At 37.7% G+C, this 50,021-nt stretch carries 49 protein-coding genes (1 of these 49 cut by a window edge); 20 read left to right on the forward strand and 29 right to left on the reverse strand.

Going from position 1 to position 50,021, the window contains the following annotated elements; genetic code table 11:
• From J0N78_RS12745 to J0N78_RS12775, 7 genes are all read right to left on the reverse strand, one after another.
• On the reverse strand, positions 1–1,057 hold the 5' portion of the coding sequence (locus J0N78_RS12745) for a M28 family peptidase (RefSeq protein ID WP_209123477.1). Its footprint begins 701 nt before the window's first position; only the first 1,057 of its 1,758 coding nucleotides appear in the window; the start codon lies at positions 1,055–1,057; the stop codon falls past the left edge of the window.
• On the reverse strand, positions 1,014–2,219 hold the full coding sequence (locus tag J0N78_RS12750; RefSeq protein ID WP_209123478.1) for a M20 family metallopeptidase: 1,206 nt from the start codon (positions 2,217–2,219) through the stop codon (positions 1,014–1,016). The genes J0N78_RS12745 and J0N78_RS12750 overlap by 44 nt, the downstream gene beginning before the upstream one ends.
• Positions 2,212–3,027: an SDR family NAD(P)-dependent oxidoreductase gene (locus J0N78_RS12755; protein ID WP_209123479.1), complete on the reverse strand. Its 816-nt coding sequence runs from the start codon at positions 3,025–3,027 to the stop codon at positions 2,212–2,214. The genes J0N78_RS12750 and J0N78_RS12755 overlap by 8 nt, the downstream gene beginning before the upstream one ends.
• Positions 3,028–3,247: 220 nt before the next feature.
• Positions 3,248–4,693: a sodium:solute symporter family protein gene (locus tag J0N78_RS12760; RefSeq protein WP_209123480.1), complete on the reverse strand. Its 1,446-nt coding sequence runs from the start codon at positions 4,691–4,693 to the stop codon at positions 3,248–3,250.
• A 145-nt stretch (positions 4,694–4,838) separates the two neighbouring features.
• A complete protein-coding gene (locus tag J0N78_RS12765; RefSeq protein WP_209123481.1) occupies positions 4,839–5,522 on the reverse strand; it encodes a hypothetical protein in 684 nt (227 codons plus the stop codon).
• 77 nt (positions 5,523–5,599) lie between these two features.
• Entirely contained in the window at positions 5,600–6,097 is a 498-nt protein-coding gene (locus J0N78_RS12770; protein WP_209123482.1) for an Lrp/AsnC family transcriptional regulator, read from the reverse strand.
• A gap of 442 nt (positions 6,098–6,539) precedes the next feature.
• Entirely contained in the window at positions 6,540–8,192 is a 1,653-nt protein-coding gene (locus J0N78_RS12775) for a glutamine--tRNA ligase/YqeY domain fusion protein (RefSeq protein WP_209123483.1), read from the reverse strand.
• A gap of 282 nt (positions 8,193–8,474) precedes the next feature.
• On the opposite strand from J0N78_RS12775, the gene J0N78_RS12780 reads away from it, so the two are divergent.
• The 6 genes from J0N78_RS12780 (at position 8,475) to tatC (ending at position 14,166) form a co-directional block, all read left to right on the forward strand.
• Positions 8,475–8,624 carry a hypothetical protein gene (locus J0N78_RS12780; protein ID WP_209123484.1) on the forward strand — a complete coding sequence of 50 codons (150 nt, stop codon included), beginning with the start codon at positions 8,475–8,477 and terminating at the stop codon, positions 8,622–8,624.
• Positions 8,625–8,722: 98 nt separating this feature from the next.
• The gene (locus J0N78_RS12785; RefSeq protein ID WP_209123485.1) at positions 8,723–10,186 is read left to right on the forward strand and encodes a GAF domain-containing sensor histidine kinase; all 1,464 of its coding nucleotides are present in this window, start codon (positions 8,723–8,725) and stop codon (positions 10,184–10,186) included.
• A 12-nt stretch (positions 10,187–10,198) separates the two neighbouring features.
• Positions 10,199–10,834 (forward strand): response regulator, encoded by a 636-nt coding sequence (locus J0N78_RS12790; RefSeq protein WP_247747281.1) that lies wholly within the window; start codon positions 10,199–10,201, stop codon positions 10,832–10,834.
• Between the two features lie 724 nt (positions 10,835–11,558).
• Complete coding sequence (locus tag J0N78_RS12795; RefSeq protein WP_209123486.1) at positions 11,559–13,001, forward strand: alkaline phosphatase PhoX; 1,443 nt, start codon at positions 11,559–11,561, stop codon at positions 12,999–13,001.
• 47 nt (positions 13,002–13,048) lie between these two features.
• Positions 13,049–13,276, forward strand: a complete 228-nt coding sequence (locus tag J0N78_RS12800) for a twin-arginine translocase TatA/TatE family subunit (RefSeq protein ID WP_209123487.1) — start codon at positions 13,049–13,051, stop codon at positions 13,274–13,276.
• Between the two features lie 158 nt (positions 13,277–13,434).
• Positions 13,435–14,166 carry a twin-arginine translocase subunit TatC gene (gene tatC, locus J0N78_RS12805; RefSeq protein ID WP_209123488.1) on the forward strand — a complete coding sequence of 244 codons (732 nt, stop codon included), beginning with the start codon at positions 13,435–13,437 and terminating at the stop codon, positions 14,164–14,166.
• Between the two features lie 382 nt (positions 14,167–14,548).
• Here the strand turns inward: tatC and J0N78_RS12810 are convergent, their stop codons facing one another.
• The 6 genes from J0N78_RS12810 to J0N78_RS12835 form a co-directional block, all read right to left on the reverse strand.
• Entirely contained in the window at positions 14,549–14,866 is a 318-nt protein-coding gene (locus tag J0N78_RS12810) for a hypothetical protein (RefSeq protein ID WP_209123489.1), read from the reverse strand.
• Positions 14,817–15,056: a glycoside hydrolase family protein gene (locus tag J0N78_RS12815; RefSeq protein ID WP_209123490.1), complete on the reverse strand. Its 240-nt coding sequence runs from the start codon at positions 15,054–15,056 to the stop codon at positions 14,817–14,819. The genes J0N78_RS12810 and J0N78_RS12815 overlap by 50 nt, the downstream gene beginning before the upstream one ends.
• A gap of 75 nt (positions 15,057–15,131) precedes the next feature.
• Positions 15,132–15,383 (reverse strand): SGNH/GDSL hydrolase family protein, encoded by a 252-nt coding sequence (locus J0N78_RS12820; RefSeq protein WP_209123491.1) that lies wholly within the window; start codon positions 15,381–15,383, stop codon positions 15,132–15,134.
• A gap of 97 nt (positions 15,384–15,480) precedes the next feature.
• Positions 15,481–15,630, reverse strand: coding sequence for a hypothetical protein (locus tag J0N78_RS12825; protein ID WP_209123492.1), 150 nt, complete (start codon positions 15,628–15,630; stop codon positions 15,481–15,483).
• A gap of 252 nt (positions 15,631–15,882) precedes the next feature.
• Entirely contained in the window at positions 15,883–17,913 is a 2,031-nt protein-coding gene (locus J0N78_RS12830) for an ABC transporter ATP-binding protein (RefSeq protein ID WP_247747282.1), read from the reverse strand.
• The gene (locus tag J0N78_RS12835; RefSeq protein ID WP_209123493.1) at positions 17,914–19,662 is read right to left on the reverse strand and encodes an ABC transporter ATP-binding protein; all 1,749 of its coding nucleotides are present in this window, start codon (positions 19,660–19,662) and stop codon (positions 17,914–17,916) included. It lies immediately after the preceding gene.
• Between the two features lie 553 nt (positions 19,663–20,215).
• Here J0N78_RS12835 and J0N78_RS26160 point away from each other — a divergent pair.
• Complete coding sequence (locus tag J0N78_RS26160; RefSeq protein ID WP_280637218.1) at positions 20,216–20,347, forward strand: hypothetical protein; 132 nt, start codon at positions 20,216–20,218, stop codon at positions 20,345–20,347.
• Between the two features lie 52 nt (positions 20,348–20,399).
• Here the strand turns inward: J0N78_RS26160 and J0N78_RS12840 are convergent, their stop codons facing one another.
• The gene (locus J0N78_RS12840) at positions 20,400–21,011 is read right to left on the reverse strand and encodes a hypothetical protein (protein WP_209123494.1); all 612 of its coding nucleotides are present in this window, start codon (positions 21,009–21,011) and stop codon (positions 20,400–20,402) included.
• A gap of 9 nt (positions 21,012–21,020) precedes the next feature.
• Entirely contained in the window at positions 21,021–22,202 is a 1,182-nt protein-coding gene (locus tag J0N78_RS12845) for a ParM/StbA family protein (protein ID WP_209123495.1), read from the reverse strand.
• A gap of 684 nt (positions 22,203–22,886) precedes the next feature.
• Here J0N78_RS12845 and J0N78_RS12850 point away from each other — a divergent pair.
• The 4 genes from J0N78_RS12850 to J0N78_RS12865 all read left to right on the forward strand — a co-directional run bounded on the left by J0N78_RS12850 (position 22,887) and on the right by J0N78_RS12865 (position 27,196).
• Entirely contained in the window at positions 22,887–23,456 is a 570-nt protein-coding gene (locus J0N78_RS12850) for a biotin transporter BioY (protein ID WP_209123496.1), read from the forward strand.
• Between the two features lie 297 nt (positions 23,457–23,753).
• Positions 23,754–25,229 carry an AMP-binding protein gene (locus J0N78_RS12855; protein ID WP_209123497.1) on the forward strand — a complete coding sequence of 492 codons (1,476 nt, stop codon included), beginning with the start codon at positions 23,754–23,756 and terminating at the stop codon, positions 25,227–25,229.
• Between the two features lie 4 nt (positions 25,230–25,233).
• Entirely contained in the window at positions 25,234–26,379 is a 1,146-nt protein-coding gene (locus J0N78_RS12860) for a thiolase family protein (RefSeq protein ID WP_209123535.1), read from the forward strand.
• A gap of 25 nt (positions 26,380–26,404) precedes the next feature.
• Positions 26,405–27,196, forward strand: a complete 792-nt coding sequence (locus J0N78_RS12865; protein ID WP_209123498.1) for an SDR family NAD(P)-dependent oxidoreductase — start codon at positions 26,405–26,407, stop codon at positions 27,194–27,196.
• A gap of 133 nt (positions 27,197–27,329) precedes the next feature.
• Here the strand turns inward: J0N78_RS12865 and J0N78_RS26165 are convergent, their stop codons facing one another.
• Positions 27,330–27,533, reverse strand: coding sequence for a methyl-accepting chemotaxis protein (locus J0N78_RS26165; RefSeq protein WP_280637214.1), 204 nt, complete (start codon positions 27,531–27,533; stop codon positions 27,330–27,332).
• Positions 27,534–27,814: 281 nt separating this feature from the next.
• Between J0N78_RS26165 and J0N78_RS12875 the strand changes: the two genes are divergently transcribed.
• Positions 27,815–29,260, forward strand: coding sequence for an NAD(P)-binding domain-containing protein (locus J0N78_RS12875; RefSeq protein ID WP_209123499.1), 1,446 nt, complete (start codon positions 27,815–27,817; stop codon positions 29,258–29,260).
• Positions 29,261–29,547: 287 nt separating this feature from the next.
• On the opposite strand, the gene J0N78_RS12880 is transcribed toward J0N78_RS12875, so the two are convergent.
• Genes J0N78_RS12880 through J0N78_RS12890 form a run of 3 tightly spaced genes read right to left on the reverse strand, consistent with a single transcriptional unit; the run spans position 29,548 to position 31,502 of the window.
• The gene (locus J0N78_RS12880) at positions 29,548–30,510 is read right to left on the reverse strand and encodes a sensor domain-containing diguanylate cyclase (protein ID WP_247747283.1); all 963 of its coding nucleotides are present in this window, start codon (positions 30,508–30,510) and stop codon (positions 29,548–29,550) included.
• Positions 30,503–31,138, reverse strand: coding sequence for a chemotaxis protein CheC (locus tag J0N78_RS12885; RefSeq protein WP_209123500.1), 636 nt, complete (start codon positions 31,136–31,138; stop codon positions 30,503–30,505). The genes J0N78_RS12880 and J0N78_RS12885 overlap by 8 nt, the downstream gene beginning before the upstream one ends.
• A complete protein-coding gene (locus J0N78_RS12890) occupies positions 31,128–31,502 on the reverse strand; it encodes a response regulator transcription factor (protein ID WP_209123501.1) in 375 nt (124 codons plus the stop codon). The genes J0N78_RS12885 and J0N78_RS12890 overlap by 11 nt, the downstream gene beginning before the upstream one ends.
• A 349-nt stretch (positions 31,503–31,851) precedes the next feature.
• Between J0N78_RS12890 and J0N78_RS12895 the strand changes: the two genes are divergently transcribed.
• Together J0N78_RS12895 and J0N78_RS12900 are read left to right on the forward strand one after the other, a co-directional pair.
• Entirely contained in the window at positions 31,852–32,391 is a 540-nt protein-coding gene (locus J0N78_RS12895) for a DoxX family membrane protein (protein WP_209123502.1), read from the forward strand.
• Between the two features lie 234 nt (positions 32,392–32,625).
• Entirely contained in the window at positions 32,626–33,561 is a 936-nt protein-coding gene (locus J0N78_RS12900; RefSeq protein WP_307794930.1) for a S8 family peptidase, read from the forward strand.
• Positions 33,562–33,679: 118 nt separating this feature from the next.
• Here the strand turns inward: J0N78_RS12900 and J0N78_RS26515 are convergent, their stop codons facing one another.
• Positions 33,680–33,868, reverse strand: a complete 189-nt coding sequence (locus J0N78_RS26515; protein ID WP_209123504.1) for an ATP-binding protein — start codon at positions 33,866–33,868, stop codon at positions 33,680–33,682.
• Positions 33,869–33,962: 94 nt separating this feature from the next.
• Between J0N78_RS26515 and J0N78_RS12910 the strand changes: the two genes are divergently transcribed.
• From J0N78_RS12910 to J0N78_RS12920, 3 genes are all read left to right on the forward strand, one after another.
• On the forward strand, positions 33,963–34,436 hold the full coding sequence (locus tag J0N78_RS12910; protein ID WP_209123505.1) for a hypothetical protein: 474 nt from the start codon (positions 33,963–33,965) through the stop codon (positions 34,434–34,436).
• 88 nt (positions 34,437–34,524) lie between these two features.
• Positions 34,525–34,854, forward strand: a complete 330-nt coding sequence (locus J0N78_RS12915) for a hypothetical protein (protein WP_209123506.1) — start codon at positions 34,525–34,527, stop codon at positions 34,852–34,854.
• A 495-nt stretch (positions 34,855–35,349) separates the two neighbouring features.
• Positions 35,350–35,742, forward strand: a complete 393-nt coding sequence (locus J0N78_RS12920; RefSeq protein WP_209123507.1) for an ectoine synthase — start codon at positions 35,350–35,352, stop codon at positions 35,740–35,742.
• Between the two features lie 163 nt (positions 35,743–35,905).
• On the opposite strand, the gene J0N78_RS12925 is transcribed toward J0N78_RS12920, so the two are convergent.
• A complete protein-coding gene (locus J0N78_RS12925; protein ID WP_209123508.1) occupies positions 35,906–36,610 on the reverse strand; it encodes a response regulator transcription factor in 705 nt (234 codons plus the stop codon).
• Positions 36,611–36,698: 88 nt separating this feature from the next.
• Here J0N78_RS12925 and J0N78_RS12930 point away from each other — a divergent pair, with 88 nt between their 5' ends.
• Together J0N78_RS12930 and J0N78_RS12935 are read left to right on the forward strand one after the other, a co-directional pair.
• The gene (locus J0N78_RS12930; RefSeq protein WP_209123509.1) at positions 36,699–37,877 is read left to right on the forward strand and encodes an FIST signal transduction protein; all 1,179 of its coding nucleotides are present in this window, start codon (positions 36,699–36,701) and stop codon (positions 37,875–37,877) included.
• Positions 37,874–39,331, forward strand: a complete 1,458-nt coding sequence (locus J0N78_RS12935) for an ATP-binding protein (protein ID WP_209123510.1) — start codon at positions 37,874–37,876, stop codon at positions 39,329–39,331. Before J0N78_RS12930 ends, J0N78_RS12935 begins: the two co-directional genes overlap by 4 nt.
• Positions 39,332–39,454: 123 nt before the next feature.
• On the opposite strand, the gene J0N78_RS12940 is transcribed toward J0N78_RS12935, so the two are convergent.
• From J0N78_RS12940 to J0N78_RS12975, 8 genes are all read right to left on the reverse strand, one after another.
• Positions 39,455–41,992 (reverse strand): EAL domain-containing protein, encoded by a 2,538-nt coding sequence (locus J0N78_RS12940; protein ID WP_209123511.1) that lies wholly within the window; start codon positions 41,990–41,992, stop codon positions 39,455–39,457.
• 25 nt (positions 41,993–42,017) lie between these two features.
• Entirely contained in the window at positions 42,018–42,803 is a 786-nt protein-coding gene (locus J0N78_RS12945) for a 6-carboxytetrahydropterin synthase (RefSeq protein WP_209123512.1), read from the reverse strand.
• A 24-nt stretch (positions 42,804–42,827) separates the two neighbouring features.
• Positions 42,828–43,001 (reverse strand): hypothetical protein, encoded by a 174-nt coding sequence (locus J0N78_RS12950; protein ID WP_209123513.1) that lies wholly within the window; start codon positions 42,999–43,001, stop codon positions 42,828–42,830.
• A gap of 427 nt (positions 43,002–43,428) precedes the next feature.
• Entirely contained in the window at positions 43,429–44,919 is a 1,491-nt protein-coding gene (locus J0N78_RS12955; protein ID WP_209123514.1) for a tripartite tricarboxylate transporter permease, read from the reverse strand.
• A gap of 14 nt (positions 44,920–44,933) precedes the next feature.
• A complete protein-coding gene (locus tag J0N78_RS12960) occupies positions 44,934–45,392 on the reverse strand; it encodes a tripartite tricarboxylate transporter TctB family protein (protein WP_209123515.1) in 459 nt (152 codons plus the stop codon).
• An 85-nt stretch (positions 45,393–45,477) separates the two neighbouring features.
• Positions 45,478–46,482, reverse strand: coding sequence for a tripartite tricarboxylate transporter substrate binding protein (locus J0N78_RS12965; RefSeq protein WP_209123516.1), 1,005 nt, complete (start codon positions 46,480–46,482; stop codon positions 45,478–45,480).
• Between the two features lie 443 nt (positions 46,483–46,925).
• A complete protein-coding gene (locus tag J0N78_RS12970; RefSeq protein ID WP_209123517.1) occupies positions 46,926–47,597 on the reverse strand; it encodes a response regulator in 672 nt (223 codons plus the stop codon).
• A 26-nt stretch (positions 47,598–47,623) separates the two neighbouring features.
• Positions 47,624–49,222 carry an ATP-binding protein gene (locus J0N78_RS12975; protein WP_209123518.1) on the reverse strand — a complete coding sequence of 533 codons (1,599 nt, stop codon included), beginning with the start codon at positions 49,220–49,222 and terminating at the stop codon, positions 47,624–47,626.
• 200 nt (positions 49,223–49,422) lie between these two features.
• Between J0N78_RS12975 and J0N78_RS12980 the strand changes: the two genes are divergently transcribed.
• Positions 49,423–49,617: a YetF domain-containing protein gene (locus J0N78_RS12980; RefSeq protein WP_209123519.1), complete on the forward strand. Its 195-nt coding sequence runs from the start codon at positions 49,423–49,425 to the stop codon at positions 49,615–49,617.
• Positions 49,618–50,021 lie beyond the last annotated feature (404 nt).

A 50,021-nucleotide genomic window follows, 5' to 3' on the forward strand; every position in this document is an offset into this window, starting at 1 on the left:
CACGGCCAAAGCGAGATCCTTCATAATCCACATTCGTTATCACTTTAATGGATTTAGCAGCAAGGTCTTTCGTCTCTGCCATACAATTACCCTCAGATAAAATAGTGGCACCTTTCCCACCAACAGAGTCAATGTTGATATGCATTACGCAATGGTCATGTAACTCCTCCCAATGCTCATCACAATACCAGGCAGATCCTGCATAACGGCCATGAGAGTGACCTGACCAAAAAGCTAAACGCAGCGTACGCTTTAACTTATCGCGATGTTGCCCTAAAATGCGAGCCACTTCGATCATCGCAGCATCTGCACTTCCGTTATCCATGGCTCCATAATGCCAAGAATCGATATGTCCACTAAATAGCACAAAATCATCAGATTGTTCCTGCCCTTTAATTTCTGCGGTTAAAAGCGGAATCTTCCTCCAACCCGTATCGACTTCTGTTTTTAATGAAACGGTTGTATTTTCATGCTCTGCGATCAATTGTTTAATTTTATTTCCATTACCATAGTTAACAGATGCAACAGGAATTTTCGGTAGTAAGTTGACGTTTTCTGTAGTTGGATTCCCCCAAACAGGTGAAACAATCATTTCATGCGTATGCTTCGCATTGATAAATACCGTCGCAAGGGCACCAGCCTGTTGCGCTTTTGCAACTGCACCTGGGATGGCTAATCCGTCTAGCAATGCCACTTTACCTCTGACATCAATCGTTTGATAATCTGGGCTGATTGCCTTTCCAACATAGACGAGCTCACCGTCAATTCCATCAACGGGTGTAGGAGTTGAGAGAGTGTGTGTGATACAAGCAAAAGACTGATTGTTCACCGACAACTCAGCGTTGCCGGGTAAACTTATATATGCATCGCTAAAGATTAAAGAAGTTTCCACACCAAACTCCTCTAACTTACTTTGGACATATTTAAAGGATCGCAATTCCTCTTCTGTTCCAGATAGGCGCACTTCTTTCGCTATATTTTTTGTGTACTCCATAAGATTATCTTTATTAACCTCATTGATTAACATTTGTTGAACAGAATCTAGCGTTTGAGCCATTTTGTTTTTCCTCCTTTACATTGTTTTGTGAGAGATCCATTAACAACATTGCAACAAGCGCACTTCGTCGTGTCATTTCTGCTATTATTAGATGTTCGTGAGAGGCATGGGCACCATCTCCTACAGCACCAAGTCCATCTATTGTAGGTGCAAATGGGGCCGTAAAATTACCATCGCTGCCTCCACCCGTCTCCTTTTCTTGTAAATCGATGTCGAGATACTTCTTTGCCAATCCTTGTGCCCTCTTATACAGTTGAACTACTTCCTCTGTTCGTTCAAGTGGCGGGCGGTTTATACCACCAGAGATATGAACTTCTACACCATCCATAAAGGATTCAATACTGTTGATAAGGGGAACAATTCGAGCAAACTCTTTTTCTGTTTTTACTCGTAAGTCTATTTCCGCATTTGCTTTAGCAGCGACCACATTAGAAGTTGTGCCTCCTTCCATTTTGCCAACGTTTACGGTCGTTCCTTTTTCAAAGTCTGTTAAACTATGTAAATACGAAACTTGTTTTGCCATCTCTTCAATGGCACTTCGTCCTTTTTCAGGATCAACTCCTGCATGAGCAGGCTTTCCTTTTATCTCAAGTTGAAACATACCTACACCTTTACGAGCTGTTTTTATTGCTCCTTCCGTTGTCATTCCAGGCTCAAGAACAAAAACATATTCGCTATAACCCGCTTCTTTTTCAATAAGCTCTCGTGATGTAGGACTACCAATCTCCTCATCTGAAGTAAACAAAAAGACAACTTTGTGTAATAAAGGTCTAGCTAATTGATTTAGGGCATGAAGGGCAAATAAGCCTTGGACCAGCCCACCCTTCATATCAAAGACACCCGGCCCAAAAGCCTTTCCATCTTTAATAGTGAAAGGCATGGTTTCTATGGTCCCCTTTGGCCAAACCGTGTCGAAATGGGCTAACAATAGGATTTGTTTTTCCCCTTCTCCCCATTCTCCACGGATATGGTTTCCAAAAGGCTGATTAAGAATAATTGATGATTGACCACCTGTTAATTGTTCAAAAAGGCCTGCAACCTTTTGACTAATTTGATCAGTTAAATCCTTATCTCGGGATGGAGACTCCATCTCAACCAACTCCCGAAGAACTTCTATCATTTCTTCTTCTTTTTCTTTTATAAACTGAACAACCTCATTCATTTTCCATCACCTTTTTCGACTTAGATTGAAAAACTCTTCCTGCCGAATATCCACCATCAACAAGGAGCGTTTGCCCTGTTACAAAGCTTGATTGATTTGTAGCAAAATACATAACACCCTCTGCAATTTCTTCAAGTAATGCAGTACGGTTCATTGGGGAATACGATAGTTTTTCTTTATGTTCTGCTTTTGCCTCTTCTGTCGTTAATGTTTCAAGCAATGTTTCGGTTTCGACTAAACCAGGGCCTAAAGCATTTACACGAATGCCATAGGAAGCCCACTCTAAGGAAAGGACTTGCGTTAGTATTTTCACCGCTGCCTTAGAAGAACAGTAATGGGCAACACCTGGTCTAGCTACCTCACTAGCTGTAGAAGTGATATTTACAATTCTTCCACCTGTATTTTGCTCGATCATTTGTTTGGCAGCTTCCTGACAAAAGAAAAATGTAGCTTTAAGGTTTAAGTCTAGGACACGGTCCCAATCTCCCTCTGTAATTTGAATTGCTGGAATGGAAGGATAGATCCCTGCGCAATTAACAAGTACATTCAATTGGCCAAACTGATAAACAACCTTTTCTATAATTGTTGGAATTTCTTTTATAGAAGATAGATCAGCAGTATATAGAGTAACTTTATCTTGTCCGTATTTTTGCTTAAAGACTTCAGATGTCTCTGATAATCTATCTTTATTACTATCTACTAATAGGACAGATGCGCCAGATTGTAAAAAGCGCTCAGCAATTCCTTTCCCAATTCCTGAAGCACTGCCCGTTACAATAGCTACTTCTCCTTTTAAACGACCATCCATGTGATTCCCCCCTTGAATAGTTTGAATACTAATCCTTTCGCTTTAAAACTTTTGGCGTACTTGATTTCTTGCTAGAAATCCCTTACTAGTCACTTCAGACATACAGCAGCTTATGCATTGTTTCCATAAAAAGACAACTTTTTAAAAGCTCTTAAGCTAAGAGAAAAGACAAGGCCAACAAAATAAGGCTAACTCTGTTGGCACTGTCTTTCATTTTTAATTAAGAAGCAATTTCCTTTTTATCCTTATCCTTTCCAAAGAATGGATCAAGAGAGGATTGAGGTACTGGTTTCGTCAGCTTACTAACGACAACTAATAAAATAATTGAAACAAGTACGCCTGGGATAACTTCATTTAGCCCCCACGGCTTCCCTATCACATACCAAAGTGTAACGGTAGCTATTCCACCTAACATGGAAGCTAAGGCACCACTCTTTGTTGCACGTTTCCAGTTTAGTCCGATTACCACTACAGCAAAGAAAAAGCTTGCTACTAAAGAGGCTTGGAGCATAACGATAAACTGTACCATATCGAATGGGTTTAGAGCGAAGTATAACGGAATTAAAGCTAATATAAATACCGCTATACGGTTGACTAACATTTTTTGTTTATCTGTTGCATTAGGCTTTATAACACCGAATATATCATGCGATATACCTGAGCTTGAAACAATCATAACCCCCGATACCGTACTCATGATAGCTGATAAAATAGCGACCATAAGTAACGCCCCTACTAATGGTGGTAGAACATTAATCGCCATGATTGGAGAAGCACTGTCGCCGTTTCCTAATACTGGGAATAGGGAGCGCATTGCCATTCCACCAAGGGCTACAGAAATACCGACAATTGCTTGTAAGATAAACGAGAATCCAATTGCAAGACGCACTGTTTTCTTACTCTTCATCGTGTACATTCTCGCTAATTCATAAGGTGCAACTGCCATTGATAAACCAAAAGCAAGTCCGAAACCAAGAAGGTCCTTAAATCCAAATGACCAGCCTGTGATTGTTGGATCAAGTTCTGTTAAGAAATTTCCAACGTAAGCAAAGCCCCCACCTTGTGAGAATAATAGTGGAATAGCTGCGAAGAAACACCCTGCCATAATAATCGCCTGAACAAAGTCACTATATGTAGTCGCCTTCATTCCACCTTTCATTGTATAAATCGTTGTTATTCCAATTGTGATAAAAGCTCCCCATACAACCGGTATACCAAAAATGGTTTGTAATAGAACGCCGCCCGCTACATATTGTCCGACAAGATAAACAGTATAAGCGACTATAATTAAAAGCGCTGCAATTACTTTTGCTGCTTTACTGTTATAACGTTTTTCTACATAATCAGGAACCGTTACCCCTTTAAACTGTTGAAACTTTGGAGCAACAAAAATAGCTGATACTAACCAACCTGCCCATAACCCGGGCCAGAACCACATAAAGCTTGCCCCTGTCAAATAGTGGACACCAATTGTACCAACAAACGTTCCGGCACTCATTTGGGTTGCTGCTAACGCTGCACCACCAACTAAGGCACCAATTGAACGACCCGCAACTAAATGCGATTCACTTGTCTTATTCCCTTTACCTGCCCAAAATCCAATCGATAAGATCACGATAAAATAACCGGCAACAACATAATAGAAAACTGGACTTATCTCAAACATGATTTGCCTCCTTTGTCGTTTTTAAGCGATTAATTCCCTTCCTCTTCTTCTTTTGCATTTTCTTTAATTGCCCAAATAAAGTAACCTGAAATAAATATGACAGCATAAAGAACTAATCCCCAAAAGCTAAAGCCAAATCCCATACTTATGCCACCCCCTGTACATTTTTGCGTTCCGCTCTGAACCACACTGATATTACACTAACTAATAAAATAAAAATGAGAGCAGATGCCACATTGTGAGAGTTAAACAAAGCTGTAGGTGAAGAACCGTATTTATAATTCACATGGCTCGGCATGTTCAACAAGTGATTTTCTACGGTATTCCCCTCCACGTTATAAACGATAGGAAATGAACCTTTGTGTATAAACTGTCCTTCGGGGGCTGTAAACTTTATCGTTACTACGTTTTTTTCACCCTCTGATGCGTACAACGGTACAACAAGTGGTGTATAGTATGACCCGTCTGGACGATTTACTGAATACGTTATGGTGTAAGTTAACGCATCAACCGATTGTTCTGGTACAGGTAGAGCTATCTTATCTAAAAATTCGCCTGAGTTCGTTTCTACCTCCAGTACTTCTCCATTCGACTCAAATGTTAGATCGTTAACAACGACCCTATCTTTTTTTGAAAAAGTGTGCTGTAACTTTTCATTCCCTGGATTGGCAACATGAATGACTTCTTTCACCTCGAACTGCGTTTCAGATACGGCTTCAATCGTAACATCAGCAGAATTAAGTATTGGCTTACTACTTTCCGCCGCCAATGCTCCTGATGTCATCGAAAGAGTTAAAACGATAATTAGAATTAACAAGATCTTTTTCAATTTTATCCCCTCCATTTTTAAGTGAAATTTTATTATATTTTTTATATTCAGATAATTGAATATAAAAAAAATGATAATTAATCTAATTCTTTATTCGTTTTGACGCCCCAATCGTAAGACTGTTTATAGATTTCAAGAATCATAGATGTATCGATTAATTCAATGCCGTCAATTTTACTGATTTCCTCTTTGATGATCCGATAGAGATCTTGATTTGAATCTGTAATGGCCTCGGCATAGAGATCAAAAGCCCCCGTAGCGGCTGCCACAAAGCGAATCTCCGGGATCGCCACAAGAGCTTGGGAAACCTCTTCAAGTTTATTTAACTTTACTTTAAGTCCAAACATGGTTACTGTCGGCATTCCTGTTTTAAACGGATCTACGACCCCTACGATTTTAATTAGTTTATTATCTATTAATCGTTGAACGCGATTTCTAACCGTTCCAACTGTAATTCCTAGATCTTCAGCTAAATCTGTATATGATCTACGACCATCTATTTGGAGTGCCTGAATAATAGCTTTATCAATATCATCTATTACTTTTAATAAATCTTGTGGCTGTGTCTTCGCCATATCGATTGCTCCTTCACTTTAATAATATTTTTATATTGTTTTATATTAAACTGATTTTTTTGTAATTTCAATAGGTGTTTTTTAATTTTTTTTTAAAAACTAACATTTTTTTTGAAAAAAATATAATTAAATTGATAGTTTTCAATAAATATTGTAAAAATAAAATTCTGATAGACTACTAATTACTACTTTTAAATTTTTTGACTCGACAAAAATATAAATAAATGTCGTATATTTTTAAACCATCCAGTGTTTTTGTTATTTGTTTCGCCTAATCAAAACCTTTAATAACGATAAAATGTGTCCAAAGTACATTAAAGGAATATTGTACTGGAGACACAAATAATAAATAAAACAATAAACCAATTACTGCAAAACAAAAGCCAGGCACCTCCATTACACGTTTGGAGAGCCTGGCTTTTATGCTTTTGTAATCCTTCAATTATAATTTAAACGAGCTTTTCAACGAGACAATCAAATTAAAAACAAGTTGTTCTGATGTCGTATGTTTCGGATCGACATTAAAGTATCCATGGCGGAAAAATTGAAACTTATCATTCGCCTTCGCTTCACTCATATTCGGTTCGACGAAGCCTTTTAATATTTCTAAAGAATTCGGATTTACGTGGTCTAAGAACGTTTTTCCTTCTTCTTTTTCCTCATCTAAAATCAAAGGGTTATACAGTCTGAACTCAGCTGGTTTCGCATTCGCTGCCTCCACCCAATGAAGTGTCCCTTTTACTTTACGCCCTGTAAAGCCTGTACCACTCTTCGTTTCAGGATCATACGTACAACGAAGTTCAACGACATTACCATTGTCATCTTTGATCACTTCTTCACACTTAATAAAGTAGGCATGCTTTAAGCGAACTTCGTTACCTGGGAACAAGCGAAAATATTTTTTCGGTGGATTTTCCATGAAATCCTCTTGTTCAATGTAAATTTCACGTGAAAACGGAATTTGTCGTGTACCCATCTCTGGATTTTCAGGATTAATTTCCGCATCAAGCATTTCAACTTGACCTTCAGGATAGTTTGTAATGACGACTTTTAGCGGTTTAAGAACGGCCATTGTCCGCGGTGCCTTCAATTTCAAATCTTCACGTACGAAATGCTCAAGCATTTGAACATCAACCGTACTATAGCTTCTTGCTACTCCGATCTCGCGACAGAAGTTGCGAATCGATTCTGGTGTAAATCCTCTTCGTCTCAAACCAGAAATTGTCGGCATACGCGGGTCATCCCAGCCATCGACCACTTTTTCATCGACCAATTGCTTCAAATTTCGTTTACTCATGATCGTATTCGTTAAGTTTAAGCGAGCAAACTCAATTTGCTTCGGAGTGGCTTCCATTTCACACTGTTCGACGACCCAATTATATAACGGACGATGATCTTCAAACTCAAGCGTACAAATTGAATGCGTCACTCCTTCAATCGCATCACCAAGCGGATGAGCAAAATCATACATTGGGTAAATACACCACTTGTCACCTGTATTATGATGTGTCGCATGTGAAATACGATATAGTACAGGATCTCGCATGTTTAAATTCGGAGAGGACATATCAATTTTCGCTCGTAACACTTTTTCACCGTTACCAAACTCGCCATTTTTCATGCGCTCAAACAAATCGAGATTTTCCTCTACCGTCCGGTTTCGATGTGGACTTTCTTTTCCCGGTTCAGTCAAAGTCCCTCTGTAGGCTCTAATTTCTTCAGCCGACAAATCATCGACATACGCCAATCCTTTTTTAATAAGAAGAATGGCCCGTTCATACATTTCATTAAAATAATCAGAAGCATAGAAGAGTCCATCCCAGTCATACCCTAACCAAGTGACATCTTCCTTAATCGAATCAACAAATTCTTGGTCTTCCTTTAACGGGTTCGTGTCGTCAAACCGCAAATTGGTTTTCCCTTTAAATTCATCAGCTAGCTCAAAGTTTAAAACGATTGATTTTGCATGTCCAATATGTAAGTATCCATTTGGTTCTGGAGGAAACCGAGTCACTACCTCATCGTTTCTTCCCTCCTTCAAATCCTCATTCACAATATGTTTAATAAAGTTTGACGAATTATTTGTACTCTCCATCCACCTCAACCTCTCTATTTTCACAGTTCATTTTATTAGTAGTTATATCATAAAAACCTAAAGATATCTATGAAGGACACGTTATAAGATTAAAATTCTCCACTACTATCATACTCACCACCGCCCCATTGTAAACGTCAATCCTCTTCTCCATCTAAAGTCTGAACTATCCCTCAAAAAAACACGTCAAAGTATGTAAAAGAACTTCCTCCCTCTGCCAGATGTTTCCAGATACTTTTCGTATTATCCTAGAACTAAGAAAACAATAAGGAGTGATCGATAATGAATCATTTTGGTTTTGAAGAAATCATTAATGAGAAAAAGAGAAAAGTAAAGCGAATTTCACAAGAAGGGTGGAAGTTTCAGACAAATCCTTCCAAAAAAACAACATGGTTTGGTAAACTTAAAAAGAAAATAACTACGGCTAAATGAGGGAAAAACCACACGCAAGAGCAATGCACAAGCTGCTAAGCTACGTGCGTTCTAATAAGTTCATATACTAAAAAAAACAATGAAAGCGAGGGGAGCAGATGGAAAGTAACCATCAGGAAATGACGAAGCTAAAAACGATAAAGGCTATTGCAGAGACATTAAATCAAGGAAACAACTTAAATGAAATGCTTCAATCGGTATTAAAAGAATTACTAAAAGTGACTGAACTTGAAACCGGCTGGATCTATTTAATTGATAATCAAGGAAATTACGAACTCATTGCTGACGTCTACCTGCCCCCTGCCCTAAGCTGGCAAGACAAGAAACCGATGTGTGAAGGAAATTGCTGGTGCATTCAAGAATACAATGAAAACACGTTAAAAAAAGCCTTCAATATTATTGGCTGTAAACGAATTGACGATGCGATTAAATATGATTGGGGAAAAACAAACGATATTACTCATCATGCCACCGTCCCCCTGCAAGCGGGCGATGAGCGCTTCGGCTTACTCAATGTCGCTGCACCGAACAAAGACCGCTTCACAAATAACGAACTCGCCCTTCTTGAAGCTGTTGCGTTCCAAATCGGAACCGCCATCAAACGAATGAAGCTATATCATAATGAACAAAAGCGCGCAGCACTCTATCAATCACTGGGTCAAATCAGTGCGACTCTCAATGCCAAGCGTGCAAAGGAATCGAACCTTGCGGAAACGGTAGTAAGTGAAATGTATCGTGCCTTTTCATGGTCTGGTATCCAGTTTGAATGTAACCACTTAAAATCAGAAATACAACCAACAAAAAGTACTCATTTAAAAACAATTGAAAAAGAGATTCATCTTGGTGAAACAAAAGGCAAACTTAACATATCCCATATGGAATTCGATGCGATTGACGAAGAAATTATTCAGCAACTGAGCAACCATCTTGGCATTTTATTTGAAAATGCACGCCTTGATGAAAAATCGAGAGAAATTGCCTTAATTGAAGAACGGAATCGACTGGCGCGAGATTTACACGATTCTGTGAACCAACTTTTATTTTCTCTGTCTCTTACAGCTCGCGGCATGAAGGAAGTTAAAGACATTGACAAACTGCACCACTCCCTCTCCTATATCCAAGAGCTTTCGCAAGAAGCGTTACGAGAAATGCGCAGTCTCATTTGGCAGCTGCGTCCTTCTGGTTTAGAAAGTGGTGTTGTAAGCGCAATAAAATCCTATGGAGAGATGTTGATGTTAAACGTTGACTTCGATCTCACCGGTGTATTAAACCTTCCGAATACGACCGAAGAATGTTTATGGCGGATCGGACAGGAAGCCTTAAATAATATTAAAAAGCATGCCCAAGCCAGCACCGTTAAAGTAAAAGTTGACGTGACCAAAAATAGAGTAAAAATGACGATCACAGATGACGGAATCGGGTTTAACCCTTCCATTATCCAGCATAGCCCTACGATTGGACTTTCAAGTATGAAAGAACGAGCAGAGATTCATGGAGGGTATCTAAAAATCAATACGATAGAAGGAAAAGGAACGACCATTTCCGTTTCTGTTCCTATTTAAGGAGAGAGTGAAATGACAATTCGCGTTCTAATTGCAGACGACCATCACGTTGTACGAAGGGGATTACGTTTTTTTCTAGATACACAAACTGATATTGAAATTGTTGGCGAAGCAACCGATGGTCAAGATGCCGTTGAAAAAGTTAACAAACTAAACCCAGATGTCGTCCTAATGGATCTCGTCATGCCTAGGATGGACGGAATTGAAGCTACAAAAAAAATTAGAGAAACGAATACGACGATCAAAATATTAATTTTAACGAGTTTTTCTGACCAAGATCACGTCATCCCTGCCATCCGAGCAGGTGCCAATGGCTATCAGCTGAAAGACATTGAACCTGATGAATTAGTAAAAACAATAAAAGCAGTTTATGACGGTCAAAGTCAATTACATCCGCAAGTGACACATCACGTCCTAACCCATATGACAGGAGGCGGCCAAGAAGAAAATTTACTCGATACACTGACGAAACGGGAAAAAGAAGTACTTATTGAAATTACGAACGGGAAAAGTAATAAGGAAATTGCCAACACCTTATTTATTACAGAAAAAACGGTTAAAACACATGTTTCAAATCTATTAAGTAAACTCGAGCTCGCAGACCGCACTCAAGCTGCTCTTTATGCAATAAAAAACGGAATAAAGTAATGTCTCAGTCTAAAGTTGTAGAATCATGTGCTGACAAACGAAGGCAAGCAATTAATAGAACCCGTAATCGATGAGCTAAAATTCTATTTAAACACGGCTAAAAGCTTAACGTATAAATAGATTAGACCTTCTTTCTGCATAAACATCCTATTATCGCTACCTTCTATTTACTCTTTCATGCAAATTCCCCTTTCATTGACGGAAATGAAGGGGGAATTTTAACGTTTACTGCTTTATTTTTTGAGTTCTATCCTGTTATTTTCAAGTTTTGTCCTTTTATTTTCGACTTCGGCTGTTTTATTTTCAAGTTCTAGCCTTTTATTTTCAACTTTTGACCATTTATCGATTTCTCGACAATATCAGACAAAGTTCAACACTCCTCCAGCACTCTTCCACTACTCATTTACGAAGTTGAAACTAAAAATTTACAAACTATTAAATTTACAGCTCATCCAATCGCTACTTTTCAAGACAAAAGTATTAGCTCAATTGCTTAAATTGAATGGAACTACTTAGTAATCATTAATTTTCAGCATAACTAATTCCTTAGGAAATCATCAAATCCTCCATCCTCAACGATCTTCACCTCCTACTTTTGCATTATTTTCCAACATTAACAATATACTAATTGTTTTTAAATAAACAATTAATCTTCATTTGTTAAATTTTTCATAGAAGAACTTCAGCGATTGGCAGCCTATTAAAAATGGAGGAGGCAAATTGAATGAAAAACCATGAAATGAACAGACGTGACTTTTTAAAAGTGAGTGGAATGAGTACGTTAGCATTAACTTTAGGGACAACAGGTGTATTTTCTTTAGGTGGACAAGCTAATACTTTAGCCGCTGGAGGAAAAACAAACAACCCAACAAGTGGCTTTGGTGGGTACGGCCCATTAGTTAAAGACCCAAATGGAATATTAGATCTTCCACAAGGGTTTCACTACAAAATTATTTCAGAGACTGGAAACAAAATGACAAACGGTGATTTAGTACCAGCAGGCCTCGATGGAATGGCAGCCTTCCAAGGACCAAATAATTCGACAATACTTGTCAGAAATCATGAGCTTAGTACGAACTCTTCATATCCAGTAAACGGAAAAAACCCGTGGAGCAAAGGAGCTGCTGGTGGAACAACTGCTCTAGTCGTCACACCTAACCGTGAAGTAGTCAGTGAATATGTAACAAATTCAGGAAATATTCGTAACTGTGCAGGCGGCCCATCAACTTGGGGTACGTGGTTAACCTGTGAAGAAACTCGTAACATGGGACATGGCTTTGTCTTCGAAGTCAATCCACATGATCCAGAAAATGAAATGTCTAGAACACCGATTAGAGATATGGGGTACTTTTCCCACGAGGCCTGTGCTGTAGACCCACAAACAGGAATTTGGTACTTAACTGAAGATAACAACCCAAGCTTCTTCTATCGTTTTACTCCACATGATCGTAGTCAAAAGCTAGGTTCATTACAAAAAGGAGGAATTCTTGAAGCAGCAGCCATCGACGAACTTCCAGCTAATCCAGCGAGCAACTTTACAAGTGGACAAAAATACGGAATCGTATGGAAAGAAGTGAATCCTGAACGTGCAAAAGAAGATGCAAGAGATCTTGGTTGTATCCGATTTGAACGATTAGAAGGTGCTTGGTTTGCTGCAGGGACATTCTGGTTTGACGACACAAGTGCTGGAGACGGCAATTTCGGCCGTATTTATCGATATTTCCCAGCTACAAATACATTGGAACTATTCTATGAGTCGACAGCATCTAACGATTTAGAAATGCCAGATAACATCACAATTACACCTTGGGGAGACCTTTGGATTGCCGAAGATGGTCCAGGAAATGACCGTATTATCGGCTTAACTCCAGAAGGAAACGTTTATCCTTTTGCTGAAAATAGTCTGACCGGCTCTGAATTTGCAGGTCCAACTTTTTCACCTGATGGAAAAACTCTTTTTGTTAATATTCAAAGTCCTGGTATTACTTTCGCCATTTGGGGACCATTTGCTCGCAGAAATTCAGCTCGCCAAGCAGCTATGAGCCATGCTGCGCCTCCAGCAAGCTTTGCACCACAAATTTCAAATAAAGTTGCACAATATGCAGAAGAGAATGGAATGTCACCATTAGCTGCGGCTGCTTTAGAGCGCCATGGAGTAACGATTTAATCGTTAGTTAAATACTGATAATTCATTTACCTAAGGAGGCTTTATCTATGTTATCAAACATCGGAATTCCTGGTTTAATTCTTGTATTAGTCATTGCCTTAATTATTTTTGGCCCGTCAAAACTTCCAGAGATTGGACGAGCTTTTGGATCAACATTAAAAGAATTTAAAAAAGCGACCCATGAGTTAGTGAATGACGATAACAAAAAAGAAAAAGTAGAAGAAAAAACAAAGCTACAAGCTATTGAACAGTCTAATAGTAAAACAGGAAGCTAGAAGATAAAAATATCACTTCGGTGTCTAGCACTGGCAATTCTTTAATACATCTAAGTATCCAAAATTCACAGAAAAAACTTAAACAATTTTGTGGCAAGGTCCAGTGCTAGACACGTTACTTTTTAACTTCATCCTCTTCTAATGAAAGGAGTTTAGGGATGGAAAAAAACGGTATGCAACTCGTTGATCATTTAACAGAATTACGTAGTCGAATTATTGTTACTTTAATAGCTTTTGTCATTGCCCTAATTGGCTCATTTGTTTTTGTAAAAGACATTTATCAATACTTAGTAAAGGACTTTGATGGAAAACTAGCACTATTAGGTCCAGGCGATATTCTTTGGGTGTATATGATGATTGCAGCGGTAATTGCCATTGCGATTACAATCCCCATTGCAGCCTTTCAATTATGGCGATTTATCAAACCGGCCCTCACAAAACACGAGCAACGAACCACTTTACTTTTCATTCCTGGTTTATTTACTTTATTTATTGGTGGTATATCCTTTGGTTACTTTGTTTTGTTTCCACTCGTTCTTACCTTTTTAACGAGTATCGCCGGAGATCAATTTGAAACGTTTTTCACAGCAGAAAAGTATTTTCAGTTTATGCTCCACCTGACATTACCTTTTGGCTTTTTATTTGAAATGCCTGCAGTAGTCATGTTCTTGACTAAATTAGGAATTGTAAACCCTCAAAAACTTGTTAAAGTAAGAAAATTTGCTTATTTTTTACTCATTGTCCTTTCTGTTTTAATAACACCTCCTGATTTTATTTCAGATGTTTTAGTCATTATTCCTTTATTAATTTTGTACGAAATTAGCATTACGTTAAGCAAAATCGTTTATAGGAAAAAGATTTCTACAGAAGCATCTGTCGCTTCGAGTTAAAGGAGGAAGTTGAGTGATTGTCGTTTGTCCTAAACATGTAAAAAATAGCCAAGGAAATAAATAATTCATTAAACCAATTTACATTAACATCAAAAAGAAATCTCCCTCTTCATGTACGGTGAGCGGTGCCAAGTGAAAAGAGGGAGATGAATTTCGGATAGTGATAACGGAACTGGGTCGTCATTTACAGCTTCATTACAAGCATACTTTTTATCAGCTCTATTTTTTTAAAATTACCACTGTATCTTTCACTCCATCAGTCTGAAAACGTTTGGATTGGATCTCCTGCTTTTTTATAAATTTCCGTCACAAGTGTTGTCGTCATCGTTGCGGATTGTCCATCTACAAATGGAAGGCGGTCTTTTTCAATCGTTCCACCTCCCTACAAAGCTGAAATAGAAATAGACTTACGATCCACTTCATATCCTATTCGAATTTTTTCTTTCTCTACAGGGCCCTTTGAAAACCATTTAATATTTTTAGAGGTAGTCCCCGAAACGTTTAATAGCGTATTTACTTCTGTTAAACTTTCAGCTTGGTGGATACAAACATCAGTACAATGCTCCAAGTCTAGTACTATTTCGCCTGCTGTTTTTATGGATAGATTCGTAAAATCAATGTTCTTTCCATAAGAGGCGATGACTCCTTGATCAGCATTCATGATCACCATCAAAAACACCACTTCCGGTAAAAGCAACATGCTCTAACCCTTCCCCATCGAGTGGTGACTGACAACGGACGACCTCCTCGCCTTCAAAGCTCGATATAATTAATGGAAAATCCGTAAATTCACGAGAAAATAATACAACAGCACCAGCTTCGACATGTAAATTTAAATGACTTGTTAATGTGATGGGTCCGGTAAGCCAAACCCCAGCTGGGACGATCACCTTTCCTCCGCCAGCTTTTGCACAAGCCTTGATTGCCGCTTAAACGATGTAAACGCTTTCGCATTGCGACTTGAATTATCCTTTTAGGTCGTTATGTCCGAACTGTATAAATAAATAATCACCACTACCAATCTCATTTCTAACCTTGTCTAAATGTCCTTCTGTAAGAAAGTTTTTTGAACTACGACCTGAAGCTGCTTCATTTACAATTTTGATATGGTTATCCATAAAGTCTGGTAATAATTCGCCCCAACCTGCTCGTGGTCGAACTGACTTATCATATTTACAACATGTTGAATCTCCTACTAAAAACACCTTCGTACTCAAAACGCCTTCCCCCTCTTTTTCCGTTATACATGAGATTGTAGATTCCAAGATTTAAATATCTTTTCAATCGTATACTGGTAGTCCATCACTCGTTAACTTACAGTTCATAAATACATAGCCAAAAATTCTTAAACACTTGTTGATCGCCATTCATATAGGCAGCTAAAGCTTGACCGACGACTTCGCCTCTACCAGCAGAGTTTTCAAACGTTACGTTTTCGATTACAATATCATCAGCTACAATCATGCGCCCTACCTCCTCTAAATTGTTTTTTTAACCATCGTTCACATAACGTCGTCCAAGCAAAGGCTTCCGGATGATCAGCGGCTAACCCTAACCCATGCCTTCCACTTTCAAACGAGTGAAGTTCTAAAGGGATTTGATGCTTTCTTAATGCTAAGATTTAAGTAGAGAAAAAAGGAGGGTGACTCATAGTAGTTGAGGTGCCTGACACTTTGCTTTTTGAGTCATCCTCTTTACTCATCTAAATTATCGTAATTACCCTACTTTAGATATTTCCTTACCTTGTTGCAGTTGATACATTTGAAAATACTTTCCTTTACGTTGTAGTAATTCATCATGCGTTCCCCGCTCAACGATTTCGCCTCGATCCAAGACAAGAATTTGATCTGCATTTCGAATCGTCGACAGCCTGTGTGCAATGATGAATGTCGTCCTTCCTTTTTTTACAATGTTCAGTGCATGTTGGATCATCGCTTCTGTTTCGGTATCAATATTTGCTGTTGCTTCATCTAATATTAAGATAGCAGGATCGTAAGCTAAAGCACGCGCAAATGAAATCAATTGACGCTGCCCGGCAGATAACGTACTTCCCTTTTCAAGAACAGGCTCCTCGTATTGATTTGGCAAGCTTTCAATAAAACGGGCTGCCCCTACGTCTTGCAATGCTTTTTTTACTTGGGCATCTGTAATTTCTGGATTATCTAAGCTTACATTCGAAGCAATCGTTCCTGAAAATAAGAACGGGTCTTGAAGGACAATCCCCATATGCTTTCGCAGTTGTTGACGCGGGATCTCCTTTGCATTCATTCCATCAATCGTAATCTTGCCTCGAGCAATATCGTAATACCGAAAAAGAAGATTAATAATCGAGCTCTTTCCTGAACCTGTATAACCAACTAATGCAACAGTCTCTCCTTTATTGGCTGAAAAGGTAATATTTTTTAGTACATCGTTCTCACCGTCGTAAGAAAAAGACACATTATCAAAACGAACATTTCCTTCATAGCGAAGAATATCGCCTTCATCGACAACTTCACCCTTTTCATCAAGTAGCTGAAACACTCGCTCTGAAGCGACTCGAGCTTGTTCTAGCTGGGCTAACTGATTGACGATATCTGTAACCGGTTGAAATAAGCGATTTAAATAATCGACAAACGCATATAACATTCCAATCGAGATGAACCCTGCTGCTCCAATCGACTGTCCACCAAAATACCAGATGAGAACAACAAATGCTACGTTACGAAGAACGAACACTAAATTGTGTGAAGTTATCGCATTTAAGCTTAATAGTTTGTTTTGATACGAAAAGTGCTCCTCATTCAACTTCTCAAATTCTTTAGCCGTTTGTTCCTTACGGCGAAACGCTCGAATAATTGGCATACCCTGGATCGATTCATTAATCATTCCATTAATATCACTTACACGTGAGCGAATAAGATGATTGTATTTCGATGCCACTTTTCGATATAGGGTCATCCAGATGATTAATATGGGAACGAGCACTAATGTAATCATCGCTAATCTCGTATCTAGGAAAAACAAGGCGATAAATATCCCGGTCATATAAATTATACTTGTAAAAAACGTCGCTAATACTTTTACGTAAAGCTCACGGATTGCTTCTGTATCATTTGTTACACGTGAAACAATCTTTCCTGCAGGCAGGTTATCAAAATACGTGATCGGTAACCGCTGAATATGTTCAAATACATCGGTACGCATTTTTTGAATAATCCGGTTCGCTGCAGTTTGAAGCATTAATGCCTTTCCATATTGGAAAAAGGCCGCGACAACAAGGAGTACAATATAAAACGCTAACAGTATAACCATGGGCCTGATTTCAGGTTGATAAAAATCAAATAATTGTTGTTGACTTAGCTTTTCAACTGCAAAGCTGGCTGTCTTTTCACCTTGTGCAACTGTTAGTCGGTTTTCTTCAATGGTACGATTTCCGTCAAACGGTAAATGCTCCGGGACGACATAAAAGGAACGTCCGACTTGAACAATTTGTATTTCGCTTCCTACTTGTTCCTCAGGTACTGCATTCTGGCTGCGAGTATAATATCCACCTTTGTAAAAAACTGTTTTCTCACTTTCTTCGACCACTTCAACCCAAGGGCTCTCAATACCAAGCATATGATCATCAATCATTTTCTTGGCAATAAAAGGGCCGGTTAGCTCCGCTGCAACGGCAACCGTAAGCATGGCTAGCGCAAGAAATATTGTCTTTTTATATAGCATCGCATATTCAAAAAGACGTTTTCCTGTTGTTTTTTGTTTCATTTAACTCACCTCACTGTAGGAATCAGCTTGTTGGCGATCATACTGCTCTTTATACCAACCTTCCTTTTCGAGTAGCTGATCATGGGTGCCTTCCTCAACAATTTGTCCTTCATCCATGACAACGATCCAGTCGGCATGCTGAACGGCAGAAAGGCGATGTGCCGTTATAAATGTCGTTTTCCCTGCGCGCTCGAGACGAATATTTTCAATAATTTTCGCTTCCGTCTTCCCATCAACAGCTGACATCGCATCATCAAGGATGAGGATTTCAGGATTTTTAATTAACGCTCTCGCAATCGAAATACGTTGCTTTTGGCCCCCTGAAAGAGCAACTCCCTTTTCACCGACTAGTGTATCAAGTCCTTTTGGTAATGACGTTATATCCTTTTGAAAATCTGCTAATTCTAAAGCTTGATGTATTTCTGAGTCACTTACTTCATCTTTACCAAATTGCAGGTTTTCACGGATCGTTCGCGAAAAGAGAATTTGTTCTTGCGGAACATAACCGACCCAAGCGTGGACAGTATCGACTGGAAGCTTTTGAAGAGGAACATCTTCAACAAAAATATTTCCCGCTCCAAGTGGATACTCTCGTAATAATTGCTTTAATAGCGTCGTCTTCCCACTCCCTGTTTTTCCGACGACCCCAACCGTTTCCCCGCGGTTCACCAATAACGAAATGTCTTTTAAGTTATCAGTTGGTGATGAAGGATAACGGAATGAATAATGTTGAAACGAAATGGTGCCTGGCACCTCGACATGAGTTGGCTCGACGTCGTCTTGTACGTCTGCTTGGTAAGCAAGTGTTTCGTTGACTCGATCAAGCGATGCGTTCCCTCTTTGCAAGACATTAATAAGCTCACCTACAGCAAACATTGGCCAAATTAACATGCCTAAATACACATTAAAGGAAATCAGTTCACCAAGTGTAAGCGTCTGTTGAAATACAAGATAAGCACCAAATCCAAGTCCAATCACATAACTGAGTCCGACAAGAATTTTGATCGTCGGCTCAAACAAAGCATCGACTTTTGCAACCGCAATGTTTTTGTTGTATACATCCTCTGTCATCGCATTAAAACGTTTTTCGTCTGCTTTTTCTTGAACATAAGCACGAATCACTCTTACACCTGAAACCGATTCAAGAACATTATCATTTAAATGACCAAATGAATCTTGGGCAACGGTAAAACGCTGGTGTATGAGTTTCCCATAATAATTAATTGCAATCGCCATTAACGGTAACGGCAGTAACGCAGCAAGTGTGAGCTGCCAGCTAATCGTAAAGCCCATTACACCAATGATAATGATCATGAAGATCGTCGAATCAATCAATGTTAGAATCCCGAATCCAGCCGTCATTGAAATCGCTTTTAAGTCATTTGTCGCTCTTGCCATTAAATCTCCGGTCCGATTTTTCTCATAAAAGGTCGGCGTCATTTTCAAGAGATGTTTCATAAAGCGAAACCTCATAATTCTCTCAATTAAAAAGGCCCCTCCAAATAACTGATACATCCAAACATACGTAATGATATAACTGACGACAATGAGCCCTCCGTAAAACAATAATAGCTCTGTTAAACGCTCTGTTGTCATTTGGCCAAAGTGCATATCATCAATAGCGATTCCGATTATTTTCGGGGGAATAACATCTAAAAAGCTAACAAGAATTAATAATGTAACGGCAACGGTATACCGCTTCCAATATTGTTTAAAAAACCACCCTAATTTCCAAAGTACTGAAAACATCCATCGTCCCTCCCTTTATTGCATCATTTGACACTCGTTCGTTAGCCACCATCCATCCAATCACGTTCAATCATTCGAATAACCTTTTTGATTTACCATGACGGAGGTAATCGGTCACTTTACTACAACCTTAGACTGATATGTTTTTTCACTATAATGATTTCTCATTTCCCCTAAAAAATTAGCCCTAAAAGATGCAAAAAGGCACCATGCTTGGGCGCACGGTGCCTAAAAAAGGGCATAAAAATAACGTACGTCACAACCATTGTGACCTACGCAGGAATCAATGCATACGAGTGCTATTATCCAAAGATAATAATTTATACTCGATCATTATGGCGGGTCACATTCGATTTTAATAAAATTGTGTTAGTGAAAACGTTTAACTGCTTCATGACGTAACCCTCCCTTTCTTGTATATTTGCATTTATAAGTGTATAATTTTCCAATAATTGTGTCAACAACAATTTTAATCCTTCCTTTTTTTCGACAAAATATTATTTTAGTAAAAGTAAAGACTATAGTTGAAATAAACAATAAGGAGAGGACTATCGTGGATCAACCAAAAACAACTGTTGCTGGTACAAATATCGAAGAAGTCAAACGGCTCAATGCTCAATCTGGCCTCACCTATAACGAAGTAAAAGCACTGCTGGCAAAACAGAAACGAACAGCCAAAAAGTAATGTAATGTAAATGGAGACAGGCACCTTTAACGTATTAAAGGGCCTGTCTCCGTTATTTATTCATTTGTGCGAGAAAGCCACCAAGAAGGTTATCAACGCTCTCGTCTTTTTCTAGTGTTGCTTCCGCTGATGAAGCCACTTCTTGCTTCGCTACATCCCAATCGAAGTTTTCCAGATCATCCTCTAGGTCTACTTCATCTGTCGCTTTGACTTCTTCTAGCTCCGTTATCTCTCTTTCATGACTTGTCTCGATTGTATGCTCTAAAGGAGCTGTTTTGCTCTCCTCTTCTTGCAAGTATAGCGCCTCATTAATATCTAAAGCATTACTATTTAACGCAGCTAAAATTGAAGTTGCGCGAAGAGGATCAGTTAATAATTGATAAACGATACTACCTAAGAGAGCTTCTGAATGGGAATGCTTCAGCCAATTTCGTTGTTCTTTCGTTAATGCTTTTGGAAGCGGAATTGCTAAGGTTTCTCTGTCTTTTGCCAGTGAATTGCTCACACCTTCTAAAGCAAATTGAGCAATTTTACTGGAAAAATTTCTTCTTTCCGTTTCCTTTAATTTTTGTAATTGCTTAATGATATGGTCAGGTGTATCCGAAGGAAGCCGAAACGTAATTGCCTGTCCTCGTTGTATTTCTGTGGTCCCCTTTTTTTTCATCGAATCACCCTATTTATTTTCCACTGGTTTTTTCTCTGTCGCTTTTGTTTCCTTATTGTTCTTACGGACAAAATCTGAAATTAACTTATAATAGGCGTTTGCCATCATCCAAATACTTTCTTTTTCATCCTCAAAAAATTCAATATTATAGCCATCTAAGTTATTGTTTAACGTTTTAATATAATCCTTTAAAACCATAGCTCCGCCACCGACAAAATAGCAAATTTCCGTTTGAGAATTTTTTTGCCAAACATTACGAAGGTGACGGTACTGCTTTTTCGCTAACTCTAACAAAATACGATCAGTGATATCATGGACGCTTGTCCGACTGCCTTTCACCATGATATGGTTTCGATCATTTTTTCTCGTAATAATTTCAACGACGTCACGGCGACTATCTAATTCAACCCCATGCTTAGACCGAATTTCTTCACGAATCGCCTCAAGTGATTCAGAAACCCCAATATTAAACCCTTGCGCCTTATCATCGTCTACATTTCTATTTTTAATAACAGCTACATCGGTCGATAACCCGCCTATATCTTGAATGAGAATTCTTTTATCAATTAAATCTCGATTAATGATATTTAAATCCTTGTCCATCACTAAATTAATATAAGCAGCAAATCCTTCTGGATACACTTTTACTTCATCAAACTTAATATTTACTTTTAGCCCTTGATACTTTGGTGTAACTAAAAACTCGACTTGGTGAACAGAGCCTAATAGTTGAGAACGATAACCGACATCTCTTCCTTCCTTCACTTCGCGGAGCGGTAACCCTGTTCCAAGAGTATAGTTGGCATCAATAATATTTTTTAAGTCTTTTGAAGATTTCGAACTTTGTGTGCGTACTGCGTCTAATGCTAAAGAAGTGAACAGCATCACTAACGTTTGATCTTCTTCTGATTTGCTACTTCCTGGATCAAGTTCATTAGGGTTATCGCTTTTTGTTGCTAGATTTCCAACACGATAAATGACATTGTTCTCTTTGAGAGCAGGGGAGTGAACCCGAATATGAATTCCATCGAGCGGATCTTTTTCATTCAAATCTTCGATGCCAATAACCGGCCTATCTTCTGTATCTCTAGCTATAACATTTGGTATATACAACTCCGAATCATACTTTCCAAAAATCGCCTTAACACAATCATTCCCTACATCAATCGCAGCAATTCGAGAAACACTCATCCAATCATCCTTTCGAATCTTTTTTGCTCGCTTTCGTATGCTTTGTTGCTTTTTAGACCGTTTGTTAAACTTTCTATAAAAACTATCATTTTCCTGCTATCTTAAGCGTAAAGGAGGCTAGTAGAACGGTCAATACATCATAAGTTGTGTTCAATTCGTATACGAAAACACAATTAAGTATACAAGTAAACTAAATTGTAAACACGTTGCTACTATGCTATGTATACGGATTTGTGTACAAGTTTACAAATTCGCACACAAAATGAATACACTATGTTTACACGTATACATGATTGTACACAAATGAAACATGTTACTTTTTCACTCGGTAATATGACTCGTTTCTGTTTTTACCTACTACTTTAGTTGGCAATTGGTTATACTACGATTTCCGTTCACTTTACCGTTAACAGAATAAATGATAGATTTTATCCTGTTTAACTAACTTGCACTCAGTTGTGGTGAAGCCCCTACAAAAGTATCTTCACATTTTTTGTCACAGCATTTCATCATATAAGGTGACGTTTTCTCTATTCTATTAACTTATCACTATTGTATTTAACTTATAAAAATAAAAACTGTTATTTTGTTAACCATATTTTTATTTTAGTTGACATCTGACATTTGTGAATTTATACTAAGCAAAAGGAATTCTTTTATACTATTTTGAAAATGGTGATAATGATGAAACTGAAACATATGATGTATGCTTCGTTTTTTGTTGCTGTTATAGCAGCGCTCGGTATTTTACCGCCTCTTGTTCTTCCGATTACACCTGTTCCAATTACAGCTCAATCGTTAGGCGTCATGCTGGCTGGAGCTATTTTAGGTGCTAGGTACGGTGGATTAAGTCTTGTTATTTTTGTTTTACTCGTCGCATTTGGTGCTCCACTTCTTTCAGGTGGCCGCGGTGGCTTTAGCGTATTCTTAGGTCCTAGTGGTGGCTATATTTTAAGTTGGCCCGTTGCCGCATTTGTAATTGGATATTTAGTGGAAAAGTATTGGCATAAGATGAACGTAACTCGTTTTATTTTATTTAACGTAATCGGCGGAATTATCATTATTTACGCTGGGGGTATCACTTTCCTTTCCTTTAACACAGGGATTGCGTGGGGAACAGCAGCCTATCAAGCTCTTATTTATATCCCTGGTGACATTGCAAAAGCAATCGTTGCAGCAGTCATTGCCATGCAGATTAAGAAAGCATATCCACTTATTAAAAAATCAAATAATATGCACAATAAAGCTGCATGATACAAGAAAAGCGCAAGCGCCCGTTCAGCGGTGTATGGACTGGACTGAGCCGCAGGAGATAAAGGAAACACGATGAACGTTAGTGAATTGATGATGACTTATCGTACGGCGGTGAGGGAAGTCCACTAGACGCTGGGCGCTGCAGCTAGACATCCTCGAAATTTCTTATTCTTTAAAATTTGTTGCTTGGTGTCCCTTGGGCACCTTTTTTCTTTTTCTTATGAAAGACGCCAGCCATTTCCCTCCTCTCTATTAATGGTATAATCATGGAAAATAACATAACATGGAGGAACTTTTATGGTAATTGGTCAAACGATTCAAGAAATAGCACATACATACTCCTCTAAGACTGCGATTGTATGTGGTGATGAACAAATCACCTATCAGCATTTACATGAAAATGTCCGTAGAATTCAACAACAATTAGTAACTACAATAGGCGATCCACACCAAAAAAAGATAGCCTTTTTACTTGAAAACGATGTACGTTTTTTATCACTTTTTTTAGCGATCAGTGAAATGGGAGCGATCGCAATCCCGCTTGATCCGAAATGGAGTTCTCATGATTTACAACACATCGTTACCGATTGTGCACCTGACCTGTTGATTACAGCTCACCAAATCGATACTACTGAAGTTCTTACACTATCACTGGATCAGCTCCTACAACAGCCGAGGACAGCGTTCCGAATAAAGACCCGCTCCGAATACGACCTTTTTTACATTGGCTATACATCAGGTACAACTGGGAAACCGAAGGGCTATCTACGAACTCACTCCTCATGGATACATAGCTTTTCTGGAAGTGAGCTAGTTTTCAAAATAAAAGAAGAAGATATCATTTTTGCTCCTGGCCCCCTCGTTCACTCTCATTTTTTGTATGCAGCCGTTCATGCACTTTATATCGGAGCTACACTATATATCACAAAAAAATTTAATGCCGAGATGGTGTTTCGTACATTAAGTACAAGTCCTATTACGATACTCTACCTCGTGCCAACGATGTTTTCTGCACTTTATAATGTATACGAAAAGAAAGAACAACCCATCAACACTGTCAAAAAAGTCATATCTTCTGGTGCAAAATGGCAAGCTCCCTTAAAGAAAAAAGCGCGTCTCGTCCTTCCTTATGCTGAAGTATTTGAATTTTACGGAGCCTCTGAATTAAGCTTTGTTAGCGTTTTGGACGATCAAGGTAACATTGAGAATCCAGAATCAGTCGGCAGCCCCTTTCCTGGCGTTGAAGTATCGATTCGACGACCTGATGGTACTGAAGTTGATCGTGGTCAAATTGGTAAATTATTCGTTAAGAGTAAGCTAACATTTAGTGGATACCTCAACAATCCTCTAGCAACAAGCGAAGTCTTTCACGGGGATTGGGCGACAGTCGGCGACTTAGCTTATATCGATGCCAATGGATACATCACCCTTGTAGGACGCGAGAAAAATATGATCATAAGTGGAGGCCTGAATATTTACCCAGAAGAAGTCGAGAAAGTATTGTCTACCCTCCCTGAAATCGATGAAGTTGTTGTCATTGGGTTGGACGATCCATATTGGGGTGAAAAAGTTGTTGCAGCTATTAAGTGGAGGCTAAACCAACAACTCACTGATCAGCAATTAAAAGAGTATTGCAGACAAAAGCTAGCTTCTTACAAATGCCCGCAGCTGTTTATTAAGCTTGATGCTTTTCCGTATACGACGAGTAGAAAAATTGCTAGAAATGAAGTAATGAAGCTTTTACAAGAAAAATTAGAACACCAAAGGACGTGAAATGATGAAAGAAGCCGTCATTGTAACAGCAAAACGCACAGCCGTCGGCAAAGTCGGCGGTATGTTCAAAGATGTTCCTCCTCAACAATTAGTTGCCCCCCTCCTTCAACATATTATCAAGCAATTTCAACTTGATGAAGCTTCGATTGATGAAGTCATTCTCGGGAACACGGTAGGACCAGGCGGAAATATTGCTCGCTTATCTTCGTTAACGGCAGGATTACCTGTTTCTGTACCAGGGGTAACTGTCGACCGACAATGTGGTTCTGGATTAGAAGCGATCAACCTTGCAGCTAGGCTCATTCAAGCTGGCGCAGGTGACTTCTATTTCGCAGGTGGTGTAGAAAGTACAAGCTTAGCTCCTTGGAAAATTGCAAAGCCTTCTTCTCTATATCATCCAAAAGGTCCTGAACTGTTTACGAGAGCCCGTTTTTCTCCAGATGATATCGGTGACCCAGACATGGGAATAGCGGCTGAAAATGTAGCAGAAGCTCACCAAATCACTCGTGAAATGCAAGACCTGTATGCGTACAATAGTCACGTAAAAGCTGTTCAGGCAACGGAGGCTGGGGTGTTTTCAGATGAAATCGTCCCAGTACATGGAATGACGATCGATGAATGTCCACGTAAAAACACAACGATCGAAAAACTCAATTCTCTTCCTCCCGTTTTTAAAGAAAATGGAACCGTCACGGCCGGAAATGCTTGTCCGATTAATGACGGTGCTGCTGTCGTGTTAATCATGTCACTTGATAAGTGTAAAGAACTAGGGCTGCAGCCGACATTACGCTTTGTTGATGCAGTTAGTGCAGGAGTTGACCCGAACTATCTCGGCATCGGCCCTGTACCAGCAGTTACAAAATTACTAAAACGGCAACAATTATCCGTTAAAGACATTGATATCGTTGAATTTAATGAAGCTTTTGCATCCCAAGTATTAGCTAGTTTACATGCATTAGAAATCCCACTAGAAAAAGTGAATCAAAATGGAGGTGCACTGGCAATTGGACATCCATACGGAGCATCAGGAGCCATTTTAGTGACACGATTGTTATCGGAAATGAAGAAAAAACAGCTGAAACGTGGCTTAGCTACATTAGGAATTGGTGGCGGATTAGGACTAGCTACTCTTTTCGAATGGGTTGATTAATTAACTAGAAAAAAGAGGTGATCATTTGAAATTCAATGAACAGGCTGCCATTATTACCGGCTCAACGACAGGAATTGGTTATAGTATCGCAAAACAGCTTGCAGCAAGTGGCACCGCCGTTGTTATAAATGGGCGAAATCCCGAGAGAGTTGAGCAAACCGTCTCGGAAATCAAAGCGCGCGGAGGACAAGCAGTCGGTTTAGCCAAGCCAATCGAGCATCCTGAAACAGGACAGAAGCTCGTAGACCTTGCCCTCACATCGTTTGGCCATGTATCGATTTTAATTAATAATGCCGGAATTATTCATGACCAAATGTCTTATAAAATGACAGATCGTGAATTTACTAATGTCATCAATGTCCATGTAAATGGGACATTCTTCTGCACACGACCGTTCATTCAGGCACTTAAACAACAAAAGAGTGCCGGTCACATTATTAATATGACATCGACCGCAGGATTAGAAGGTACCATCGGTCAAGTCAATTATAGTGCAGCCAAAGCTGCCATTAACGGGATGACATGGACACTGGCCAAGGAACTTAAGCGTGACAAGATCGTAGTAAATGCCATTGCCCCAGCTGCTCTAACGAATATGACACAACCTTATATTGAAAAAGCAAAAAGAAAAGCGGCTGAAGCTGGCGAAGAGCTCCCTTCTTATTGGGAAATAGGTTTACCTGATGATGTAGCGAGCTTTGTAATGCATCTATTAGAGAACCGAGATTTAGAAAAGACAGGAGCTATCTTTGGAGTGAATGGAAAAAAGATTGTGCGCTGGCCCCCGCCTACCTCAGCTCCATATCATTTTGAATAATAGGTAACAAAAGAGAGTGAATCGTTAGGACTTACCCGCCTCGACCTTGTGAAAGCCCCAAGTTCCATTCTTCTCGAATGCACTTAGACCATGCGAATGAGGTGCATAACTCTTTTTCGATTTCACTCTCTTCTTACCCTTTAGACGACCGATTCAACGACAATAACCGACCAGCCTTTACCTTTATACGCATTGTTTTACTTGCATTTAAGCTTTCTTCCGCAAACTTTTTAATTTCTGTCGCAACGACTGAAAATCCACGACCAGCATCACCTGCTCGAGCTGCTTCGATTCCTGAATTTAAGACCAAGAAATCGATACATATGTGGTTAGTCATTACAAAAACCTCGTGTCATTATCTAACATGACTAATAACTGAAAGCTAAAGTTACTTAAACACTGAAAGAGGTATATTTAGTGCGCTTTTTAAACGGTGTAGGACGAAGTTTTTACAGTTGTCTATGTCCTTTTAAGACAAAAATGACTGGTGATTTTGAACAATTAGGAAAAGAGATTTTAGCTACAATGTACATTCAATAAAAAAGAGAGAAGTGATACGATTAGCCAAAAGCTACAAGTGACGTGAACGATGATACTGAAAGGAAGGAATGAATAATAATGAGCTTAGAAGCTTTAAGCGAACGAGTAAAAACTGACCTTTCTTATCTCGCTTTCGGAGGATTAGATTGGGTTCGCCCAGTGAACCATCCTGAGGGACATGTCTATGACGTTGTCATTATTGGTGGCGGCCAAAGTGGCCTCGGAACGGCCTTTGGACTGTTACGTGAAAGAGTCTCGAACATTCTTGTTATCGACGAAAACTGTGAAGGGCTAGAGGGACCTTGGGAAACGTATGCCCGTATGATTACCTTGAGAACACCTAAGCATTTAACATCTATTGACCTTGGCATTCCTTCTTTAACCTTCCGTTCTTGGTGGGAAGCTCAATTTGGGCCGAAAAGCTGGGAGACCATCGATAAAATTCCTCGAGGCGATTGGATGGATTACTTACGCTGGTATCGAAATGTGCTTAATTTACCCGTCATTAATGAGGTGAAGCTCAAGCTAATTGAACCGCTCGAAGAAGGAGTTCACCGTTTGCATATCGAAGGCCGAGGAGCACCAGCTAAACAATTACTTGCTTGTAAAGTCATTTTGTCAACGGGTATTCAAGGTGGTGGCGAATGGCATGTACCACCAATGATTTCTAATCAATTACCTCGACATCTCTTTGCTCATACCTCTGAAGCAATTAATTTTAATACGCTTAAAGGGAAAAAGATTGCTATTTTGGGTGGTGGAGCTTCTGCCTTTGACAATGCCAATTTTGCACTAACAGAAGGTGTAGCTGAAGCTCATGTATTTGTCCGCAGGAAGGAATTACCTCGTATTAATCCTATTCGTCAAATGGAGGGGTCTGGTATGATTGAACGCTTCCATACACTCTCGGACGCAGAGAAATATGCAGCGATCGCCCATTTCTTTAAACACAATCAGCCACCGACGAATGACACATTTGACCGCGCAGCTTCTTGGCCTGGTTTTCACCTTCATTTAGGTTCGCCTTGGCTCGATGTCAAAGCTACAAATGAGGGCGCAGTCGTGACTACAGCGAAAGGTAAGTTCACCTTTGATTTTCTCATCATCAGCACGGGTCTCCTCACTGATCCAGCTTTACGTCCAGAGCTTAAACTTGTTGAAGAGCATATTGCACGTTGGGGGGATTACTATAAAGCCCCTGTAGAATTAGCAAATCCTATGCTAGACGCACACCCTTACCTCAGTCCTGGCTTTGCATTTTTTAGTCGTGATGAAAGTGGAAAGAAGCGTCTGCATGGCCTCTTTGCTTTTAACTACTCCGCCTTGATTAGTTGTGGTATATCAGCATCTGCACTATCTGGCATGAGATTTAGTATACCTAAGCTTGTTTCAGCAGTAGCCGATCAGCTATTCCTCGATGACCGGGAAGACATTTTACAAAGCTTCTTTAACTATGATGAGGTTGAGTTTGTTGGGGAGTGGTCGAAAAAAGAATCCCTTCTGTCTATAAATCGAACCACATAAAGAACAAAAGTGCTACAGACTGATGACGTCCCAAGTGAAGCTGAACCACTTGGGGCGTATTTTTATCAGCTATACTGCAATTTTAAAAATAGAGTCGTCATTATGAATTTATGATCCAGATTCCGAAAATATAGTCCAGATTTCAGTGTTATGATCTAGATTTTCAAATATTCTGTCCATGTTCCATGTTTTATTGTCCAAACTGTGTCTAAATTGTGTCCATATTGATTAAAAAGTTACCAGCCGCTTTAATAATTCTCGTCCTATTGTTATGACGCTGCAAGGAGCTAATCGATGTATTCAAATGCACTTTTTCCATTTGCTTTCACCTTGTACATTGCCATATCTGCCTTTTTTAAAAGGTAGGAAGGTTCTTGTCCGTCTCGCGGATAAATACTAATTCCAATACTTATAGAAAGATGGATGAACTCCCCATTCAATTCAAACGGATCGTTTAACACCTTTACGAATTTTTCAGCTATAATGGCAGCATCTTTATCATCCTTCAGCTGGCTTAATACTACAGTAAATTCGTCTCCTCCAAGGCGAGCAATCGTATCCGTACTTCGAATGCAGCTTCTTAAACGCTGAGCCGTCTCTTTTAGAACGCGATCCCCTATATCATGACCATACGTATCATTAACTTCTTTAAAATCGTCGAGGTCCAAGAACATGATAGCTAGTTTATCGCCGTTTCTTTGTGCATAACTAATAGCCCAAGCAAGCCGATCATTGAAATAAAGGCGATTCGGTAACTCTGTGAGAGAGTCATGCAATGAGCGATGCCTACTGATTTCTTCAGAGGTCTTAATTTCGTTATACTCTACTTCCATTTCTTTAATTAAACTTTTTAGCTTATACACACGATTATAGGTGGTAGTCACATCACTAATTTGTATCAAAGCATAACAGGAGTCGCCTTCATAAAGCGGCTCAATCCGCATATTTTGCTTAATAGCATTCTCATCCTGAACCTCTTTAGGAAGAAAGAATGCCTTATGCAATGTGCTTGAACAAAATCTGCTTTGGCCATGAAATAGTACATTTTGCAATATGTCTGAATAAGTTTTCATTTTAAAGCGTGGATAAACGTCACTTAATTTATTACCTAGAACCTCCACCCGCTTCTTACCGGACAAGCGCTCTAGCCATTGGTTCCAGAAAAGAATTTTTAAATCTCTATCTACAATGATCATGCCAACATTTGTCTTATCTAATGCTTGAAAAACTAAACTACCCAGTTTATCCATGAGCATTCTCCAATAATGCATCAATTTTACTAAGCAGTGTTGAGATCGAATTCATACTTAGTGCAATGACGATCACCCCTTTTACGTTAGTCTCCGCAAGTAAAAAGGAAGTGTGTAAAATCAATACATGGACTTCATTTTGAAGAAAAGTCGTTTTGTCTGCTTGAGAGATAAATATAAGCTCGATCTCCGGTAATGCATACTCAAGCCTCAATTCCAAAAAATTCCCAAATTCTCCGATAATTGCATTCAGAATGACATTACTAATTTCCTTTAAAACGTCCAAATCTGTATCCATTAAACTTTTTGCATCTACATCATTTTCTGTTATCATTTCTCCTAAGCACGTATTTACTAATATTTTAGCCTGGTCTGCAGGGAACATCAAAATCGCTTTTCCATTAAACTCATGACCAAATTTTAATGACGAAGTGATAAGGTGACCTTCACTAAAAAAAATATTAAACCTCTGGTCAAAAGGATCAACATCAGATATGGAAATGAGTTCAACTTCAGGAATAGACAGAGCAATTTTTTGGCTAACCATCTCAGAAAGCATATTAGCTGCTTGTCCGACATACACATTCACTAATTCCGTTAATAAATCCTTTTGAAGGTCATTTAACATTTTGCGCCTCCTTAATTAATTTGATTAACAATTCGGCTTTTTCACCGGTTACCGGTTTATTAATAAATCCAGCAACTCCTAGTTCCTCGACTTCATCTCTTGTCGCTTTTTGAACATCGGCTGAAATTACGATAATCTTCGTTTCATGATCCTGCTCCCGGACTTTCCGAACGAGTTCCTGTCCACTCACCACTGGCATTAAAAGGTCCGTCGTCACCATGTCTGGCTTTTGCTCTAAAAATAATTTGTAACCTTTCTTTCCATCATTAGCCGTTATAACTTCACAGCCTTCAATATTTTCAAGTATAACTTTTCGAATTACATTTTGTACAAACAATGAATCTTCGACTACTAATATTTTCATAACTTCTTATCCCCCGCATCCCATATTCATTGTGCTGTACCTATTATATCGTTTTACTACAATTCAGAAAATAAATACATTACAATATCCATCAATTTTTTACATTTTATTCTATTACACTAAAAAACTTTGTCGCTCCCCTTACTTTATTGCTAATTTTCACATCTAAATATATATTTACAAAATATTTTGCTCATGGTAAACTTTTATGAACAAAGGAAACTTTTTAACTTTAGAAGCATACTATTCATTAAGGTAAATACCTAAACCGCTTCAGTGGATTTTTTTTGCTTAAAAAGTTTCCTTAAGGCAAAATTAATTCCTTAAGGAAAGATGAGGAGGATTATCTATGAAAGTAATGAAAAATGGAAGATTGTTTTTAAGTCTCATTGTTTTAATGCGTATTCTTTTCGGTGTAGGTTGGTTATTAGCAGGGGTAACCAAAATTACGGAAAAATCATGGTTTAAAGATCCTGGTGTATTTTTGAAAGAGTATTTATTGATGTCATTAGAAAACCCTAGCACCCCAACCTTCTATAAGGTTTTCATTGAGAACATTGCTTTAGAATATGTAACAGTCTTGAACTACCTTATTCCCATTGTCCAAATTTTACTGGGTATATTTCTTATAGCTGGCTTATTTACGATCCCTTCTATTCTAATGTGTCTCCTTATGCACATTAATTTCATCCTTTCTGGAAATATGAATATCATGAGTCTTGTTCTATATACTAGTGCATTTTCACTACTCATTTTCAGATCAGATGTATTTCACTTCAGTCTCGATAAATATTTTAATTTAGACATCCTACTGTCATTCCATCGAATGAAAACTGAACAAAGGGTATCTATGCCATCCAATAAAAAGAATCTTCCAATCAATTCATAAGTATGTTACTAATCCAATTGAACAACTTTTTTTCAACTCACACTCAGTCGGGGGATGAAGTCCCCCACTGACTTAAGCTTCACCTCATAAATTTTCCGATTTAAAATCAACTATCACACTCCTCTTTTGTCTATACCATTTTTTCTTTTCAGCATAAAAATAATAAAAGACTAATGATTTTATTTCTAATAATCTACTTACCACATCTAAAGAAAAAATGGGGAGTGAATGATAGTGAAGGTGTTTAAATTACCTCCTTTAACAATCGAACAAGAGATTGATTCAAAGATTAGCGAGATTCCATACGGTGTAGGCATGATTAATGCACCAAAAGTATGGAATCAGTCAAAAGGTAAAGGTATCGTCGTTGCCGTTTTAGATACAGGCTGTGATCCGAAACATCCGGATTTAAAAGGACGTATTATCGGAGGAAGAAATTTCACATCTGATTATCGTGGGAAAAAAAATAAATTTACAGATAACCATTACCACGGTACTCATGTTGCTGGAACGATTTGTGCTAAGCATAATAACAAAGGGGTTGTAGGTGTTGCCCCGAAAGTAAAACTATTAATCGGTAAGGTCTTAGACCGCAATGGTTCAGGTTCTTATAAGGGTATTATAGACGGTATTCGTTGGGCAACCGATTGGAGAGGACCACATGATGAACAGGTTAGAGTCATTTCGATGTCACTTGGAGGTCCAGAAGATGTCCCTGAATTACATGAGGCAATTAAGTACGCTGTAAATAAGGGAGTATCTGTCGTGGTAGCTGCTGGTAATAGCGGTGACGGTAATACAAATACGAATGAATATGCCTATCCAGGAGCATATGAAGAAGTTATTGAAGTAGGCGCAGTCGATCAACTGAAAAACTTGGCATGGTTTTCAAATACAAATGATCTAATTGACGTCGTAGCACCAGGAGTAAACATATTATCAACAATACCTAATCGAAGATACGCAAGATTATCAGGTACATCCATGGCAACCCCACATGTAGCAGGAGCAGTAGCTTTAATTATTGCCATACACGAAAAAAATGGAAAAAGATTAACAGAACCTGAGATTTATCACCTATTAACTCAATACACCACTGACTTAAACTTAGACACAAGAGCTGCAGGACATGGACTTGTGAATTTAACTCCAGCCTCAAATAAATGCTAATTCTAAATTACCTATTAACCTAAATCCACTTAGAACGCTTACAGATAACCTCGAAATTTAAACTTTCTTATTCTCGTATATAAACCCCACTTCATCTTATAGAAGTGGGGTCTTAAAGCTACTTTTCCCCACTGTAAAATCTTTCAAAGACTTTTTCCTCTTTACCTGGTTTTAGTCCTTTTCCATCATCACTGAATTCAAAAATAATTTTTTCTTGTTGAAGATAGCTTTTAATTGTAACCGTAGTTTCAGCGTAGCGAATAGCATTACCTAATAGGTTTATAAATGCCTGATGATTAAAACACATTTAATAAAAGAATTATTTTATTAAGTTGATCGCCGTTTCCAATCGCGTTAAATTATATATTCTATATTATCTAGAAAGGATGGTGAAGAACTAGATGGGTAAAGAAATGAAAGATTTAGAAAAAGAACTAAAAAAAGATATCGAAAAAGAATTGAAAAAAGATTTAGAAAAGGATCTAAAAAAAGATTTAGAAAAAGAATTGAAAAAAAATTTAAACCAACTTATTAAAAAAGAAGTTGAAAATGCATTGAAAAATCTAGCTATTAATATTGATTTCAAACCACAAATTAATGTCATTAATGATACTCAACGCGAAGTTGCTATCGGTACACAAGGAGTAGGAGCTGGTGAAAATACCAACATTGGAATCGTTGGGAAAAGTGGTTCAGCTGCTGCTGGTGATAATCCAGATGCAGCTAGTGTTGGGAAGGATGGGACTGCTCAAGCCGCTGATCCTCAATCTGCTCAAGCCACTACACGTGCTAATGCAGCTTCCCAACCAAATGATAGATTTAATCAAGGTACAGAATCAGGGACTGGAGATTTAAATCAAGATACTTCTCAATAAATATTCATTCGAATACACAGGTTAAAAGGATAAGATCCTCCTTATATTTAAAATGGTTTTATATATTAATTGAAAGGTGGTGATTTGTATGAGCAAAAAAGAAAAGAAACATTTTGAAGATGAATGTTGTGGTTGTATTAATATTGTAAATAATACATCACGAGAGGTAGCAATTGGAAAGTCCGGCGTTGCAGCAGGAGAATTCGCAAATGTAGCGTTTGTTGGTAAGGGTGGTTCAGCTGCTGCTGGTGGTAATCCAGATGCGGCAAGTGTCGGTAAAGATGGTACTGCTCAAGCTGCTGATCCTCAATCTGCTCAAGCTACTACACGTGGTAACGCAGCTTCTCAACCAAATGATAGATTTAATCAAGGCACTGAATCAGGGACTGGAGATTTAAATCAAAATACTTCTTTTTGAACTACCCTCACACACATGTTCATTCACGTAATGCAAGATCCTTAACACCTATATTTTTATGGCCAGGTTGAAATTTGTCTAAGTAATCCTTTCTAGCCCATGTAATCGCTTCGTGGATACGAGCCACCTTGATTGGCTGTTTGTTCTAGTTTGAACCCCGTTTTATCGCTAGGATTCCGCCTAATCTTAGAGTTGATGATACGACCTTCTACAACTGATAAAATGACAGAATCCTTGCTCCAAGCACATAAGACCCCCACTTTACCTTATAGAAGTGAGGGTCTTGCGATTAAGAACCCTTTCACAGAACTTTTCCCTGATAATAAAAAGGTAAAAATAAAGAAGACTATTTTTTTATGACCCCAGTTAGTTAAGAGATCGTCGATTTTTCTATACAATTCAATTCTTTAAATGATGTTTCAAAAAACATTTTACATATGGAAAAGATAGTTAGGAAAAGATAAAAATGAAAAGAATGAAAGGAGCTAAATCAAAATGATTGTAAGATCTTTAGAAGATTTAAAAGAGATGGGTCAAGATGTTGAAGGTGGAAATTGGAGAAGTCGTCGTTTCCTCCTCAAAAATGATAATATGGGATATTCTCTTAATGATACAATCATTCGAGCAGGAACTGAAACCCATATCTGGTACAAAAATCACCTAGAAGCCGTCTATTGTATTGAAGGAGAAGGCGAAGTTGAAACCATTGATGATGGTAAGGTCTATACTATAAAGGCTGGTACAATGTACGCTCTTAATAACCACGATAATCATTACTTGCGAGCCAAAACTGATATGCGGATGGTTTGTGTCTTTAGCCCACCACTCACTGGAAGAGAAACTCATGATGAAGAAGGTGTATATCCTTTAATAGAGGACGATGAGTAACTTAAATAGTATATGATGTTAAACTACGGTCATTTCCAATATTATTATTTGGGAAGACCGTAGCCTACCTATCAACAAAAATTGAAATCACTGTTCTTAACGAGTTCGCTAGCAGTACTGATATTGTATGGTTCACTGTAACAGGCTAACGGTAAATCCTACTTTATTTCCGAGCATTTCCACTAAACTTGTAACCTCCCCCTCTTACGGTTAGAATGAAGCGCGGCTTCGTCGGTTTCTGTTCTATTTTTTTTCGTAAATTACTTATATGTACGGTAATTGTTTTAACTTCCCCATTGCTGTCTGCTTTCCAGAGCAACTGATATAATTCTTCCATGCTAAATACACGATTTGGATGCCGAGCCAACTGGCATAATAATTCATATTCCGTTGCCGTCAAAGAGACATCTTTACCACTTACCTCGACAGTACGGCCCATTATATCAATTTTCATAGTGTCATATAGCAATACCTCTCCTTTTTCCTCGCTAAGATCAACGCTTTGACTTCGACGGAGGTGCGCTTTCACGCGTGCAACAAGCTCTTTTGGACTGAACGGTTTAGTGATATAGTCATCGCCACCCACTCCAAGTCCCAACACTTTGTCCATTTCATCATTTTTACAACTAACAAACAAGATAGGTATCTCTGTAAACTTTCTTAATTCACGACATATCTCGACGCCATCAGAATCAGGTAATAAAATATCAAGAATAATTAGATCTGGCTGCTCCTTCTTCACCAGTGTCATAACTTCTGTCCCGTTTTCAGCACGTATCACTTGAAACCTTTCTTTTTCTAAATAAAGACTAATGACTTCATTAATGACTTCATCGTCATCAACAACTAAGATTTTCCTGTTTGTCACTTCAATAATCCTCCAATATTCATTTTCATCTCGTTCTATTTACTATATATTATATATGAAAGCGATTATTTATTGAGGAGGAAAATTCGTGAGGAATGCTGTTGCTTTTAACAATATTGATGATTCCTTTAATGCAGGTAAATCCTTAATTCAAGAGGTTTTGGAACAGTTAAAAAAAAGCACCCCCGATATTTTACTTCTATTTACTACAGTTGGCCATGATATACCTATGCTGCTCAATGGTATTAGAAGTATAGTAGGGGATGTTCCAATTTGTGGTTGTACCGGAGCGGGAGTAATTAGTAGCTTCGATACAAGTGAAGCTGTATTTTCTGCTTGCCTAATGGGTTTAAAAGCAGATCAGATTCGGTTTGATCCATTTATTGTTTTTGGTTTATCTAAGGACTCAAGTCAAGTGGGTAAAAAAATGGGTAATATCATCAAATCATTGCAAATCCCGGTTGAAGATAACAAACTGCTTTTCCTCTTCCCAGACAGTATGACAACCAATGCAGAAAAATTATTACAAGGAATTATTACTTCTTTACCCTATCCTTTAGATATCTTAGGGGCAGCTGCTGCTAACGATTTCAACTATAGCCACACCTATCAATTTTGTGGAAATACAGTTCTAGAAGATTCGGTTGCAGGTCTTCTTATATCAGGAAATTTCCGCTATCATTATCAAATCAGCCATGGTCAAGAGCCTTTTGGGCCTTTACGAACGGTTACTAAAGCAATCGATAACCGCCTTTTGGAAATTGATGACAGGCCAGCTCTTGATGTACTCTCTTCCTCTATCGGATTGGAGAAATGGGAAGATTTTGCTCAAGCTGTTATGACTTCAGCTATCGGCTTATCGTTTCCAGGTAACTCCTACTCGGAAGATTTAATTATTAGGGGCATGATTAATTTTGACGTAAAAGAAAAAAGCGTCTCTTTTTCTGTACCAATCCCAGAAGGCTCTACTTTTTATATGACACTTCGTAACAGAGAAAAAATTCTCCAAGCATCTCAAAAGATGGGATCACGGTTACATTCACAGCTAAAAACACCGGAAGAAGCTGCTTTCTTTTATTTTAATTGTGCCGGAAGAGGCTCTTATCTCTTTGGTGAATCAGAGCCAGATGTCCATGCGGTTATGGGAGGACTGGGGTGCAATCAATCAATGATTGGTTTATTTAGTTTTGGTGAATTTGGGCCTGTACACGAGAAGAATCATTTTCATAATGCAACTGGAATTATTGTTGGGATTGAAGAACGATGAATCATGAACAATCCTTGTCACAATACACTCTTTCATTGGAAGAAGACATCAAAAGATATAAACAGGAAAATAATAAGTTACAATCATATTTAGAAAAATCCTCAGACAGTATTATGCGTCTAGATAATCAACAAATGTTACTTCAGCTTCAAATCAAAAGACAAGAAAGAACCTTTCAATTTTTCCAGCAGCTGTATCAAGTTACCCATTCAGCAAAGAACACGGAGCAATTGTTTAACCTTACACTCCATTCATTAATTCAAAATATGGGGTTTGATAAGGCGGCTATATATCAAAAGGATATGAATACATTTTATCCTGTTGCAATGAAAGGATATTCATCAACCGAGGCTAGCAGTATTCAATCAATTCCTGTTTACTACGCTCAATCGATTATAGAGCAAAATGGTATAATCGTGAATAAAGAATCCCGTGAAACATATACCGAGCCCTATGAGCATGAGCTTGGTGTAAAATATTTTATTGCTTGTCCTTTAATTATCAGAGAGAAAGTAGAACATATTTTTTTAGTCGGAAATAATCGCGAGGAGACTAGCCTCCGTTCTCAATTAACAATAATGGACTTAGAAACACTCCGAACCCTTTGCCAGCAGCTCTCTATTGCTTCAGCTAACATTCAGCTTTACCATCATTTAGAACGACAAATACAAGTAAGAACTGAGGCATTACAAGAGTCGAATTTCCGTTTGGAGGAAATGAATAAGGAATTGAGCCGTGTAGAACAATCCAGACGCAAACTATTGTCAAATATTTCCCACGACCTCGGAACTCCCTTATCGGCGATTCAAGTTTGTGTAGAAGCAATTCTGGATGGATTGGTAGAAGATTCTGTAGAACAAGAAAGATATCTAAATATCATCCTGTCTCGGGTTCAAGGACTAAAGCGACTAATTCTTGATTTATTTGAATTGTCTAAGCTCGAAACACGAGAAATTCGATTTGAGAAAACACTCCTTCAGCTTCACCCATTGACCCATCACCTGTTCACTAAGTATGAAATTGAAGCCAAAATGGCAGACATTCGATATGAATTCGTTATGGGGCAGTCTACGAACATTTCCATAGTAGCTGATGCAGACCGGATTGAACAGGTCTTTGCTAACCTAATCACGAATGCAATTAAGCATACCTCTCCTAATGGCAGAATTCGGGTGTCAACAGGATTAACAAACTTCCTGGCAAAACCGTATGCTATGATCAAAATTGAAGATAACGGATGCGGTATTTCTGAAGAAGATTTGCCCTACATATTTGACCGCTTTTATAAGGGCTCGAAGACACGCAATTCCAAAGATGGTGGCAGCGGTTTAGGGTTAGCTATATGTAAAGAAATTATTGAAGCACATAGAGGACGCATAGAAGCGGAAAGTTCAATAGGAAAAGGAAGTACGTTTTCGCTAATGCTACCCATTGAAAGTCAGTGTAATGAATAACAAAAAATGGAGACACCCTATAGATAGGGTACCCCAAATATATGTCCAGATTCCAAGTTTTTATTATCCAAACTGTGTCGAAAAAGGGAGATGAAACCCATCCCCCTTTATAGCTTAATTGAATTACTCTATTATGCTTGCCGAAACTTCCCGCAAGCTACTATATATCCTTTCTATTTCTTTAACTGCTAATGGTTTACTAAAGTAATAGCCTTGCGCCTCATCACATGATTGCTCTTTTAAAAATTGAATTTGTTCGATCGTCTCTACACCTTCTGCAATTACACTTAATCTAAGGTTTTTTGCCATAGCAATGATCGCACTCACAATTTCTGCGTTTTCTAGATCCATTATGAAAGATCGGTCGATTTTTAAGGTGTCAATCGTAAATTTCCTCAAATAACTTAGAGAAGAATAACCTGTACCAAAATCATCAATCGATATTTTAATTCCTATATTTTTTAAAGTCTGCAGTTTCGATATTACATAATCTGAACTGTTCATTGCAATACTTTCCGTTATTTCTAACTCTAAATACTGCGGCTCTAACTCTGTTTCTTGTAAAATTTGTTCAATGAGTCCTACTAATTTTTGTTGATGGAATTGAGCTGCTGATAAATTTACGGCAACACGCATATTTTTCATTATTTCATTTTGCTGCCACTTTTTATTTTGGATACAAGCCTCCTTGATGACCCATTCTCCAAGCGGAATAATTAAACCAGATTCTTCTGCTATCGGAATAAATTCCGCTGGTGAAATTAAGCCTAATTTTGGATGGTTCCAGCGAAGCAGTGCCTCCATCCCAACAATTTCTCCATTTGTTAAATTCACTTGTGGTTGATAGTAGAGTTCAAGTTCCCCATTACGATGTGCATTTCGTAAGTCCTTTTCAAGTTGGACGCGTTTAATAGCCAAGTTGTCCATATCGGATGTGAAAAATTCATACGTATTTTTTCCTTTATCTTTTGCTCGATATAAGGCGATATCTGCATTTTTGATAAGGGTATCAATACTTTTCCCGTCTTGCGGATAAATACTTACACCAATACTTGGGGTAATAAATACTTCATGCTCTTCTAATGAATACGATTTCCCTAATAGCTCTAGTATTTTCTCTACTTTTTGAACGGTATAATTATAATTGGTATTTGAAACTAAAATAATAAATTCATCTCCACCAAAACGAGTGACAATATCATTTTGGTCGAGGCCATTTTCTAATCTCTTAGCTACTTCCTTTAGTAATAAATCTCCTAAACGATGACCAAACATATCATTTATTGATTTAAAGCGATCTAAATCAAAGAATAGTATAGAAAGTTGTTTTTTATCCTTTTTAGCTTCTTCGATTTTTGTCGTAAATAATTCTTGAAGACTGTTTCTGTTAGGTAATCTAGTTAGTGTGTCATAATAAGCTAAGTTTTTAATTTCTTCATTCTTATCTTTTAATTGTTGTGTGTAGGAAGCTAGACTATCTGACATCTTATTAACACGTTTAGCTAGAACACCTAATTCATCTTTTCTATTTTGTTGGACATGTACCCCAAAATTTCCTTCTGAGATTTCATCTACTTTACGTAAGATTTGTTTCACTGGTCTTACAATATAACCAGCTAGTAGATAACTTCCGACAAAAGCAATACTTAGTAAAATAAGAGAGATAATGACATTACTTACTAGCTGCTGATTTAAAATACTTTGGATCACACTATAATCAGTAACTAAACCTATGACATAGGGATTTTCGCCAAGGATAGGAACGAAATTTTTGACAACACGCTTTCCATTAATCTCTGTTTCATAACTAGTAGATTTCTCTGTTTCATAGGCTTCTAAGACATATTTCCGATCATATTCTAATCGTTCATAGGTATTTTCGCCAAAAAATAATGGTCTGTTACGTAATTCAATGATCGCTTCGCCATTTTGATACGTATATATAGGGTCTTTCCCATAGGTTTTTGGATTAAAACCGGTAATATCTAAGATTACATTACTTTCAGCGACGATTTTTTTTACAATAGAATTTGCACTCGTTGTATCCACAAACTTTTGGTACAGTTGATCGTCTTTAATGTATGGATTAATAATATAGTTTGTAGATCCATCAAAATAATAACCCCATTTATCAATTGAACCAGGATCAGAAGTAGATACATCAAAAGGACCAGCCCAATAGTTCGGGAGTTTTTGGCCTTCTGGTATCGTTACTCGCTGTTCATTAAATAATTGTTGAAAAGCTTCAAACCAATAGCCCCATTCTTTTGTACTTAATTCAATTTGTGTAGGGTCTGAAGACCTCTTCCCAACAATATCATCACCTTCCTGTTGAAAGAGAGTAATGTGGGAAACATCTAGCTGTTTACTAAGTTCTATTAGCTCTTCGTTTTGAACATTTTCAATATTAGGATCTAAATTACTTTTTGTGTACATCGCCGCATAGCGAAGTTTTTCTCCAATTAAATCTTCAATGTAAGTGGACCCAATATCGGTTTGTTCAATGGATACTCTTATTTCATTTGCTAATTGGTTCATTTGTTGCTTTTGATCATTTTCTAACATATCTTTTGTAAAGTAATAGTTTAATGAGTTATTTAAAATTAAAATGATAGAAACGACAAAAGAAAATATAATTGATAATTTTGTTTTAATGGACACAAAACTTCTCCCCTAGATAGTGGTTTTATACATGATCGGGACCATAAAATTCAAAATAATTTTTTTCTGTCTCCCAAACACCGATTTTATATAAATTGGGAATTTTGTCGTATAAAAGATCCCATATTACATAAAGTAGCATTTCTGAAGTAGGGTTAACATCCTTAAATATTTCCAAATCAGCATTTATATGCTTATGATCCAAAAGTTCTACTACATTTTCATTTACGATATCTTCAAACTTTTTATAATGCGTAACCACACCTGTATTTTGATCCGGCACCCCTTTAACTGTTACTTCAAGTTTATAATTGTGGCCGTGACCATAAAGGTTGTTGCACTTGCCAAAAAGTTCAATGTTCTCTTCATCACTGATATAATTACTATGTAAGCGGTGAGCCGTACTGAAATAAAATAATTTTGTTACATATACATTCATTGCATCATCCCCCACAATTTGACCAGAAGTAAATGGTGTTTGTTCGATTTTTATTCTTTCAAGCTTAGCATCAGTAAATAATTCGTTCATTTCAGACCAGAAATATAATAAAAGGTTTTCTACTGACGGTTTATTTTTCTTAAAAAATGAAACTTCATCATCTAGTAATTTTCCGTCTATTTTCTTCAGGGTATCCTTAATAACATTATCGATATCGACAATATTCACGACAATCCCTGTATCTTTATTAACTTTTCCTTTAACCGTAATATCTATTTTATAATCATGTCCCATTGTTCTTAACATGCCAGTTGGTGATTGGTCAAGGCGATGAACGGCACCAAAAAAAAGTGTTCTCGTTAAATACATCATGTTACAGCTATCTCCTTTGTTATTTTATAAGATTCCTTTAGGAGGTGTTAAGGTCAGTTCATCAATTCGGACATGAAGTGGTGTGGTAGCTATAAAAGAAACTACCCGAGCAACATCTTCTACCTGTAACATATCCTCTTCTTTAAATGTATCTTGCCCTTTTAATCCTCCAGTCACTAATGCTACCTTCATTCCCATTTTTTCACTCCTCTCCTTTTTTAATTAGGATAGTTAAAAACCGCCTCTTATATAATTGGAAAATCAAGTGACTTTCTTTTTTTACTAATTATGTTCTTCTGATATCATCTCATTTTCAGATAAATTTGACAATATTACAGATTTCAAAATATCCCATACTTCGATAAATTTCCCCTTATCCTATTATTATAGTAGAAAAGTCAGAATACGTCAGGATTATTATTTAAATCGCCTTTAAGAACCTTTGGATTGGATATAAAGGGTGAAAGGAGGTGGGTTAAGCGGAGATGAAATGGATGTGAAGACATAAAAACAGCTTACATCAAATAAAAAAGCATCTACAACCTAGTTATAAATGCTTTCTATTATTATAAAATTAAAATCCGATATACTTTATTATTTTACTTCTTATAATTTTAAATCCTCATTAATTAACTTTGAACTTCCTTCTATTTTTCAATAATGGAAATAAAATAGTCAGTAAGCTTATCCCAATAAGAGCTAAAGCAATTGGTTTATCTAAAAAGATAGAAAAACTTCCATTTGAAATCGTTAACGTTTGTCTTAATGCTTGTTCCATCATTCCTCCAAGGATAAACGCAAGAATAAACGGCGCCGCTGGAAAAGAAAGCATCCTCATTAAAAATCCAATAATACCAAATACAACCAAAAGGTATAAATCAAATGTGTTAAAGCTTATTGCATAAACTCCAATTAAGCTAAAGATAATAACAAGCGAGATTAATAAAGGTCTAGGGATTTTTAATACTTTTGCAATGTAAGGAATTAAAGGTAAGTTTAAAATTAATAAAAAGATATTTCCGACATACATACTTGCAATAATTCCCCAGAACACTTCTGGACGATCGACAATTAATAAAGGACCCGGTTGTACTCCTAGTACTAAAAATGCTCCTAGTAATACGGCAGTAGTCCCTGAACCTGGAATCCCTAAGCTAAGTAATGGTACAAAGGCTCCTCCAGTAGCAGCATTATTAGCTGTTTCAGGAGCTGCTAACCCTTTGATCGATCCTTTTCCAAACTCCTCTGGATTTTTTGCAATTTTTTTCTCCGTGATATACGCAATAAAAGAAGCAATCGTTGCACCTGCTCCTGGCAAGACACCGATAATAAAGCCTAAAAACGATTGTCTCGTCATTGGCCCGCTCATTTCCTTGAAATCCTGTTTTGAAAGACGCAAACTGCCGAGATTTTTATTTTCACCCATACTATCGTCTTTTCGGTTCAATATCAGGGTACAGACTTCAGCTAAAGCAAATAAACCGAGCGCGATAACTAAAAAGTCAATGCCTTCTAGTAAGTTTGCACTTCCAAACGTAAATCTACTTGTCCCCGTTTGGCTGTCAATTCCAACTGTAACAACCATAAATCCTATTGTCGCAGAAATAAATGCTTTAATGGTTGAACCCTCAGATAAGCTCGAAATCGCAGTTAATCCCATAAACATTAAGGCAAAATATTCAGCTGGTCCAAATGATACAGCTACTGCTGATAAAATAGGAGTAAATAGCATGAGTAAAACGATACTTACTGTTCCCCCAGTAAATGATGCAATGGCCGCAATAGCTAATGCCTTCCCAGCTTTTCCTTGCTGTGCCATCGGATAACCATCAAAGGATGTGGCAACGGTTCCAGCTACCCCTGGGGCATTTAATAGAATAGAAGAACTAGAGCCGCCAAATATCGCCCCATAATACACACCTGCCATCATCACTAAAGCAACGGTTGGATTCATACTATAGGTGATCGGGATCATAATGGCAATCGCACTAATTGGCCCTAATCCTGGCATCATCCCAATAAAGGTACCTACAAAAACACCGATAAAAACAAAAAGTATTCCTTCCAAACTAAATGCAACTTGAAAACCTGATATTAACCCTTGAAATGCATCCATACTCTTTCCCCCTATTAAAACGGAATAATTCCTGCTGGTAGATTGATTCGAAGTAAATAATTAAACAGAGCATAAATAACGACTGAAAAAACAACAGAAACAATTCCGTTCGTAATATGCTTTTTATACCCTAAAAATAAGGAACAGCAGAAAATAAACACGGTAGTCATCATTAAAAACCCTAGAATTTCTAGTAGAGAAATATAAATTAAAATAAAAACAAGGACAACTAATAATATAAGTTGATTACTTTTTGTTATCTTTCTTTTTTGTTTTTCCGCTTCTGTCTCTACGTTTTTGTCAAAAAATAAGAGAACAGCGAAAAATAATAATAGGAAACCAAGTCCTTTTGGAAGGACATCTGCATCGATGATGGCATTAGGGTATTTAGGTATGTTAAAGCTTAAAATGATATAAATTCCTGCTACGATTGCGAGAATGATTGCAACTTTTTGATTGATCCTTTTTAGCAATTTTTTTCACCTCTTATACATAGAAGGAAAGATAGAACAGCACTGCTCTATCTTTCTCATAATTTTTGTTATATTAAGCAGAAAATTATCGAGCTAGTCCTAATTCTTCAAGAAGCGTCTTCATATCGTCAGCTTCTGTCTTTAAGAATTCACTGTACTCTTCACTATTCATATAGAGTTCGCCCCAACCATATTTTTTACGGATTTCATCCCAAGCTGGAGAATCGCTTAACTCTTTGAATTTTTGTTCATAGTATTTCACAGCTGCTGGATCCATATTAGGAGGACCAAAGAAGCCTCTCCAGTTCACAAAAGTCTCGTCTATCCCTTGTTCCTTAGCTGTCGGGAAGTCAGATAAAACATCTCCTTCTAATCTTTCTTCAGAAGTAATTCCCAAAACTTTTATTTTCCCTGCTTTTACTTGTTCAATCGTTTCTGCAACCCCTGTTGTGTAAACATCAACACTTCCATTAAGTACAGCCGTCAAACCACCTGCATCTGGATCAGAGACATATTTAATCTTCGTTACATCGACACCTGCAGCCTTAGCAATTTTGACAAACTGCATATGGTCCATACTTCCTGGTGATGATGTCCCGATGATACTCACACTAGCAGGATCCTCTTTCATATCCTCGAATAATTCATTTAAGTTGTTCCATTTTGCATCTGCTTTAACTACGAATGCACCATAATCAGCGATAACATTAGCAATTGGCGTAAAATCTTCATAGCCATATTCAGATTGACCATTTAAAGGAACTAATACTAATGGCGGCGAAGCTACAAATAAATGATATGGACTAGCATCTTGTTTAGCGATGTACGCCCAACCGATAGCTCCTCCTCCACCTGCTTTATTAACAACTGGTAATCTTTGATCGATAATTTTTTCTTGTTCAAATACTTGAGATGCCATCCTTGCAGTCGTATCCCAACCGCCACCAGGCCCTGCAGGTGCTACAACTTCAATTGGTTTTGTCGGTGACCATTCACCATTTTCGTTTGTTTCTCCTCCACTTGACTGACTAGAGCATCCGACCGATAACAATAGCATACAGGCAGCAACTACTCCAAAAATCTTTTTCATTGTGTATCCCCCTATGTTTCTTTTTTTATTCCTTTGTCCTTACATGCAATATTAAATTAGAATAGCTTGAATGTAACCGTTTCCAATTTATAATGCATAAACAACTTTCTGTTTATTTTGTTCATTTTGTTCACAGGGAGACTTAGCTGAAAAAAGCACCTTCCTAATTAAAATTGCAGGTTCAATTTTGGGAGTGAAATCTCAAAACATATATAAAATTACAAATATAATGAGTATAGTGCTAAAAGACCTGCACAATCTAATTTAGCAAAATAAAAACGCTCGGGCTTTTAATCCGAACGTTTAGCCTATAATATACTACCTTGTAGCTTAATTGAACAAGAAAAGCGCAACCGCCCGTTTACCGACGTACGGACTGGACTGAGCCGCAGGAGATATCATCCTGAGAACTGAACCTATTTTAATAAAGAAGAATACTAAACTTACATCAAATAATATTTTCGTTCAGGTCTTCCGACAATTCCGTATTCCAACTCCGCTTTTGCTTTTCCTACGGATATTAAATATTCTAAATACCTTCTAGCCGTTGTTCTAGAAGCACCTAAATATGCACTTAAATCTTCTGCGTTTATTCCACCCTCAAAGGATTCCATCGTTTGTTGTACTTTTGACAAGGTTAAAGGGTCAATTCCTTTTGGTAAGACAATAGAATTTGTCTTTGACTGACTACCAGTAAATACTTGATCAATTACGGATTGATTAAATTCATCATTCGATTCAAACAGTTCTCTTCGACTCACCACTTTATTTAAAGCTGATTTAAAGCGCTTAAAAGTGACTGGCTTTACGATATAATCAAGTACTCCATTTCGAATAGAAGATTCTATATCGTGTCTTTCTGTGGATGCCGTAATTAAAATGATATCAAGCTTTGGAAATCTTTTTCTCAAGTCTGTAAGTAAAGCTACTCCGTTTTGGTCTGGTAGATAATTATCTAGTAATAAAACATCCACATCGTTATTTTCTAATAAGGTGAGAGCTTCAGTGGCATTTAATGCTTTGCCAACAACTTTAATTCCACCAATCTTCTCTAAAAATTGCTCATGAATAGAAGCAACTCGGAAATCGTCTTCTGCAATGGCTACCTTTATCATATTGAACCACCTCACTTTAAAAACTTTTATTCCGTTGAACTAGTTATTTTTTTCGGCAGGTAGATACTTAATACGGTTCCAGCACCAGACTTAGATTGTACCTCGATCGTTCCATTTAGTTTTTCTACCGCTTGTTTTACAATGGATAAACCAAACCCTCGATTTTCAACACCCTTGGTGGAATAACCCGTTTCAAATATTTTTTCTACTTCATATTCCGGAATACCATGTCCATTATCATAAACTTCTATGACTAAATCCTCACCTACATCTATCGCAAAGAAAGTTACTTTACCATCTTTTCTTCCTTCTACAGCTTCAAAGGCATTGTCTACTAAGTTTCCAATAATTGAAATCACATCAGCATAAAAATACTTTGGAAGCACATCAATGCTACAATTTTCATCGATAATAAACTGAATTTTTTTCTCAGACGCTCTTCCTAATTTACCTAATAGCAAAGCTTGGATTTTTCCGTCATGAATTTGTTCAAAAATAATCTTATTTTGCGTTTCATGAGCTAACGATTCAGCTTGAATCATATCAATAGCTTCGTCATATTTCTCCAGCTGTAAAAGACCAGACAATACATATAACTTATTAGAAAATTCATGAGTCTGTGCCCGCAAATCCTCAGAATACCTTCTCACTTCAGATAAGGTTTCTAGCATTTGATTGAACTCCGTTTTATCTCTAAACGTTGAGACAACACCGATGACTTGATTCTTTTCTATAATAGGAGTTCGATTAATAATAATCCTCTTATTTCTAAGTGTAACTTCATGGTCACGATGCGGCTTTCCGGTTTCAAGTACTTTATATACACCTGTTTCAGGTAGGATCGTTTCAATTTTCTTATGGATAATATCGTCTTGTACACCTAACAAGTTTTTCGCTGATTGGTTAATCATCGTTATATATCCGTCTTTATCAACAGATATAATCCCTTCCTTGATGGAGTAAAGAATGGCGTTTCGTTCTAAATATAAAGAAGTCACCTCATATGGCTCTAATCCGAGAGTCGTACTGCGTATGTTTCTAGCTAGTAAATAGCTTACAGCAACCCCAATTAATACGATAAATAAGGAAATCAATACCATTTCTTTCCCCTGTTGAAATATTTCTTCTTTCAAGTCTGACATTAAATACCCAACTGATACAACGCCGATGATTTCTCCATTCGCATTTACAATCGGTCCTTTTCCTCTTATCGACTTACCAAGTGAACCTTTTGCGATTGAAATATAAAACTCGCCATTCAGTGCTTGGGCGTTGTCTCCTCCGACCATTGGAAGACCTAATTTTTCTTGATCCGGATGGGCAAAACGAATCCCCTCTTTATTACCAATCACAATAAATTCTGCACCAGTCTCATTTCTAATTTTATTGATTAACGGTTGTAACGTCGCAGACGGATCCTCTTCTTCAAATGCTGAGATGACAGTAGGTATGGAGGAAACAGTTATTGCTAATTGGAGAGCTTGGTTCCCCATTTGTTTTTCTACTTGTTTATATTCAACGGCTAAAGAAATAATTAAGAAAATTAAAATAATAAAGATTGCAATTAATATATTAGAACCTATGATCTTGGTTTGCAATGACATCGGTAGTTTTTTAGGTTTCATATTCACCTCAAAATTATTAAAATACATTCTTACAATTAAGCCTATTACTATTCTATTAATTTTTCAGACTTTTGTCACCCCGGTCTAGATTTAAAATCTCTTGAGGTGTTAATGGTTTAAAATGTATCTATTGTATAAATCTCGGAAAGGATGGATAGTGTAGTAATTTTATAGCTTGAAATATTATTGGAGGAACAAACGTGGAACTAATACAAATGTCTAGTAGTAGAAAATTAATAGTCCAATTTACTGTTTACCTTCCCATAACATTAATTAGAGATGGTAAATTAATTAAAGAAAATTTAATAGAAATAAATAGAGATAGCCTATGGCTAAGGAATCAACTATTTGCTATTGGTATACGTAAAATTGAGGACGTCCTTTTTGCTGAATGATTAGAAAATGACGGTTTATTTGTTGTTCCTCATAGGTCACATCTAAACTCGAAGCCTAAATAATTGTAGATTCAGTGTAATGAATAAAAAAGCTTCCCTGATCTCGTATCAAGGAGGCTTTTTTAAAGAATAAGAAAGCATAAATTTCGAGGATGTCTAGCTGCAGGTGTCATCGGCTCGAGGTCGCTTCGGTCCATCAAACGTGTCTAAAAGTCAAGACACTAATTGCTGGTCCTCCAGCGCTTGTCGCCGATAAACAGACACCTTCCGCTTTTCTTGTCTAGCTGCAGGTGTCATCGGCTCGAGGTCGCTTCGGTCCATCAAACGTGTCTAAAAGTCAAGACACTAATTGCTGGTCCTCCAGCGCTTGTCGCCGATAAACAGACACCTTCCGCTTTTCTTGT

The organism is Alkalihalobacillus sp. BA299 (assembly GCF_017745675.1).
Lineage (GTDB): Bacteria > Bacillota > Bacilli > Bacillales > Bacillaceae_F > Alkalihalobacterium.

Coding starts and splice junctions, on each gene's coding strand:
- J0N78_RS12875 (WP_209123499.1), top strand. CDS start 27,815: ATGAGCTTAGAAGCTTTAAGCGAACGAGTAAAAACTGACCTTTCTTAT.
- J0N78_RS12895 (WP_209123502.1), top strand. CDS start 31,852: ATGAAAGTAATGAAAAATGGAAGATTGTTTTTAAGTCTCATTGTTTTA.
- J0N78_RS12770 (WP_209123482.1), bottom strand. CDS start 6,097: ATGGCGAAGACACAGCCACAAGATTTATTAAAAGTAATAGATGATATT.
- J0N78_RS12755 (WP_209123479.1), bottom strand. CDS start 3,027: ATGGATGGTCGTTTAAAAGGAGAAGTAGCTATTGTAACGGGCAGTGCT.
- J0N78_RS12945 (WP_209123512.1), bottom strand. CDS start 42,803: ATGATGTATTTAACGAGAACACTTTTTTTTGGTGCCGTTCATCGCCTT.
- J0N78_RS12970 (WP_209123517.1), bottom strand. CDS start 47,597: ATGATAAAGGTAGCCATTGCAGAAGACGATTTCCGAGTTGCTTCTATT.
- J0N78_RS12750 (WP_209123478.1), bottom strand. CDS start 2,219: ATGAATGAGGTTGTTCAGTTTATAAAAGAAAAAGAAGAAGAAATGATA.
- J0N78_RS12795 (WP_209123486.1), top strand. CDS start 11,559: ATGAAAAACCATGAAATGAACAGACGTGACTTTTTAAAAGTGAGTGGA.
- tatC (WP_209123488.1), top strand. CDS start 13,435: ATGGAAAAAAACGGTATGCAACTCGTTGATCATTTAACAGAATTACGT.
- J0N78_RS12850 (WP_209123496.1), top strand. CDS start 22,887: ATGAAACTGAAACATATGATGTATGCTTCGTTTTTTGTTGCTGTTATA.
- J0N78_RS12835 (WP_209123493.1), bottom strand. CDS start 19,662: ATGTTTTCAGTACTTTGGAAATTAGGGTGGTTTTTTAAACAATATTGG.
- J0N78_RS12950 (WP_209123513.1), bottom strand. CDS start 43,001: ATGGGAATGAAGGTAGCATTAGTGACTGGAGGATTAAAAGGGCAAGAT.
- J0N78_RS12840 (WP_209123494.1), bottom strand. CDS start 21,011: ATGAAAAAAAAGGGGACCACAGAAATACAACGAGGACAGGCAATTACG.
- J0N78_RS12800 (WP_209123487.1), top strand. CDS start 13,049: ATGTTATCAAACATCGGAATTCCTGGTTTAATTCTTGTATTAGTCATT.
- J0N78_RS12890 (WP_209123501.1), bottom strand. CDS start 31,502: ATGAAAATATTAGTAGTCGAAGATTCATTGTTTGTACAAAATGTAATT.
- J0N78_RS12965 (WP_209123516.1), bottom strand. CDS start 46,482: ATGAAAAAGATTTTTGGAGTAGTTGCTGCCTGTATGCTATTGTTATCG.
- J0N78_RS12920 (WP_209123507.1), top strand. CDS start 35,350: ATGATTGTAAGATCTTTAGAAGATTTAAAAGAGATGGGTCAAGATGTT.
- J0N78_RS12955 (WP_209123514.1), bottom strand. CDS start 44,919: ATGGATGCATTTCAAGGGTTAATATCAGGTTTTCAAGTTGCATTTAGT.
- J0N78_RS12935 (WP_209123510.1), top strand. CDS start 37,874: ATGAATCATGAACAATCCTTGTCACAATACACTCTTTCATTGGAAGAA.
- J0N78_RS12775 (WP_209123483.1), bottom strand. CDS start 8,192: ATGGAGAGTACAAATAATTCGTCAAACTTTATTAAACATATTGTGAAT.
- J0N78_RS12910 (WP_209123505.1), top strand. CDS start 33,963: ATGGGTAAAGAAATGAAAGATTTAGAAAAAGAACTAAAAAAAGATATC.
- J0N78_RS12810 (WP_209123489.1), bottom strand. CDS start 14,866: ATGTTGCTTTTACCGGAAGTGGTGTTTTTGATGGTGATCATGAATGCT.
- J0N78_RS26165 (WP_280637214.1), bottom strand. CDS start 27,533: ATGACTAACCACATATGTATCGATTTCTTGGTCTTAAATTCAGGAATC.
- J0N78_RS26515 (WP_209123504.1), bottom strand. CDS start 33,868: ATGTGTTTTAATCATCAGGCATTTATAAACCTATTAGGTAATGCTATT.
- J0N78_RS12825 (WP_209123492.1), bottom strand. CDS start 15,630: ATGATTGTAGCTGATGATATTGTAATCGAAAACGTAACGTTTGAAAAC.
- J0N78_RS12845 (WP_209123495.1), bottom strand. CDS start 22,202: ATGAGTGTTTCTCGAATTGCTGCGATTGATGTAGGGAATGATTGTGTT.
- J0N78_RS12885 (WP_209123500.1), bottom strand. CDS start 31,138: ATGTTAAATGACCTTCAAAAGGATTTATTAACGGAATTAGTGAATGTG.
- J0N78_RS12760 (WP_209123480.1), bottom strand. CDS start 4,693: ATGTTTGAGATAAGTCCAGTTTTCTATTATGTTGTTGCCGGTTATTTT.
- J0N78_RS12860 (WP_209123535.1), top strand. CDS start 25,234: ATGAAAGAAGCCGTCATTGTAACAGCAAAACGCACAGCCGTCGGCAAA.
- J0N78_RS12780 (WP_209123484.1), top strand. CDS start 8,475: ATGAATCATTTTGGTTTTGAAGAAATCATTAATGAGAAAAAGAGAAAA.
- J0N78_RS12830 (WP_247747282.1), bottom strand. CDS start 17,913: ATGAAACAAAAAACAACAGGAAAACGTCTTTTTGAATATGCGATGCTA.
- J0N78_RS12855 (WP_209123497.1), top strand. CDS start 23,754: ATGGTAATTGGTCAAACGATTCAAGAAATAGCACATACATACTCCTCT.
- J0N78_RS12790 (WP_247747281.1), top strand. CDS start 10,199: ATGACAATTCGCGTTCTAATTGCAGACGACCATCACGTTGTACGAAGG.
- J0N78_RS12785 (WP_209123485.1), top strand. CDS start 8,723: ATGGAAAGTAACCATCAGGAAATGACGAAGCTAAAAACGATAAAGGCT.
- J0N78_RS12880 (WP_247747283.1), bottom strand. CDS start 30,510: ATGGATAAACTGGGTAGTTTAGTTTTTCAAGCATTAGATAAGACAAAT.
- J0N78_RS12915 (WP_209123506.1), top strand. CDS start 34,525: ATGAGCAAAAAAGAAAAGAAACATTTTGAAGATGAATGTTGTGGTTGT.
- J0N78_RS12975 (WP_209123518.1), bottom strand. CDS start 49,222: ATGAAACCTAAAAAACTACCGATGTCATTGCAAACCAAGATCATAGGT.